Origin of the sequence: Prosthecobacter sp. (assembly GCF_044236155.1) — a bacterium.
GTDB lineage: Bacteria > Verrucomicrobiota > Verrucomicrobiia > Verrucomicrobiales > Verrucomicrobiaceae > Prosthecobacter.
This window is the reverse complement of sequence record NZ_JBIIHA010000020.1, coordinates 1-57,671: the sequence shown is the minus strand read 5'-3', so window position 1 is coordinate 57,671 and position 57,671 is coordinate 1. Positions and strand designations below refer to the sequence as shown.

Annotated in this window: 45 protein-coding genes (1 of these 45 running past the window's edge); 11 read left to right on the top strand and 34 right to left on the bottom strand. The window is 61.3% G+C overall.

What is annotated here, in order from left to right; genetic code table 11:
* Positions 1-56 carry the 5' end (the start) of a hypothetical protein gene (locus ACILSE_RS16415; protein ID WP_395718502.1) on the bottom strand. 877 nt of this gene lie to the left of the window's left edge, so 56 of the gene's 933 nt are visible here — the first part of the coding sequence; its start codon is at positions 54-56; the stop codon falls past the left edge of the window.
* Between the two features lie 129 nt (positions 57-185).
* Between ACILSE_RS16415 and ACILSE_RS16410 the strand changes: the two genes are divergently transcribed.
* Positions 186-968 carry a hypothetical protein gene (locus ACILSE_RS16410; protein WP_395718501.1) on the top strand — a complete coding sequence of 261 codons (783 nt, stop codon included), beginning with the start codon at positions 186-188 and terminating at the stop codon, positions 966-968.
* Entirely contained in the window at positions 928-1,569 is a 642-nt protein-coding gene (locus ACILSE_RS16405) for a hypothetical protein (RefSeq protein ID WP_395718500.1), read from the top strand. Before ACILSE_RS16410 ends, ACILSE_RS16405 begins: the two co-directional genes overlap by 41 nt.
* 55 nt (positions 1,570-1,624) lie before the next feature.
* On the opposite strand, the gene ACILSE_RS16400 is transcribed toward ACILSE_RS16405, so the two are convergent.
* The 4 genes from ACILSE_RS16400 to ACILSE_RS16385 form a co-directional block, all read right to left on the bottom strand.
* On the bottom strand, positions 1,625-2,869 hold the full coding sequence (locus tag ACILSE_RS16400; RefSeq protein WP_395718499.1) for a right-handed parallel beta-helix repeat-containing protein: 1,245 nt from the start codon (positions 2,867-2,869) through the stop codon (positions 1,625-1,627).
* A gap of 110 nt (positions 2,870-2,979) precedes the next feature.
* Positions 2,980-4,242 carry a DUF1552 domain-containing protein gene (locus tag ACILSE_RS16395; protein WP_395718498.1) on the bottom strand — a complete coding sequence of 421 codons (1,263 nt, stop codon included), beginning with the start codon at positions 4,240-4,242 and terminating at the stop codon, positions 2,980-2,982.
* Positions 4,243-4,245: 3 nt separating this feature from the next.
* Positions 4,246-6,633 (bottom strand): DUF1592 domain-containing protein, encoded by a 2,388-nt coding sequence (locus ACILSE_RS16390; protein ID WP_395718497.1) that lies wholly within the window; start codon positions 6,631-6,633, stop codon positions 4,246-4,248.
* Positions 6,634-6,640: 7 nt separating this feature from the next.
* Positions 6,641-7,627: a hypothetical protein gene (locus ACILSE_RS16385; protein WP_395718496.1), complete on the bottom strand. Its 987-nt coding sequence runs from the start codon at positions 7,625-7,627 to the stop codon at positions 6,641-6,643.
* Between the two features lie 169 nt (positions 7,628-7,796).
* Here ACILSE_RS16385 and ACILSE_RS16380 point away from each other — a divergent pair, with 169 nt between their 5' ends.
* Positions 7,797-8,030: a hypothetical protein gene (locus ACILSE_RS16380; RefSeq protein ID WP_395718495.1), complete on the top strand. Its 234-nt coding sequence runs from the start codon at positions 7,797-7,799 to the stop codon at positions 8,028-8,030.
* The gene (locus ACILSE_RS16375; protein WP_395718494.1) at positions 8,027-8,467 is read left to right on the top strand and encodes an HNH endonuclease; all 441 of its coding nucleotides are present in this window, start codon (positions 8,027-8,029) and stop codon (positions 8,465-8,467) included. Before ACILSE_RS16380 ends, ACILSE_RS16375 begins: the two co-directional genes overlap by 4 nt.
* A gap of 9 nt (positions 8,468-8,476) precedes the next feature.
* Here ACILSE_RS16375 and ACILSE_RS16370 read toward each other — a convergent pair whose 3' ends face one another.
* The 22 genes from ACILSE_RS16370 to ACILSE_RS16265 all read right to left on the bottom strand — a co-directional run bounded on the left by ACILSE_RS16370 (position 8,477) and on the right by ACILSE_RS16265 (position 36,396).
* Entirely contained in the window at positions 8,477-11,164 is a 2,688-nt protein-coding gene (locus ACILSE_RS16370; RefSeq protein ID WP_395718493.1) for a cation-translocating P-type ATPase, read from the bottom strand.
* A 125-nt stretch (positions 11,165-11,289) separates the two neighbouring features.
* Positions 11,290-12,624, bottom strand: coding sequence for a hemolysin family protein (locus ACILSE_RS16365; protein ID WP_395718492.1), 1,335 nt, complete (start codon positions 12,622-12,624; stop codon positions 11,290-11,292).
* Between the two features lie 50 nt (positions 12,625-12,674).
* A complete protein-coding gene (locus ACILSE_RS16360) occupies positions 12,675-13,673 on the bottom strand; it encodes a 2-hydroxyacid dehydrogenase (RefSeq protein WP_395718491.1) in 999 nt (332 codons plus the stop codon).
* An 11-nt stretch (positions 13,674-13,684) separates the two neighbouring features.
* Entirely contained in the window at positions 13,685-14,917 is a 1,233-nt protein-coding gene (locus ACILSE_RS16355; RefSeq protein ID WP_395718490.1) for a DUF1501 domain-containing protein, read from the bottom strand.
* A gap of 175 nt (positions 14,918-15,092) precedes the next feature.
* Positions 15,093-16,778: a DUF1800 domain-containing protein gene (locus tag ACILSE_RS16350; RefSeq protein ID WP_395718489.1), complete on the bottom strand. Its 1,686-nt coding sequence runs from the start codon at positions 16,776-16,778 to the stop codon at positions 15,093-15,095.
* Between the two features lie 13 nt (positions 16,779-16,791).
* Positions 16,792-17,829 carry a class I SAM-dependent methyltransferase gene (locus tag ACILSE_RS16345; RefSeq protein ID WP_395718488.1) on the bottom strand — a complete coding sequence of 346 codons (1,038 nt, stop codon included), beginning with the start codon at positions 17,827-17,829 and terminating at the stop codon, positions 16,792-16,794.
* Positions 17,830-17,929: 100 nt separating this feature from the next.
* Entirely contained in the window at positions 17,930-19,810 is a 1,881-nt protein-coding gene (locus ACILSE_RS16340; protein ID WP_395718487.1) for a hypothetical protein, read from the bottom strand.
* 132 nt (positions 19,811-19,942) lie between these two features.
* A complete protein-coding gene (locus ACILSE_RS16335; protein ID WP_395718486.1) occupies positions 19,943-20,500 on the bottom strand; it encodes a hypothetical protein in 558 nt (185 codons plus the stop codon).
* Between the two features lie 29 nt (positions 20,501-20,529).
* Complete coding sequence (locus ACILSE_RS16330; RefSeq protein WP_395718485.1) at positions 20,530-20,862, bottom strand: hypothetical protein; 333 nt, start codon at positions 20,860-20,862, stop codon at positions 20,530-20,532.
* 355 nt (positions 20,863-21,217) lie between these two features.
* Positions 21,218-21,970, bottom strand: a complete 753-nt coding sequence (locus ACILSE_RS16325) for a DUF2934 domain-containing protein (RefSeq protein WP_395718484.1) — start codon at positions 21,968-21,970, stop codon at positions 21,218-21,220.
* Positions 21,971-22,051: 81 nt separating this feature from the next.
* The gene (locus tag ACILSE_RS16320; RefSeq protein WP_395718483.1) at positions 22,052-23,188 is read right to left on the bottom strand and encodes a site-2 protease family protein; all 1,137 of its coding nucleotides are present in this window, start codon (positions 23,186-23,188) and stop codon (positions 22,052-22,054) included.
* 23 nt (positions 23,189-23,211) lie between these two features.
* Positions 23,212-25,917: an MGH1-like glycoside hydrolase domain-containing protein gene (locus tag ACILSE_RS16315; RefSeq protein ID WP_395718482.1), complete on the bottom strand. Its 2,706-nt coding sequence runs from the start codon at positions 25,915-25,917 to the stop codon at positions 23,212-23,214.
* Between the two features lie 252 nt (positions 25,918-26,169).
* Positions 26,170-26,391, bottom strand: a complete 222-nt coding sequence (locus tag ACILSE_RS16310) for a hypothetical protein (RefSeq protein WP_395718481.1) — start codon at positions 26,389-26,391, stop codon at positions 26,170-26,172.
* Between the two features lie 92 nt (positions 26,392-26,483).
* Positions 26,484-26,618 carry a hypothetical protein gene (locus ACILSE_RS16305; RefSeq protein ID WP_395718480.1) on the bottom strand — a complete coding sequence of 45 codons (135 nt, stop codon included), beginning with the start codon at positions 26,616-26,618 and terminating at the stop codon, positions 26,484-26,486.
* Between the two features lie 49 nt (positions 26,619-26,667).
* Positions 26,668-27,519: an SDR family oxidoreductase gene (locus tag ACILSE_RS16300; RefSeq protein WP_395718479.1), complete on the bottom strand. Its 852-nt coding sequence runs from the start codon at positions 27,517-27,519 to the stop codon at positions 26,668-26,670.
* An 87-nt stretch (positions 27,520-27,606) separates the two neighbouring features.
* Positions 27,607-27,810: a hypothetical protein gene (locus tag ACILSE_RS16295; protein ID WP_395718478.1), complete on the bottom strand. Its 204-nt coding sequence runs from the start codon at positions 27,808-27,810 to the stop codon at positions 27,607-27,609.
* 53 nt (positions 27,811-27,863) lie between these two features.
* Entirely contained in the window at positions 27,864-28,541 is a 678-nt protein-coding gene (locus ACILSE_RS16290) for a response regulator (RefSeq protein WP_395718477.1), read from the bottom strand.
* Entirely contained in the window at positions 28,480-30,372 is a 1,893-nt protein-coding gene (locus tag ACILSE_RS16285) for a PAS domain S-box protein (RefSeq protein WP_395718476.1), read from the bottom strand. Before ACILSE_RS16285 ends, ACILSE_RS16290 begins: the two co-directional genes overlap by 62 nt.
* Positions 30,373-30,390: 18 nt before the next feature.
* Positions 30,391-31,281 (bottom strand): DUF6268 family outer membrane beta-barrel protein, encoded by an 891-nt coding sequence (locus ACILSE_RS16280; protein ID WP_395718475.1) that lies wholly within the window; start codon positions 31,279-31,281, stop codon positions 30,391-30,393.
* A gap of 179 nt (positions 31,282-31,460) precedes the next feature.
* A complete protein-coding gene (locus tag ACILSE_RS16275; RefSeq protein WP_395718474.1) occupies positions 31,461-32,912 on the bottom strand; it encodes a TolC family protein in 1,452 nt (483 codons plus the stop codon).
* On the bottom strand, positions 32,909-34,189 hold the full coding sequence (locus tag ACILSE_RS16270; RefSeq protein WP_395718473.1) for an HlyD family secretion protein: 1,281 nt from the start codon (positions 34,187-34,189) through the stop codon (positions 32,909-32,911). The genes ACILSE_RS16275 and ACILSE_RS16270 overlap by 4 nt, the downstream gene beginning before the upstream one ends.
* Positions 34,186-36,396, bottom strand: coding sequence for a peptidase domain-containing ABC transporter (locus ACILSE_RS16265; RefSeq protein WP_395718472.1), 2,211 nt, complete (start codon positions 36,394-36,396; stop codon positions 34,186-34,188). Before ACILSE_RS16265 ends, ACILSE_RS16270 begins: the two co-directional genes overlap by 4 nt.
* Before the next feature lie 310 nt (positions 36,397-36,706).
* On the opposite strand from ACILSE_RS16265, the gene ACILSE_RS16260 reads away from it, so the two are divergent.
* From ACILSE_RS16260 to ACILSE_RS16245, 4 genes are all read left to right on the top strand, one after another.
* A complete protein-coding gene (locus ACILSE_RS16260) occupies positions 36,707-38,179 on the top strand; it encodes a SulP family inorganic anion transporter (RefSeq protein WP_395718471.1) in 1,473 nt (490 codons plus the stop codon).
* A gap of 108 nt (positions 38,180-38,287) precedes the next feature.
* Positions 38,288-40,123, top strand: coding sequence for a SulP family inorganic anion transporter (locus tag ACILSE_RS16255; RefSeq protein ID WP_395718470.1), 1,836 nt, complete (start codon positions 38,288-38,290; stop codon positions 40,121-40,123).
* Between the two features lie 52 nt (positions 40,124-40,175).
* The gene (locus ACILSE_RS16250) at positions 40,176-41,105 is read left to right on the top strand and encodes an SPFH domain-containing protein (RefSeq protein ID WP_395718469.1); all 930 of its coding nucleotides are present in this window, start codon (positions 40,176-40,178) and stop codon (positions 41,103-41,105) included.
* A gap of 38 nt (positions 41,106-41,143) precedes the next feature.
* Positions 41,144-41,572 (top strand): DUF2490 domain-containing protein, encoded by a 429-nt coding sequence (locus tag ACILSE_RS16245; RefSeq protein ID WP_395718468.1) that lies wholly within the window; start codon positions 41,144-41,146, stop codon positions 41,570-41,572.
* Positions 41,573-41,668: 96 nt separating this feature from the next.
* Here ACILSE_RS16245 and ACILSE_RS16240 read toward each other — a convergent pair whose 3' ends face one another.
* Positions 41,669-43,933 (bottom strand): bifunctional SulP family inorganic anion transporter/carbonic anhydrase, encoded by a 2,265-nt coding sequence (locus ACILSE_RS16240; RefSeq protein ID WP_395718467.1) that lies wholly within the window; start codon positions 43,931-43,933, stop codon positions 41,669-41,671.
* Positions 43,934-44,074: 141 nt separating this feature from the next.
* Here ACILSE_RS16240 and ACILSE_RS16235 point away from each other — a divergent pair, with 141 nt between their 5' ends.
* On the top strand, positions 44,075-44,827 hold the full coding sequence (locus ACILSE_RS16235; protein ID WP_395718466.1) for a DUF2490 domain-containing protein: 753 nt from the start codon (positions 44,075-44,077) through the stop codon (positions 44,825-44,827).
* 251 nt (positions 44,828-45,078) lie between these two features.
* Here the strand turns inward: ACILSE_RS16235 and ACILSE_RS16230 are convergent, their stop codons facing one another.
* Both ACILSE_RS16230 and ACILSE_RS16225 read right to left on the bottom strand, forming a co-directional pair.
* Positions 45,079-46,374 carry a sensor histidine kinase gene (locus ACILSE_RS16230; RefSeq protein ID WP_395718465.1) on the bottom strand — a complete coding sequence of 432 codons (1,296 nt, stop codon included), beginning with the start codon at positions 46,372-46,374 and terminating at the stop codon, positions 45,079-45,081.
* 9 nt (positions 46,375-46,383) lie between these two features.
* Positions 46,384-47,025, bottom strand: a complete 642-nt coding sequence (locus ACILSE_RS16225; protein WP_395718464.1) for a response regulator — start codon at positions 47,023-47,025, stop codon at positions 46,384-46,386.
* 106 nt (positions 47,026-47,131) lie between these two features.
* Between ACILSE_RS16225 and ACILSE_RS16220 the strand changes: the two genes are divergently transcribed.
* Positions 47,132-49,201: a TonB-dependent receptor gene (locus ACILSE_RS16220; protein WP_395718463.1), complete on the top strand. Its 2,070-nt coding sequence runs from the start codon at positions 47,132-47,134 to the stop codon at positions 49,199-49,201.
* Positions 49,202-49,243: 42 nt separating this feature from the next.
* On the opposite strand, the gene ACILSE_RS16215 is transcribed toward ACILSE_RS16220, so the two are convergent.
* From ACILSE_RS16215 to ACILSE_RS16205, 3 genes are all read right to left on the bottom strand, one after another.
* Positions 49,244-50,491, bottom strand: a complete 1,248-nt coding sequence (locus ACILSE_RS16215) for a Y-family DNA polymerase (RefSeq protein WP_395718462.1) — start codon at positions 50,489-50,491, stop codon at positions 49,244-49,246.
* Between the two features lie 117 nt (positions 50,492-50,608).
* On the bottom strand, positions 50,609-51,640 hold the full coding sequence (locus ACILSE_RS16210; RefSeq protein WP_395718461.1) for an Ig-like domain-containing protein: 1,032 nt from the start codon (positions 51,638-51,640) through the stop codon (positions 50,609-50,611).
* A gap of 42 nt (positions 51,641-51,682) precedes the next feature.
* Complete coding sequence (locus ACILSE_RS16205; RefSeq protein WP_395718460.1) at positions 51,683-52,816, bottom strand: hypothetical protein; 1,134 nt, start codon at positions 52,814-52,816, stop codon at positions 51,683-51,685.
* Positions 52,817-52,972: 156 nt separating this feature from the next.
* Here ACILSE_RS16205 and ACILSE_RS16200 point away from each other — a divergent pair, with 156 nt between their 5' ends.
* A complete protein-coding gene (locus ACILSE_RS16200) occupies positions 52,973-55,150 on the top strand; it encodes a transglycosylase domain-containing protein (RefSeq protein ID WP_395718459.1) in 2,178 nt (725 codons plus the stop codon).
* Between the two features lie 6 nt (positions 55,151-55,156).
* On the opposite strand, the gene metH is transcribed toward ACILSE_RS16200, so the two are convergent.
* Positions 55,157-57,671: methionine synthase (metH, locus tag ACILSE_RS16195; RefSeq protein WP_395718458.1), on the bottom strand; the 2,515-nt coding region annotated here is incomplete at its 5' end.

Here is a 57,671-nt window from a genome sequence, read left to right as displayed (position 1 = left end):
TGTGGATGCTGCGCGAGCGCCGCGCTGGCGATAAGAAGGCAAAGGATGGATTTCATGTCGGCCTTTTTAAAACGAAGCTCAGTGCGACTGCTCGCTCAGCAATCGGCTGAGATACTCGTCTGCCTCATTCGCATTTTCTTGCATCTGATGGTCATACAAAGAGGCATCAGCCTGCACTCAAAGTCATGTCATCACTTCGTCTGCTCTGTTTGCTTCTTTCTTCCGTCTCTTGTGCATTGGCGCTGACTCCAGAGGACGCGGGGGCACGGCTGCGCATGGCACGGCAGATTGCTCGGGAGCGGAATGATGAAAAGCTGGTGCGCGGAGTCGAAAAGCTGGCGCGTGACTTCAAGAGCAGCCTGCCTGCGAATGCGGAGGAGCAACTGAGCGAAGCGGAGAAGGCCGTGGGCATTGATCCGGGTGGCTGGAGCATGGCGGGGCAGCCGTTGTTTCATCCGACGCCGGAGATGGAGGCCGCGTTGAAGGCCAGCGGGCCGAAACTCATCGCCGCGATGGCTTCCGGTGATGCGGCGGCGGTGCGGGAGATCACGCTGGCGATGGAAGGAGTCCTCGATGATCAAGCCGGTGTGCCGGATGGGCGTCGCATGGGCCAAAAGGCGGGTGAGTTGAAGCTGAGCCGCGCTGAGGCCGTGAAGCTCTTTCTCGATGCGCTGGAGACGCAGGGCCGCGCGATGCGCACCTTGATGAAAGGCGAGCTTTTGCCGGATCAAATGGCCCGCGTGTATGCCTACGTGCTCGATGCCTGTGTGACGATGCATCCACATGTCGCGCAGCATGCGCCGCAGAGGCTCGCCGATGTCGAAAAGCTACTGCGAGGCACCGCAGGCGTGCTTTTGAAGCTGCAGCAGCCGCAGGGCCATTTTCCGTTTCCGGACCTGCGGGGCAAAAAACATTCGTTTTGGCGACATGACGGAAAAACAGCTCCAAAACGGCTCCATCCAAATTGAAGACGGCTGGATCGTCACGCCTGATCCCGATGGTGGATCGCAGTTTGACACCGGCGTCTGTGGCGTGGCGCTGCTGCGGGCGGGCGAGCTGTTGAAGGATGAAACCTATCTCGCCGCGGGTCGTCGTGCCGCTGAATGGGCGGCGAAGCAGGCCTGCTGCACGAACTTCAATTACAACGCCTTCTCCGTCTCGCTGCTGGCCCACGCGGGCATGAAGGAGGCCGCTTTGCAAAAACTGCGTGTCGGTGTCTCTCCGGGTCAGGCGAAGAACGGTCGCTGGATTGATCCGCACAATGCTCGCACGGTGTATCATGTCATCATCCTGCGTGCGCTGGCTGATCTCGAACGCTCGCCGGAAGTCGATGCCATCACGCAGCCTGCGATTCGTGCCTTGCTCGATGAGTTCGACGCCATGGGCATCACGGTTGAGGCCTTGCCGGAGCTTCACGCCCTCGCCAAACAACATCCTGACGATGCACGACTGCAAAAAACCGTGCGCGACATGGCCTCGGTGATCGTCAGCAAATGCACCGACGGCACCCGCGTGAAGCTGGGCGCTCAGCCGCATCAGCTCGCCGCCGTCGCCGAGGTGGTGGAGTGAGATGCTCAACCAAAGAGTCCCGAAGACTGCGACATCTCCATTGATTCACGCTGCATCAAGGAGCGATGGCACCACTGACATTCTTGGTGCGTGCTTTGCCGTGAAAATCCGTGGGTAGGAGGTATTTCGCATCAGCGTGGTCGAGCTTGGCGTCGGCGGCGGGTGTGGCGTCGTGCTTGCTGCCATCGAGGGTGACGCCGGGGAAGTCCTCGAAGCCGCGGCCTTTGACACAGCCGTCTTTAGGGCCATCGCCAAAGACCACGTTGCCACTGCTGAGGACGCCAGCGTTGCCGTTGGCGTAGTGGAGGGCGTTGGCATCGCGAGAGTAAAGAATGTTGTTGGCGAGGATCATGCCTTCGCGGCCATTCCAGGAGCCGCCGCGGAAGGCGTGGGCCGCATTGAGAATGGTGTTGTGGATGACTTGGAGGTTGAGGGTCTTGCCCTGATGATCGGTGCTGGCAAAGCCTGCGCCGGCGCCGTTGATGAGGACGTTGTTGCGCACGATGGCCTCGCCCTGCACCTGCATGACGTTGTCGCCGCTGTTGTAGCAGAGGTTGCGCTCGATGATGTTCACGGGCTTTCCAGCGGTGCCATACACGGTGATGCAGGGATACTGCGTGTCATGCACATGGTTCTCGGCGATGAGATTGCCCCAGGAGCCTTGCTTGACCTCGATGCCATCGCCTTGATCGCCGCGGCAATCGTGAATGTGGTTCAGCGCGATGACGCTCTCGCTCATGATGTGATCGCCGTTGTTGGCACCGAGATACATGCCTTCCGCGTGACCGTCACCGTGGTGGATGTGATTGCGGGTCAAAAAGAGGCGCTGGGTGTCGGCGCTGTTCGCACTGAGGCAAACCTGACCGGTGTGATGAATGTGGCATTGATCGATCCAGACGTCCGAGCAGCGGCCGAGCCTCAGCCCATGACTGCCACCGGTGAACTCGATGCCGCGCAGGCACAGGAACTTCACCGGGCCGCCTTGACCGATATTGAGCACGTTTTGTTTGTCATCAGGCCGCGTGATGACGACCTGCGCTCGCTCGGCTGCGACGATCCAGATCGGTGCCTCTGCCGTGCCACTCACGCCGATGTCCCACATGCGCTCGACGCTGTAGTTGCCAGCGGCGAGTTCGAGCTTGTCGCCCGGCTGCAAGGCTTCCACGGCCTTCATGAGTGCTGCTCCATTTGGATCGCTGTGCTGGATCACGCGCTTGGGAGGGATGGTGGACCAGGTGGGTTCGTAGCTGGCGGCGAGGGCGGACGAGGCGAGGACGATGAAGAGGAGGAATGAACGCACGGTTGGTTGGGAGCAGAGGTGGGTTTGGCAGGAAGATTTGGGGGCAGGAAAATGGGAGAAAGGGGATTGGAGAATCTTCCCGCCCATCCATTTTCCTGCCAAAAGTGAGGTCAGGCAGTCTTCAGATCGAGACCGCTGAGCGTGCCGGTGGCGGTGCTGAAGCGATCGGTTTCGATGCCGAGGCGCTGGAGCATGCTGACGTAGAGGTTGCAGAGCGGCGGCGGATTGTCGGGATCGAAGGCGAGATGCTGACCGTGGCGGAAGCCGCCGCCGGCGAGCAGCACGGGCAGGTTTTTGGTCGAGTGGCTGCTCGCATCGCCAAGATTGCTGCCGAGGAAGACGGTGGTGCGGTCGAGCAGCGTGCTGTCGTCCTCCTTTGATTGCTTCAGCTTGCTGAGAAGCGCCGCGACGGTTTTCATCACCTCCATTTCGACGATCTTGAGCTGCGCGAGCTTGCCCGGGTCCTTGCCGTGATGCGAGAGGTCGTGATGACCGAGTGACACTCCCTGGATCGGCGGCGCAAAGGAGGAGCCAGCGAGCATGATGGTGATCAGCCGGGTGGAATCCGTCTGCAAAGCGAGATGCGCGAGATCGAAGAGCAGATTGGTGCGTCCGATGAGGTCGGCTGGATTCGCGATGTCCTTTGGCGGCTCGACGCTCACCGCGGGTTTCGGTTTCTTCGCCCAGCTTTCGTCATTGACCATGCGCTGCTCGAGTTCGCGCACGCTGGTGAGGTATTCATCGAGCTTGTCACGATCCTCGCTGCCGAGGCCGGAGCGCAGTGACTTCGCCTGCGCCGACACGTCATCGAGGATGCTGCGACCGTCTTCAAGCTTACGAAGCTGCTCCTGCACGTCGCCCGCGCTGCCTTCGAGGAAAAGCCTCGCAAAAACCTTCGATGGCGAGTTGTCCGCTGGGATCAGCGCGCCTGTGCGCGTCCAAGAAAGGCCGCCCGCGCCCTCGCCGGAGAGCGCAAGGCTCGGGAAACGCGTCTGCGTGCCGAGATGCTCCGCCGCGAGCTGATCCAGAGAGATCGCATTGCGAAATCCCGGCCTGCCTGCGCCCGGCACGCCCGTGAGGAAGCTCGCCGAAGCCTGATGGGCAAAGCTCGACCCCATGCCCGCGTGTTGCAGGCCGGAGATCACGGTCATGTCATCACGGAAGTTTTTGACGATCTCCAGGTAATCCGAAAGCGCGTAGTCTTTGCCCGGCTGCTTTGGAATGAAGTTGTCCGGGTGCAACCCCAGCGGTGCACAAATGCAAACCATGCGCCGCTTCGGTTGTGCAGCGGTGCCCGCAGCGAAAAGGTCCAGCGCAGGCAAGGCGAGGGAAATGCCCGCGGTGCGGAGAAAGGTGCGGCGATTGGTTTTCATGGGCTACTTGGTTTGGAAGACAGGGCTCATCACGACTTCGTGAATCAACGAGCGGAAGCCGAAGTTCTTCGAGGGTGCGTTTGTGACGATGACCTCGATCTCTGGTCGGTCCACTTTCGTCGGCTCGGCACCGGTGGCGTAGGTAAGCAGCTTCGCGGCGAGTGAGCGGGCGAGTTGTTCTTGGTCTGCGACGAGGAGCTTTTTGAGTTCGTCGATGTTCGCGAAGTGGCGGCCATCCTCCATGGTCCCGGTGGGATCAACGGCGGGGCCTTGTTGGACGCGGCGGCCGGAGGCGTCTCTTTCGCCGCCGTTGGTGAGGGCGCGGTAGTTTTCGCGCCAGCCGCCGATGACGTCGAAGCTTTCGAGCGCGAAGCCGGGTGGATCGATGGTTTTGTGGCAGCGGTTGCAGCTTTCGACGTTGCGATGCTTGGCGAGTTGCTCGCGAATGGTGGTGGCACCGCGAATGTCTGGTTCGATCGCTTCGATGTCGGCAGGCGGTTTCGCGGGCGGTGTGCCGAGGATGCGGTCGAGCACCCAGGCACCGCGAATGATGGGCGAGGTGGTGGTGCCGTTGGCGGTGACTTTCAAAATGCTGCCCATCGTGAGCAGGCCGCCGCGATGCGTGCCGGGTGGCAGCGTGACCTTGCGCATGTCCACGCCATCGATGCCGGGGATCTTGTAGTGTTTCGCGAGACGGTCGTTAAGGAAGGTGAAATCGCTCGCGACGAAGTTGGTGATGGGCAGATCATGCTTCAGCACCTCCTCGAAGAAGAGCTTCGTCTCCTTCAGCATCGCCACCTTGAGCATGTTGTCGTATTCAGGGTAGAGAATGCGGTCGGGCAGGGTGTCGTCGATGGCGCGAAGGCTGAGCCACTGGCCGGTGAAGTTTTCGGTGAAGGCTTTTGCTTTTGGATCGGCCAGCAGGCGCTCGACTTGAGTGCGGAGGACTTCTTTGTCCCGGAGTTTGCCCTCGGCGGCGAGTTTGAAGAGCGTTTCGTCCGGCATGCTGCTCCACAGGAAATACGAGAGGCGGCTGGCGAGCGCGAAGTCATCCAGCGGAGCGTCAGCTTTCTCGCGCAGGAACAAGAAGCTCGGCGAAACGAGGATGCTCTTCAGCCCCACCCGCACCGCCTGCTCAAACATGGCTTTTTGATCGAGACGGGCCTTCACGCGTGCGAGGAAGGGCTTGATGTCATCGTCCGTCACGGGGCGGCGGAATGCCTTGCGCGCGAACTCGCGCAGGATGCGCTCTGCATCGATCATCGGCTGTGGAGAAACCACCTCGCGCCAGTCCTTGTCGCTCTCCTTCGGCATGCGCTCGATGCCGAGATCGCCAAACAACGCTTTGTGGCTCGGCGGCGGCCAGGACTCCATCAGCGGGCCTTCGACATCGACGTATTGAATGACAAGACCGGGACCTTGGTAGTTCTCGGCACCGATTTTCTCCACCTCGGGCGGGAGTGCGGGCAGACCATCTGCGATGATGCGCAGACGGTTCTCCGGCTCGAGTTGCTCGGTGAACTCGATCACGGTCGGCTTGTCCGCCGGCACCGCGAAGTAGTCGATAAGGCGCTCCTCGGTGACTTCCTTGAGCGTGCCCGTGTTGACGTGGAAGTTCACCGGCTTGCCGCCGCTTTGATAGCCGTAGCCGCAGATCTTGAAGCGATACTTGCCGCGAAACGGGCTGCGGAAGTTCCACATCGTGACGCGAATATTCGCCGACTCCCACACCGCGAAGATAGCCACGCCCTCGTCGAGATGCTTGTAAACACTGCCCTGGGCCTTCACCGTGCGCTCCTCCTTCAAATCGAAGCGCTTCTTCACCTGCCAGGGCTCGCCGTGATTCGCGATCGCCTCGTTCAAAACGCGATCCGCCGCGTCGAGGTAGCTGCGCATCAGATAGGACGAGGTGTGCAGCAGCTCCGCGTTGTTGTCGAAACCATTGGTGCCCGTGTCCGGCGGCAGCAGGTCCGCGAGATCCACCTCCACGCCGAGCAGATCGCGCACGGTGTTCGCATACTCCGCGCGATTCAACCGGCGCATGACCACGCGGCCATGCTCTTTCTGATAGGCGAGTTCGGCAGCCGTCACGCCACCGTTGATCCATTGGCTCAATGCTTTGACCTCAGCCGCTGGCGGACGCGGCTTGTCCTCCGGCGGCATGTCTCGGGACTCGACCTGATGCAGCACCACCTGCCAGCGTTCGCGCATCTTTTTGTCGGTGAAGTCAGGCGTGAGTTTCGTGATGTCGAACTTGCCCTTGGGCTTGTCGCCGGAATGGCACTTCTCGCAGTGCTCGGCGATGAAAGGAGACGCGGGATGCGCATCGGCATGCACAAGTCCCAACGGGAGCAGAGCAAAGGCAGGAAGGATGACACGCCGGGAGAACATGACAGCATCAACGCTTTGAAACCGGCCCGACATACTCCGTGGCGATCACAATGTCGTCGAACCACACGCGATTGGTCTTAGGTGGGTTGGCGACGTTGTTCTGGCGGTAGGCGTTTTCGGTGACGTAGTGGCTGAGCATGAAATAGCTCACGGCCAGCTCTGGCACGGTGCGCCAGCGGAAGCCTTCGAAGGTGCTTTCGCCGTCTTTGGCGACTTGGAAGCCTTCGCCCGTCCATTTGCCAGTTTTCGTGCCGGGGCCGATGTGCGTCGAGAGTTTGCCATCGAGCCACAAAGCCAGCTCGCCATCGCTTTTTCCGACCTCGTTGCACTTCACCATGATCTCGACGCACTGCCACTGGCCGCGTGGCGGGCCGGGGCGGCCTTCGGGCCAGAGGCCGTTGCCCCAGAAGCCGCCGTCGGCGCTTTGCTTCATGTCATTCCAATAGGTGTAAAACATCCAGCCGCCGGGTGCGGCGAGCGTGCCGTAGCTGCCATTTGGCTCGATGCGGGCGCTGAAGCGTGTGTCGCCTGCCGCGTGCTTGCCCGCGCTGCCTTGCGGCCAGTTCGTGGGCGGATTGTAGCCGCCGAGGCCGCTGAAGTGATGCAGGTAAGGCGCGTCCTCGGCGAACTTCACATAGAAGCGCGAGAAGACGCGAGTCTGGATGGGATCCAGCCGCTTGAACAAATGCCCGCCGGTGTTCTCGCCAAGCGTGGCGGTGACTTGGAGGCATTTGGAGCCCGAACTGGCATCAGGATGCTCGTTCACGATTTCGAGCACCTTGCCGTCCTTGTTCTCGATTTCATTCCAACGCGGCCTCAAGGCCTCCAACGCGCCTTCTTCGAAGTTTTCGACGAGAAGCACCGCAGGATGTTTTTCGATGCCAGAGTCGCCGGGATGCTTTTGCGAGATGCCGGGACCTTCGGGCAAGGGATCGAGGGCGAGGGCGCTGGTGGCGAGGAGCAGGCAGAGCGTTTGGACGGGAAGCGATGACATCGTTGTGAAAGGCGGGGGGATGCTGAAACCCTTGCGAGGCAGCTTACGGGACGCTTGATCAGGTGGCGGTCCATCTCAGCAATCGGCTGAAAGGGGTGCCAAGCCGATGGCTGATGGAGCGCTCAACTCCCATCTTGAATTTCACAGCCGGTCCTTCTACTCTTTCCTCATGAGAATCCTCGAAGACGCCGCGCAGACTTTGTCCAAAGCCATTGACCCGAGAAAGCTGGCTTCCCTGCGGGCCTCGAAAGCCACGTCTCAGCGTGTCGAGTCGCTCGTCCAAAAACTCAAGGATGGCGGGATCACCAAAGCTGAGAAGGCCGAGCTGGAGCAGTATCAGATGCTCAATCAGATCATGTCACTGGTGAAAGCACGTGCCCGGATGGCGGCTGTTTCGGCATGAGCCAGCACATTCCAGCCGCCCTTCGCCGTCAGGTTTGGGAACGCGCAGGCGGTCTCTGTGAATACTGCCTGCTGCATGAGCGCGATGACTGGGTGGGCTTCCAAATCGAGCACATTCACAGCCGGAAACATGGTGGGCGCACGGCGCTGCCAAATCTGGCGCTCGCCTGTCTCGACTGCAACATGGCGAAGGGAAGCGATCTCGGCTCGGTGAGCCGGACGACGGGTCTTTTGATTCCCTTTTACCATCCCCGCCGCGACAAGTGGACGGAGCACTTTCGCCTACAGGGGCAACGTATCGTGCCACTGACAGACACCGGAGAGGTGACCTGCCGGATCCTTGGCTTCAACAAGCGCCCGCGTTTGTTGAAGCGACAGGCGATCGCGATGGCCGGCCAGTATCCGAGCATCGAGGCACTGGCGCTGCTGCGTGACTGAGCGCACCCGTTAGCTTTTTGCGGTTTTGCGCAGCACCTTCTCCACTTCCACGATCACTAGCGCGGCGAGGGCGACGCCGAGGATGCGCAGCCACACCGTGGCATCAAGTGGTGCGGTGTGGAGGAAGCGATTCATCAACGGCGCATACGTGAAGAGGAGCTGGAGCATGGCGGTGAGGCCGATGCCGAGCCACAGACGCGGGTTGCTGAACCAGCCAATGCTGAAAATGCTGCGCCGAAGGCTGCGGCAGTTGATTAGGTAGGCGCTGGCCACAGCGACGACGGTGTTGACCACCGCGGTGCGGCACACGGCGATGCTGGCACCGCCGCTTTGCTCGTAAAAGAACACCCAGTAGCTCCCGGCGAGCATGATCATCGAAACGAGGCCAGTGCGCATGAACATGGCGAAATCGAAAATCGGTGTTTTTTGATCACGAGGCGGCCGGCGCATGATGTCGGCCTCGGGTGGCTCGAAAACGAGCATGAGGCCGAGCAGGATCGCGGTGGTCAAATTCACCCAAAGCAGATGCACGGGCAGCGTCGGCAGCGTGAGGCCGAAGACGACGCTGGTGAGCAAAATGAGCGCAAAGCCGACGCTCACCGGCAGCGTCCACACCAGGAACTTGATGAGGTTGTCATACACGCCGCGACCTTCTTCGACGGCGGCGGCGATGGTGGCGAAGTTGTCATCCGTGAGCACCATGCTGGCCGCGCCTTTCGCCACATCGGTGCCGGTGATGCCCATGGCGATGCCGATGTCGGCTTGTTTCAAAGCGGGGCCGTCATTCACGCCGTCCCCGGTCATGGCGAGGATGTGACCACGGCTTTGCAGAGCACGCACGAGCCGCAGTTTCTGCTCGGGTGCCACGCGGGCAAAGACGGCGGTGCGGTCCGCGATCTCCGGCAAGTCCGCGTCGCTGATCTCGGCCAGCTCACGACCGCTGATGGCGGGCACGGTGTCCGCGTCGGCGATGCCGATTTGCTTCGCGATGGCCTGCGCGGTCACGGCATGGTCTCCGGTGATCATTTTCACGCGGATGCCAGCTGCCTGACACTTCGCCACAGCAGCGATGGCCTCCTCGCGCGGCGGATCGATCATGCCCTGCAAGCCGAGGAAGGTCAGGCCCTCGCTGACGTGATGATGCTTGAAATCACCGCTGACATGCGAGCCATCGCGACGGCAAAAAGCGATCACCCGCATGCCCTTGGAGCCAAAAGACCTCGCCACTTCACGAATCGCCTCCGTGTCGATGGCGACGACCTCGCCGCGTGCATCGAGCATGTGCGTGCAGCGATCCAGCAGCCGCTCCAGCGCACCCGCTTTGTAGATGCGGCGGCCTGCCACATGATCGTGCAGCGTCGCGCGGAACATGTGGTCGCTTTCAAAAGGGATCATGTCCACGCGGGGCGATCCCGCATGAATCGTGGCATGACGCAAACCGGCTTTCTCCGCCGCCACGAGCAACGCACCCTCCGTGGGATCACCCGCGATGCTCCACGCGCCGTCCTTTTCGATGATGGCGGAGTCATTGCAGAGCATGCCTGCATGCAGGCACTCATGCAGCGCGGGCTTCGATGCAGCATCCATCGTGATTTGGCCCTGATGGATGTCACCACGCGGTTCGTAGCCCGTTCCGCTGACCTCGAAGGTCTCGCCACCAGCGTGGATGCGCTGCACGGTCATCTTGTTCTGCGTGAGAGTGCCCGTTTTGTCGGAGCAGATGACGGTAGTGCAGCCAAGCGTCTCCACGGCGGGCAGTTTGCGGATGATGGCGCGGCGTTTCGCCATGCGGCTCACGCCGATGGCGAGCACGATGGTGATGGCGGCGGGCAATCCCTCGGGAATCACGCCCACGGCCAGCGCCACGCTCGCCATGAGCATCTCGATCACGCTGCCGCCGCGCACCAGCACGCCATAGGCAAACAGAGCCGCCGCGAGCGCAAGGATGACCCAGAGAAGCACGCCGCTGAAGCGGGCGATCTTCCGCGTGAGCGGCGTGGTGAGATCCACCGCCTCCGCGATGAGAAAAGCCACGCGCCCTGTCTCCGTGCGGTCGCCCGTGGCCCAAACGACGCCCGTGCCGGTGCCTGCGGTCACCAGAGAGCCTGCGTAGGCCATGTTCACGCGATCCGCGAGCACCGTATCTGCATGCAAAGGGTCCGGCCGTTTGCTCGCAGGCACCGATTCACCGGTGAGCGAGGATTCATCGATTTGCAGGCTCTTCGTTTCGAGCAAACGAATGTCCGCCGGCACGCGATCACCGCCTGCGAGCATCACAATGTCGCCCGGAACGAGTTCGGTGCTGTTCACGCGGATCTTTTTACCATCCCGCCGCACCACGGCCTCGGCGACGACCATTTTCATGAGGGCTTCGAGAGCGCTTTCGGCCTTCGATTCCTGCAAAAAGCCCACGATCGCATTCACCACGACCACGATGAAGATCACCGAGGCATCCACCCACTCACCAAGAAACCCCGTGACTACCGCCGCTGCGATGAGCACCAGCACCAGCGGCGCGGTAAACTGCCGCACGAGTCGCATCCAAGCCGACGTGCCGCCGCGCACCTGCACGCGATTTTCGCCATAACGTCTCAGCCGTTCCGACGCCTCAGCGCTGGTGAGTCCAAGTTCAAGTGAAGTGCCCGTGAGACGCAAAGCATCACAAGAAGCGAGATGGTGGGCATGGGTCGCAGTCAACGATGAGAGGTCATTCCGAAACGAATGACAGGCAATCAGCAAATGGATGAGGAAGGAGGAGAGATTGCGCCTGCCTTGATGGAGATTGGAAGAGGCTTGCTGTCTGGGAGGCGCCTCTCGGATGCTCATGATGAACCAGGCGACCGCGTGGCGATGCTCGAATCCGATGGCAGCCGCCGCAAGGAGACCTTGTCGATGCGCTGGCGGTCCATGTCGATGATTTCGATCTCAAAGCCGCCCACGGTGAATTTTTCACCCTCGCGCGGCAGGCGCTCCAGGTGCTGCATGATGAAGCCGGCGAGCGTCTGGAAGGCATCGTCCTCTGCGTTTGCCACGGCTTCGAAGCCGGTGATCGCGGCGTTTATCGCGTCGATCTCCGTCATGCCATCAGCCATCCACATGCCGGGGGAGGTTTCACGCACCTGGAGCGGGCTGGAGGTGTCCGGGCGGTTGGTTTTGAGATCGCCCACGACCTCCTCGGCGAGGTCTTCGATTGTCACCATGCCGCGCACGATGCCAAACTCGTCCGTGACCATCGCGGCGTGATGCGAGGCCTTGCGAAGCTCCTCCAGCAGGGTGAGCGCGGGTTGATTGTCGGAGACGAAAACCGGCTCGCGCATCAGCTCGCTCACCTTTTGCGTGCTGCCGGCTGCCACGGAGAGAAACAGCGCCCGGAGGGAGACCATGCCCTCCACATGGTCCCGCGTTTCGCCATAAACCGGGAACACCACCTGCCGCACGCCCTCGCCCAGTTCCTCCGCCACGCTCGCGGCGCTGTCGTCCACATGGAGAAAGACCAGCTTCGGTTTCGGGCGCATGATTTCCTCCGCCTTCAACTCGCGCAGGTCAAAGACGCCCTCCACCAGCTCGCTCTCCTCATGGCGCACATTGCCAGTGATGAGGCCCTCGCGCAGCAGCACCTCCACCTCCGCGGTCGTCGGGCCGCTCTGGGCCGGTGATTTGCCAAACAAACGCATCAGCGTCCGCGTGCTGAGCTCCAGCAGCCACACCAGCGGACTCGCCGCGCGGGAGAGCCAGTCCATCGGCCCCACCATGAGGCAGGCGATGCCTTCCGCATTGCGCAGCGCGAGGCTTTTCGGCACCAGCTCGCCGATGATGAGCGAGAGATAGGTGATGAAAGCCACCACCAAGCCGAACGCCACCTCCTCCGCATGCTCCGCCAGGAAGGGAGCCTCCTTCAACCAAGGCGTCACATAACCCGCGAGACTCGCCCCACCAAAAGCGCCCGCCAGAACGCCCACCAGCGTGATGCCGATTTGCACGGTGCTCAAAAACCGCTCCGGATTCTCCGCCAGCTTCAGCGCCAGTCGCGCCCCGGCGCTGCCTTTTTCAGCCCGCTCCAGCATCCGCGCTTTTTTGGCCGACACGATGGCGATCTCCGCCATGGCAAACACGCCGTTGAAGACGAGAAGCAGGAGGATGAGGAGGAGTTCGGTCATGGAATCAAGATGTGATGTGCTCCTTCATTATGAGCATCTCATCATGCTCTTCAAACCGTCGTTCCTTCAAGCCAGGACTTTCCATTTCTCAACCGCTGGAGGTTGTCGAGCGTCGTCCCGGCGATCTGACCGAGGGCCTCGTGGGTCAAAAAGGCCTGGTGGGAGGTGATGAGCACGTTCGGGAAGGTCAGCAGGCGGGAAAGCTCGTCGTCTTGCAACGGACGGCCGGAGTGATCTTCAAAGAAGATGCCTTCCTCCTCCTCATAGACATCCAGTGCCACGCCGCCGAGGTGGCCGGTCTTTAAGGCGTCGATCACGGCCGTGGTGTCGATGAGCTTGCCGCGGCTGGTGTTGATGAGAAAGGCTCCGCGCTTCATGCGGGCCACGGTTTGCTCGTTGATGAGATACTTGGACTGCGGCGTGAGCGGCAGGTGCAGGCTCACGATGTCGCTTTGTGCCAGCAACTCATCCGGCGGCACATAGTTCAGTCCGCATGTGGCAGCCCACTCAGGCTTCGGATAAGGATCATAGCCGAGCAAACGCACGCCAAAGCCGCGAAACACCTCCGCCGTCACCTGGCCAATTTTTCCCGTGCCAATGATGCCGACGGTCTTTCCGAACACATCGAAGCCCACCAGACCGTGCAGCGAGAAATTGAGATCGCGCACGCGGTTGTAGGCGCGGTGGATCTGGCGGTTCAGCGTGAGCAGCAGCGCCACCGTGTGCTCCGCGACGGCATGCGGTGAATACGCAGGCACACGCACCACGGCGATGCCATGCGCCTTCGCGGCCGCGAGATCGACATTGTTAAAGCCTGCGCAACGCAGCGCGATGAGGCGCACGCCATGCTCCGCCAGCACTCCGATGCATGCCGCATCGACACGATCATTCACAAAGACGCACACCGCCTGCGCACCAGCTGCCGACGCGGCTGTTTCCGCGTTCAGGCGAAAGTCATGAAACCGCCATTCGATGCTTTCAGCGTCCTTCGCCGCCTCGCGGAAGGCATTCTGATCATAGGGTTTAGTGTCGTAGAAGCTGACGATCATGGCAGATGGGATCACACGATGCCGAGGGCTTTCGGCATTGCGAAGCCGGGAAAGATGCTTTTCACGTCGTCGAGGCCGACGCGTTTGGTGAGGACTTCGCTGAGTATGGTGCGGTAGTCGGTGGCGATGGCAAGGTCGGCGCCTTCGTCGAGATGCTCGTTGGCGAGGCCGCGCCATTCGCCGTGGAGCCGGCCGCCATTGATTCCCTGGCCGAGGACCATGTGGACGCCTCCGTAGCCGTGGTCGGTGCCTTCGCTCTGGTTTGATTTGAGCCGACGGCCAAACTCGGTGTGCACGACGATGGTCATTTTCGAATGGAAGCGGCTCATATCGTTGTAAAAGGCATGCAGGGCGCGGCTGAGCTCGCTGACCTGCTCGTTGAAGCGATACTCCTGGCTCTCGTGCGTGTCCCAGCCGTCGTAATCGACGGTGGCGACGCGGAGACCGGCATCCATTTTCGCGATCTGCGCGAGGCTGCGCAAACTGTCGCCAAGGCCGCCGATGTCGTTGTAGCTGACACCTTTTTCGGGCGTGTAGTCCTGCACATTGCCATCGCCATCCCGCGGGAGCTTGGTTTGCAGCGCCGTGATGGTGTCGAGCGTGAGTTTGCCGGTGCGGTGGATGCTTTCGCGGCCTTCGTAGAGGCGCTTGAGCAGCGCGACCTGGCGCTCATGGCCGTAGTTGAAGTCGCGTGCCTCGGTCATGGAGACGGCGACTTTGGAATGCAGGAGCGAGTCCGGCAATTCGCCGCCGACAGCCACCGCCGGCAACAAACCGCGCGGCGAGAGGGCTTCGATGGTGCGCGTGAGCCAGCCGCTGGCGACGCCGATGTCTTTTTGATCGGCTACGCCGCGCTCCATCATGTCCTGCGCCTCGAAATGGCTGCGGGAGCCGTTTTGCAGGCCGCAGGCATGGATCATGGCGAGATGGCCGCTGTCGTAGAGTTCCTTCAATGGCGCGGCTTCTTTGTGCAGGCGCATGTCGATGCCGTTGTAGCCGTTTTTGAGCGAGAGGCCTTCAAACTTGCCCGCATCAGTGACGCGCAGCCACTCGGGACGTGCGGCGATGTAGTCTTTGTCATTCGCAGGGCCGAGGAGGTTCAGTCCATCGCAACCGCCGCGGAGGAAAAGCACGACGAGGAGGTGGTCGCGGCTCTGCGCGGCATCCGCAGCGTAAGTGAGGCTGGAGATGCGGCTGGTGGCGAGGGAAGCGAGCGCGGTGGAGAGGAAGGTGCGGCGGCGCATGGGATTTATGATTTACGATTGATGACTTATGATTTGGAGATCGCCGTCAGTGCAGTTGTGGCGTGCTTTTTGGACGAGAGAATGGGGATAGAAGAATGACTGGTTTTGGATTCTCTTGTCCCCATTCTTCTATCGATGATCCGGGTGCTCATGAGAGGGTGAGATGTTGGTTGGATCAGCGGAGTTGATACTCCGGCGTGGCGGCGATGAGGGCGGTGAATTCGCCGAGGTGCTCGGCGAGGTCGGATTCGTCGAGGGTGATCTCGGCGTCGGGATCGTGGTGGGCGGGCTTGCCGTCGTCGTATTCGCGGAACCATTGGGTGAGTTCTTCGCGCGTGTGAGGCTCGAGAAGGCCGGGCGCGAGGCGGTCGAGCCAGTGCTCGGCGACTTCCTGCCAGGTCTTTTTATCTGGCGGCGTGCTGCGGAGGAGGTTCATACGCACGACGTCGCCATCGAAGCCGCCGGTGGCGAGGTCGCGGGCGAATTTCCAGCGTTTGAGCAGGCTATTCGGGCTCTGCCAGTAGTCGGCGGTGTCGGGATGGCCGGTGGGCGGTCCCCACATGAAAAGACGCTGGCCGCACTCGCCGAGCCGCCAGAGGAAATCGCCCTCGGGTCGCAAATCAGCCCCGGTGGCGCGGATGAAGCCGCAGATGAACTCCAGCGGGCGCTTGGTCTTTTGCCCAAAGCCGCCCTGCATCTCCGGCGAGAGCAAAATCTCGCGCATGACGTGCGCGATTTGATCGGGCGACTTTGCGTGCTCGGTCCACACCTTGGCGACGCGTTTGACGAGGTCTTCGTTCGGCTCATCAGCGATGAAGCGACGGCAGAGTTTGCGGCTCAAGTAAATGGCGGTGCCGGGATGGAAGGCGGCGAGGTCGAGCACGGCCATGCCATCGGCGAGCGGCGGTTGATTGGCCTCCAGCTCGACGCCGAGCACGCGTTTTTGATACGGATCATGCCAGGGCGCGTGGTAGTGAAAGCCACCGGTCTCGGGGAAGCGCTTGCCATCGTCGTAATACTCGCCGTCTGCAGCCGTCCAGCCAGTGAAGGCCCGCGCGGCCTCATACACATCCTGATCGATGAAACCATCCGCTTTGCCTTCGAGAGCGCCGGGCACCTCGCGCCATTTTTTGTGCAGGTGATTCAAATAGTGCTCCGCGCCGAGCGTGTGCAGTTCGAAGAGCTCGCGGGCGTAGTTTTCGTTCGCGGGACTGGCCTTGCTGCTGCGGTTGTTGAGGTAATACAGCATCGGCAGGCCCTGCGCGACGGCTTGCAGCATCTCGCGGAAATTGCCGAGCGCATGCCGCCGGATGACATCGCGATCATACGCTGGCCAGACGGCGCGGATGGTGTCATGCGCGTCGATGTTGACGTTGAAGTGGTTGTGCCAGAAATCGACGAGCAGCTCCTTCACCTGCCATTTGGAATAGCAGGCGCGGATGAGCGTGGCGACCTCGACCTCGAAGGAGCAGCGCTCGACTTCCTGATATGGATAGTCGTCTTGGCGCTGGACGCGGAAAAGCTGCTCCAGCGGCTTGTCGAGCGCGGTGAGGCCGCGTTTCTCCTTCACCTTGAACTTCTGTTTTTCGGGCTTTTTGCCGTCGGGAGCCTCCGCGGCCATCATGGCGGGCTTTTCGGCCTTCATCATCATCGCGGGTGCCATCATGCCCTCGTGCTCGTATTCGATTTCGAGCTTGTGGGAGGCGATGCGCTTCACCGCGTCGTCTTTGGCCGATGCATCCGGTTTGAGCTGCTCCTCGACCCACGCACTCCAGCCGATGCTTTCGACGCGGGCGATTTCTTCGGCGGTGGGACCAAAGGTGGCGCGGTTCAGCGCGATGTAGGCAGGTGATGGCTGCATGGCGAAAATGGCATCATGCGACTTCGAGAAGGTTCACGCTCGCTTGGGAGCCCAGGGCGTGGCGATGCGGATGTTCGATCTCGCGGGCGAGATGCTGGAGGAGCGTTTTGCCATCGGTAAAGCGGGCGATGGCCTGGCGCTCGTCCCATTGGCGGCGGAGTTTTTGGATGGGGCGTGTGTAAGGATGCGCGGTGAAGGCATGCGCGAGCGCGGTGTGATCGCGGAGGATGCGGGCGATGCGATCCGCATTGTCGGCAAGCGGCGAGGGCGCGGCCTCGACGGACGTCTCGGGCTTTTCAAAGACGGCAGTCACATTGCCGCCGTCCTCGGAGGTGAAGGTAGTGACGACATTGAGGCCCGCACGGCGTCCTGCCTGAGCGAGCGTGGCGGCGTTGAAGTTGTAGAGATGTGCCTGATGGAACCGGCTGGAGGGCCAGATGCAGCGGCTTTCGACGTTTGGCACCTCAATGTAGAGCTTGCCACCCACGCGCAGCCATTGGGCGGCCTGTTTGAAGGCCTCCACCGGATGCTCGAGATGCTCGGCGACGTGGAAGAGGGTGACGAGATGGAGACTGCATGGCTGCACGCGTGCCTCGGCGAAGCCGCCGATCTGCACGGGGATGCCGAGCACATCACGCGAGTATTCGGCGTAGCCGATGTTTGGCTCGATGCCGCGTGCGTCATGTCCGAGCTCACGCAGGATGAAGACGAGTTCACCGCCGCCGGAGCCGAAGTCGAGCACACTCGATCCAGGAACGAGCAGCGGCATGAGATGACGCATGCGGCCCTGCGCGACGCGGCCAGCACGATAAGTGTGCTTCAGCCGCGGCTGCCAGGCCTGTTTGTAGGCCACGCGATAGCCTTCGCGGTAAAAGTCGTCGATCTGGGTGGTGTTGGGCCGTGGATCGGAGAAGACAAGGCCGCAGTTTTCACAGATCACGCTACGCAGCGGCTGCCCATCGCGGTCTTTGCTCGCCACTTCGGTGAAGTGCGTGCTGTGGCAGAGTTCGCAATGCTCGACGAGCGTGGTGCTGATGGCGTGGAGGGGCATGAAGTGGCTGCGTGAGGAAAGAGTTGGTTTGGTTTTGGCAAGAAAACACGGTTCAGAGAAGCTCGGGAAATTTTCTTGTCCATCAATCTTCTTCTCAGAGCTATGGATGAGCGATCTCGACCCAGCGGGTCTTCACTGCGGCGCGGGTGGGGATTTGCCAGCTCTCTCGACGGTCGAGGAGTTTGGTTTGCTGCTGCTCGCCGGTGCTGTCGGTCCAGGCGAAGGTGACTTTCGAAGTGCTGCCGCTGACGGAATAGAGCAGATGGCCTTCGGCGCGGAGGTAGCGCTTGCCGCCGGTGTTGTGAAAGCGCACGCGGACTGTGCTGGCGGTGTTTTCAGGTGTGTCGAGCGCGGCGCTCCACATGGACTGCGACCAGAAGTCCTTCGGCTCGGCTCCGCGACGATGGATGCGGCCGTCTTTGAGGAGCGGGGACCATTTTTGGCCGCCATCGAGTGAGTAGTCGATGTGATAGGCGATGTCCGGGCTGGGTGGATTGCTGGAGGCGACCTGCGCGGCGGCGTGGATGCCGTGGATGCTTTCTCCACGCGGTGTTTTGAATTCGAGCGTGACTTTGGGCGAATCAAATGCGCCTTCGATGATGCGCGGGGCAGCTTGCTGCTTGTTCGGGCCGTAGCTGACGATGCCGCGTCCGCTGGCCTCATGCACGATGAGCGCGCCGTTGTCTTTGAGACGCGGGAAGGTGGCGGGATTGGCCTGGCAGACGGTGGTGAGAGTGATGGCGGCTTTTTGGAGGTCGTCGGCGGAGGCGTGGAGGCGCAGATGATACTGGCGGTGGCCTTTGACGTGGTCGGTGAGGTCGAGGCCGTCTTTGAAGGTGCCCGCTTCATGCCAAGACGTGCCGCCATCGGTGGAGACGGCGACGGCGCAGGTGGCGCTGCCGCGCAAAACGAGGCCGTTTTTGCCGCCGGGCTTGTAGATGCCCCACTCGCTTTCATCCGGCGGCGTGGCCCCGATGATGTAGGGCGTGAAGAACTCGAGCGTGACGTGTTTTTCATCGCTGCTGACGACGCCTTCGACGAAATCGGGCTGCCAGTGATACACGGCGTTGCCATAGCGAGCTTGGCCCTCGATGTGCGGCGTGCCGTTTTGCGAGCCGTGCATCTTTTCGGGCTGATTCACCCAGGTGCGGGAGCGTTCGGGGCCGGGGATGCCCTTGGTCATGGGATTGCGGCCCCAGAAGACGAAGGTCTTGCCATCCGCGAGTCCGGGCTCGAACCAGCGGCGGAGGCTTTCACCTTTGCGAAGCTGCACGATGGGCGGAGGCCCCGCGTAACCGGCGCGATACTCCGCGCTGTTGAAGGCGGCGTAGGAGGCACCGTCGTCCTTGTGCAAGCCGCAGATGAGCCAGCCTTTTTGCCGCTCGGGATGGTAATCGCGCCTCGCGAAGCGCTCATGGTGCTGCGAGATGGTGCTCAGCTCGAGCAATGAGGTGCCCATGGCATCATAGATAACGGTGGAGAGATCGTGATCGAGCATGCCCCAGCGGCCGTCGCCATACACACCGCCTTTGAGGAAGACCTCGAAGCTGTTGTGGCCGTGCGTGCCGGTGACACGGCTGCGGCAGGGGCCGAGCAGCGCATCCAGCTCGGCGGTCCATTGCGCATGTGTGGTGCCGCAGAGGCCGAAGCCATGCGCGAAGAGGCCGGTCCAATATTCGCGTGTGGCATGCTGCGAGCCATTGGCGAAACCTTTGCCCCACAGGTTTTCTTTTCCCTCCTCGCCGTGGGCGTAGTGGGTGTTGCGGAAGAACCACGCAGCGAGCGCCTTGTGATGATCGCTGTCTTTGTCCTCGCCCGTGGTCCTCACATACTGCGACCACTGCGTGGCCGCGAGGCGGTCAAACGAGGACATCGCGAGCTCGCCCGGATACCACGGATGATCGGTGGCGAGCTGCGGATCACCGACGGCAGCGTGGAGGCTGGGAAGGAGGAAAAAGAGCGAAAGCAGGAGCGGGCGCATAGGGTGGAAGATGAAAGATGAAATTCAGAAACGACGGCACGCATGACCTGCGAAAGCCGCGTGCATTCCCATCACCGCCAGGCGATTGCTCCACCGAGGCAGGAAGTTTTGTCGTGGGCTGGCGGCGGTTTTTCATCGCACTGCGAGTTGATGATTGACCGTCACCTTCTGCCAGGCTGAGCTTATCATCCTGAAAGCGACGGCGGGCTGAATGAAGCCATGCGTGAGCATACGATGAACTTCCCGTGCGGTCGCCATGTCCAGATCGTAATACCACTGCTCGGCAAACATCCCCCTCAAGTCCGTGAACCCGATGTGGCCGACCTGGCTTCCCTCACAATACTTGACCGCAGCCACAAGTCCAAAAACGACCCATGCCTCACGATACTGTGCGACTTGAGCATCTTGATCATCGAACAACGGCTGGCTGCTACCGATGAAAATGCCCAGGCGCCCCTTTGCGTCACGCACGGCGTGAGGCCACACACGCGTGGCAACAGATCTTGAGCCCGACATCATCGACTCAACGCGATCGGCAATCTCCTCGAGCCTGTGCAGTTCAACACGGTTGAGGGGAGCAGCCGCTCGTTCATGAACATCCATTCCAGCCTGAGATGCGTTCGACATTGTTGATAGAAAGGCCGAGGCACCGATTGCAGCGAGAGCCGTTCGGCCAAAATTGAGTTTCATGGTTTGGTTGGTGGAGAGTCCGAATTTAATCAGCCGCGGTGCCCGGCCTTCACACCACGCGGCGCGGCATCAAGCTCGCGCATTTTCATGGCACGCATGGTGAGTGTTTTGCGCACGGAGGCGGTGAGCTTCAGCAGGGCCTCGTCAAAGGTGTGGCCTGCGGAACGTGCGAGCACATCCGGGCCAGGGACGCTGAGCATCACGGAGAGATGATACGGCGGCGTCTGCTGCGAGAGCTGCTCGATGCGCACCTGGGCACGTGAGATGGTCTTGAGGGTGGAGAATTGCTCCAGCGTCTGATGGATTTGAGATTCCCATTTTGAGCGAGGGTCGCAGCCGAACCAGTCGAGTTGGATGATCATGAGGGTGTGTGGGTGGGAAGGAGTTTCCAACGGGAGCCGCGGTGTGTCCGGGGAGGCATGGCCAGGGGTTTATTTGGACACACGCACGGCTCCCGTCAGAGGGGTGACAGCGCTAGCAAGTGAGGGGTATCCCATGCCAGTCGCTGTGACGTGGGTTCAGCTCTTCGCCTTCGCGTGGTACGAAAAGCTGCGTGTTGTCCATCGAGCATGAGCGCAACGCCAAAAGAGAATATGCAAGCGGATGAAGTCGTGAGTTCATGGTGATTCTTTAGAACATTGAGATGCTGCCATGCGAACATCGGGGCTCCAATGGGCAGCCTCACCTCGCGCATATCAGCAAACGGCTGAGATGGCCTCACCAGTGCTCCGGCGCAGCCGCCACGGCGCTGGACTGGTGTTTGAGAAACTCCCGCTCCGCCCCCAGCCAGAAATCGAGCTCCTGACCATGCGGACGGCCCGCATGCAGCCAGAGGTGATAGGCACGCATGCGGATCTCCTCGCGCAGATGCGGCGCGGTGATGATCACCGGCGGGTCCGCATAGGCAGCGGGCATGCTTTTGGGGGTGGGAGATGTTTCTGGCTCGTCGTTTGGCTCCGCACCTGCGAGGGGAGCTTCCGCTTCCAGGCATTTCTCGATGGCATTGAGAACCAGATCCCGCTGCGGGTCCGCATCGAGCTGCGTGGCGCACACATGCCGCGTGGACCAGCGGGCGGCGAGACGGCTGGTAAAGGCACACAGCGGCCCATCACCATCCTCGAGCGCCACAAGCAATGCCCGCTCATCCTGCTGCTCCACGAGGCTATGATCCAGCCAGCGCTCCACATGCTCCGGCGGGCGTCCATGAAGACTGGCGAGCAAAATGAGCGGCGAGACCTCCGCGACGTGTCCAGCCATGGCCCGCACATCCAGCGCCTCCAGGTGGTGAAACGCCCACGAGTAAAACTGCACGCGCTGATTGCCGCCGAGCAGGCGCTGCATCTGCTCCCTGGCGAGCTGCACACGTGCTGCGGAGCCCGCGCCGTCATGCACGGCCACCACGGGAATGCGGGACTTTGAGCGAATGGAAAAGCCGGCAGGCTGACGGATGGGAGCGAGGTCCGAATTCATGAATCGCATGCTGAGCCCACGCATCGGGCGCCGCCATGCGCAGCTTCTCGCAGCCCTCTTCAGCAAGCGGATGAGGTCCCGTCATGTGGCGTCCTGCACGCGAATGACGCGCACACCGCGCCTCCACACGTCGTGGTGGCCGCTGGAGCCGGTGGCCTCGCGAATGATGATGTATTCATGGAGGTTCTCATTCGTCAGCAGGCCGGTGAGCATGCCATGATTCATGACTGGAAGCGCCAGCGACGGGTCCTCGCGCTCGCGTTGCAGGATGTCATCGAGCAGCTCAGCCTCTTCCACGGTGGCAAAATCCTCGCGCATGATCTCGCCTGCGGTGGTGTCCATCGGGCGGTGGCGCATGGCATCCAGGATATCTGCATGCGCCAGCATGCCGATGATGCGCTCACGCTTCATCACCGGATAGTCATGCTGGGCTCCAGAGAGCATCAGAGCGGCCAGATCCTGCAGCGTGGCGCTGGCGGGCACGGTGTGAAAGCGCGTCACCATCGCCTCGCGCACGCAGGCACCGGACACCACCGCACGCACCTGCGCCATCGAGGCCTCCTGCGCTGCGCCAGACCACACAAACACCGCGATGAGGATCAGCATCGGATTGTAGATCAGCCCGGCCATCGCAAACACGATCGCCATGCCTTTGCCCACCGTCGCGGCGATGCTCGTGGCACGGGCGTAATCCATCTTCATGGCCAAAACCGCCCGCAGCACGCGTCCGCCGTCCATCGGGAAGGCCGGCAGCAAATTGAAGAGCACGAGGCCGATGTTCACCGCCAGCAGACGCTCGATCAGGCCTCCTTCCGCGATGCCGAGAGCACTCACGGGCTCCCAGGCCTGCGCCAGCGTGAGCCACGCGGCGAGGCCGAGAGCGATCACCACATTCACCGCCGGACCTGCCAGCGCCACGAGCAACTCCTGCGAAGGCTTCTCCGGGATGCGCTCCAGCCGCGCCACGCCGCCAATCGGCAGCAGCGTGATGTCACGCGTGCCCACGCCAAAGCGCCGCGCCATCAACGCATGACCATACTCATGCAGCAGCACGCACAGAAAGAGCAGCGCAAAGAACACCATGCCCCAAAACGCCTGCACGAGACTGCCCTGCGGCAGCCAGTGCGCGATACCGACAATCGCCAGCACGATGAGGAAGGTGAAGTGAACGAAGACGTCGATGCCGAGGAAGCGACCGAGTTTGAAGGACCATTTCATGAGAAGGGATTGGGTGAGAAGGTTCAGCGTTTGCGGATCAAGCGAGCCACCAGCGCCGTCCAGCCGGTCTGGTGCGAGGCACCGCAGCCGCGGCCGGTATCGGCGTGGAAAAACTCGTGGAAGAGAATCAGATCACGCCAGGCGGGATCGCTCGCGTAGCGAGAATCACCGCCGTGGCAGGGGCGGTGGCCGTTTTCATCCGGCTCAAACAACCGCGTCATGCGGCGGGCGATCTCGCGCGAGGCTTCGAGCAAGGTCACATGTTTTCCGCTGCCCGTCGGCAGCTCCACGGTGAGCTCATCGCCATAGAAATGATGGTAACGCTCCAGCGCCTCGATGAGCAGATAGGTGATGGGAAACCACACCGGGCCGCGCCAGTTCGAGTTCCCGCCAAACATGTGGCTGTCGCTCTCGCCCGGCACGTAGCGCACAGTTTTGTGCTCGCCCTGCACATGCAGCTCAAACGGATTCGCCTCATGGTAACGCGAGAGCGAGCGGATGCCGAAGGGCGAGAGAAACTCCCGCTCATCGAGCAAGTAAGCCAGCAGGCGCTTCAAACGCTCGCGTGAAGGCAGCGCCAGCAACCGGTGACCATGCGCTCCGCCGCGCCGGCAGTAGCTCACGTGCACCGCGAGATCGCTGCGATGTGCCAGGAACCAGTCCATGCGCTTTTTGAACCCCGGCAGCGCCGCGATGCGCTGCTCGTCGAGCAACTCCACCGCGATGAGCGGCAGCAGACCGACCAATGAACGCGTGCGCAGCGGCAGCGGCGGGTTTCCATCATCGAGGATCTGATCGTAGTAGAAGCCGTCCTGCTGGTCCCACAGACCCTGGCCGCCGAGCGTGTTCATCGCATCCGCGATCTGCACAAAGTGCTCGAAGAACTTCGACGCCATGTCCTCGTAGGCCGTGTTCACACTGCCATCCGGCCGCTGCGCCAGTTCCAGGGCCATGTTCAGCATCGTCAGCGCATAAAAGGACATCCACGCCGTGCCATCGGCCTGCTCCAGCCGCTGCCCGTGCGGCAAAGCGGTGCTGCGGTCAAAGATGCCGATGTTATCCAGGCCGAGGAAGCCGCCCGCGAAAAGATTCCGCCCCTCGCTGTCCTTGCGGTTCACCCACCAGGTGAAATTGAGCAGCAGCTTCTGAAAGCAGCGCTCCAGGAACTCGCGATCCCGTTCACCATGCGGCGCGGTGATCTTGTAAATGCGCCAGCAGGCCCAGGCATGCACCGGCGGGTTCACATCGCTGAATTTCCACTCGTAGGCCGGGATCTGGCCGTTTGGATGCATGTACCACTCGCGTAGAAACAGCAGCATCTGCTCCTTCGCGAAATCCGGGTCCGTCTCCGCAAACGGCAGCATGTGAAACGCCGTGTCCCAGGCCGCGAACCACGGATACTCCCACTTGTCCGGCATCGAGAGGATGTCGCGGGCAAACAAGTGCCTCCAATTCCGATTCCGCCCATCCCAACGCGCCTCCGGCGGCGGCGGATAAGCCGCATCACCCTCCAGCCAGTCCTGCACGACATACTGATAAAACTGCTTCGTCCACAGCAGCCCCGCATGCGCCTGCCGCTGGATCTGTGCATGAGAAGGATTCGCTTCGACGATGTTCGCATAAAACGCATCCGCCTCATGGACCCGGTTAGCAAACAACTCAGAAATGGCAGCAGAATGGGGGCAGCAGAATTCAGATTCATTCTGTTGCCCCCATTCTGTTGCCAATTTTTCCCCGCAAAGCCTCAAATCCATCGTCACCGAGCCTCCAGCCGGAATTACCATCGAATAATGTGCTGCGGCCTTCGTGCCCGTTTGGGCCGGATTGACCGCTCCGGCCTCTTTTTCGATCACATGGCGATGAAAGGCATCTTTGGTGAATTTCGACGCGTTGGGAGATCCGAAGAGCTTTTCGTGATTCGTCTCGTTTTCGGTGAAAAGCCACTGCGGAGCCGTTCCATCGCTCGCGGCAGCCGCGTGGAGCTTGTACAGGCCCAAATCCTCCACCAGATCCGATTCCAGCCCGCGATGGTCGATCTCCAACACCTCGCCATCCAGGCTCAGGCAGGGCTTCACCGATCCTTTTTGCCACGACCACACATTGCGAAACCAAACCGTCGGCAGCACATCGAGTGACGCGGCCTCCGAACCGCGATTGTGAATCGTCACGCGGATGGCGATGTCCTCCGGCCCTGCCTTCGCATACTCCACGAACACATCGAAGTAGCGTCCGTCATCAAACACGCCCGTGTCCGTCAGATCGAACTCCGCATCCCGCAGCCCACGCCGCCGGTTCTCCTCCACCAGCTGCGCATACGGAAACTCGGCCTGCGGGTATTTGTAGAGCGCCTTCAGGTAAGAATGCGTCGGCGTGGAGTCGAGGTAGTAGTACAGCTCCTTCACATCCTCCCCGTGATTCCCCTCCGGCCCGCTGAGTCCGAACAGCCGCTCCTTCAAAATCGGATCGCGATGATTCCAAAGCGCCAGCGCGAAGCACACGCGGCATTGCCGGTCCGTGATGCCCAGCAGCCCGTCCTCGCCCCAGCGATACGCCCGCGACCTCGCATGCTCATGCGGAAAGCTCCGCCACGCCTCGCCCTTCTCCGAATAATCCTCCCGCACCGTGCCCCACTGCCGTTCCGACAGATAAGGCCCCCACCGCTTCCAGTTAGCGGCACGGTTTTTATCTTCCAGAAGGCGCTGATGTTCGGCGGTGAGGTGGGTTGGCATTTTCAGGTCGTGAAAGTCAGTCGCGACGCCGGTTCGACAATGAGGAGACGGCTTTCGAGGCCCTCAGTGAACGGCTTAGCGAGACATGGACTGCGGCAGCCTGCTGCCGCTTTTAAGATGCCAGCCTGCTGGCCGTCGATGGGTGTAAGGTCGTCTTCTTTTCAAATCACAGCCATCCCCCGGCAGCAGGGCTGCCACACACGAAAGCGGCAGCAGGCTGCCGCAGTCCATGCAGTTTCTCCGTGAATTGAGCTACAGGCTCCAATCGTTGTGCCAGCGATATTCGTCGCAACGACGGTCTGTGGAGCCAAAAATGCCGCGATGGACCATCTCGCCACCTGACGTGCTTTGATCCAAAGACGTTTCTGGTTGGATGACCGCTTCGTGGTCGATCACCTCAGTCGGGCTGTGGCTGCATGACGTGAGGGCAAGTGCCAGAATGCAACCGAAGGCTAGCAAGGGCGGCGTTTTCATGTGGTTTGAACGGCTTTTGCAAGGTAGTCTTTAATCGAACGGCATCACCCCGAAGGATGATGCCGCTGATGTCACTCACTGAACTGACCGGTTCACCACATGGCCGGGCCGGTGTCCCAGGTGAGCGGGGCAGCCGGTGCACAGGCAGTCGGAGAGAGGTTCTGGTGACTGCACGAGGCGAGCGCGAGGCCGCAGCCGACGATGAGGAGCGTTTTGCATGTTTTCATGGTTGGGGTTGGGTTGGTTGAGGTTGGGTGAGACGTGTGGTTGTCATCGCTATCCGCCCGTCTCGAAGCCGGGATAGAGAGTCATGCCGCCATCGACGAAGAGCGTGATGCCGTGTACGTAGTCGCTTTGATCGGAGGCCAGCCACACGGCGGCCCGGCCGATCTCTTCGGCCTCGCCGATGCGCTTTTGCGGGATGAGCGTGAGCAGCGCGTCGTAGGCCTCGCGGGTGCTCCACGCGGCGGTGTTGATGGGCGTGCGGATGGCACCGGGGGCGATGCTGTTCACGCGGACGCGGCGCGGGGCCACCTCCTGCGCGAGGCTTTTCATCAGCAGCATGAGGCCACCCTTTGACGCGGCGTAGTTCACATGACCGGCCCAGGGGATGACCTCATGCACGGAGCTGATGCAGATGATTTTTCCCGCGGCGCAGGACAGCGCGGGGTCGATGCCCTGCTTTTTGAAGAGCCGCACGGCCTCCTGGCAGCACAAAAAAGGCCCCGTGAGGTTCACATCCATCACCCGCTGCCACTGCTCGAGCGTGAGATCCTCAAACGCGGCATCGAGCTGGATGCCCGCGTTGTTTACGAGGATGTCGAGACGGCCAAACTCCGCCACCGCGCGCTCAAACATGACGCGCACCTGCTGCGAATCAGACACATCCGCCGGCACGGCGATGGCCCGCGAGCCGCAACGCCTCACCTCCTCGGCCACTTCGAGCGCCTTGTCCGGCTGGCCAAAGAAATTCACGACCACATTCGCTCCCGCATGACCCAACGCGATAGCGATGGCACGGCCAATGCCGGACGAGGCACCGGTGACGAGCGCGGTTTGCCCTTGGAGCAGTTTGAGGACGGGACACGATGGCGGCGGCGGCTCAGGCCATGGAAAAGGAGTCGGCATACGCTGATGCATCCTCTTCATCGACCACCTCGCCAATGCGCAGGCTGCCGAAGGAGAGCTCAGCAATTGGACGAAGCCGCGTCAGGCTCACGGCCAGCCGATATCCGCGCCGAGACGCCAGTCGCACATCGAGCACATCTCGCCGCGCAGGTCCTTGGGACTGGTGATGGCACGACCACAGCCATTGCAGCGAACGACCTCGGCTACGTCGGCGGGCTTGTCTTTGACGGCCGGAGCAGCGCACGAAGATAGCAGCAGGGGCATGCAGAGGATGGTGAACAACGTTTTCATGCGATGATGGTGCGGCGCGGATCGGAACGTGCAAGCAACGAAAGCGTTTGAAGTCATCCCTGCTCCGCCGTCCAGCGCGTGGCGTGGTGGATGAGCTCGGTGGCGTTTCGCAGGCCGAGCTTTTGGCGGATGTGGGCGCGGTGGGTGTCCACCGTCTTGATGCTGAGATGCAGCGTGCGGGCGATCTCGTGCGGCTCCTTGCCCTGGCCGAGAAGGCGATACACCTCGAACTCGCGATCCGTGAGCGTGCTGACAGAGCTGCTCGTGCCGCCTTTGCTGCCGGACATGGCATCGAGGATCTGCGCGGCAATGCGCTCGCTGACGGAAATGCTGCCGCCGAGCACCTTGCGGATGGCTTGCACGATCTTCTCCGGTCCTTCCTGCTTCATGATGTAGCCGCGACCACCCGCTTTGATCACACGCTCTGCATAAAGCGTTTCGTCGTGCATGGAGATGATGAGCACAGGCATTTGCGGTGCGATGGCGCGGATGTCTTTGAGCAATTCGAGACCGCCTTTGCCGGGGAGGCTCATATCGAGCAAAACGAGGTCGGGATGCAGCTTTTCGACAGCCTGCATGGCCTGCGCGGCATCGTTGGCCTCGCCGCACACGGTGAGTTCGGCCTCCAGGTTCACGAGGCCGGTCAAACCGGCGCGGAAGATCGGATGATCATCGACGATGAGGACGCGTTTTTTGGCGGGAGCGTCGTTGGGCGGGTTTTTCTTCGGCATGGTGAGTGGTGGGGTGAAACTGGCAGGTGACAATGACTCCTTTACGGCGGCCGTTGCACACGCTGAGCGTGCCGCCGGCCATCTCGGCACGGTAGCGCATGATGCGCATGCCCATGCCTTCGCTTTGCAAAGGCTCGCGCAGGCCGCCGCCATCGTCGGTGATGGTCAAAGCAGCCCGCGTGAGGCGAATGAGCACTTTTTTGGCCGCGCCGTGCTTCACGGCATTGCTCACAGCCTCCTGCGCGATGCGATAAAGATGCGTGCTGATGGCCTCGTCGTCGATGGGCGGCTCCTCCACGCATTCAAAGAGGCACTTCACGCGAAACAGCTCGCCTGATTGTGCCGCGAGTGTTTCGAGCGCCTTCGCAAAACCACCCTGCTCAGGCGCGACGGGATGCAGACCGCGTGCAAGGCCGCGCGTGTGGGCGAGCGCTTTTTGCAGCAGGCCGCCGATCTTTTTCGCCTCGGCATGGCGCGGTGATTTTTCAGCCTCGAGCATGCGCTGGAGCACATCAGCCATCATCCACGCACCCGCGAGTTGCTGGCCTAGATCATCGTGCAAATCCTGACCGATGCGGCGCTGCTCGCGTTCGCTGATGTTCAGTAATTCTTCCTCCAGCCGCAGCCGAGCGGCGATCTGCTCGGTGAGCGCGGCAGTGCGCTCCTGCACACGCTGCTCGAGCTCCGCATTCAGCTCGCGGATGGTCTGCTCCGCCTCTTTGCGCTCGGTGATGTCCGTGATGTCGATGATGATGAGCGGTCCTTCCGGCGTCTCGACCTGGCTGAGGCTGATCTCCATCGGAAACGGCCCGCCGCGATGCCGCAGGCCCTCCAAATGCATGCCACGAAATTTCTCCGATCGGCCTGGCTGGCGCAAAAACTCGCGTCGGCACGCGGTGAAGCGATTCCGGTCCTCCGCAGGCAGCAGCGATTCAAAAGCCGCCCCGATGATTTTTTTCCGCGGCATGCCAAAGAGCACCTCGGTGCGTGCATTGGCCATGCGCACGACGCCCTCGGCATTCAAAATAACGAAACCATCCGGCGCGGACTCGAGCAGTTGATCAAACATGCGCCGGTCCACATTTCGCTCGGTGATGTCACGCGAGATCTTCGAGAAGCCGGTGATGCGTCCGGCGGAGTCATTCAAAGGTGAGATGGACACCGAGATGTCGATCACGCGGCCATCCTTGCGCACGCGATGCGTCTCGTAGTGGTCGATGCGTTTGCCTTGGCGGATGTGACGGCGAAACACAGCTTCATCATCCGCCGCTTCCAGCGGTCGAAGGAAGCTCACATTGCGCCCGACGGCTTCCTTCGCGCTGTATTGGAAGATGCGCTCCGCGCCGGCATTCCACGTCTGGATCACGCCATCGAGGTCGAGCGTGATGATGGCGTCGTCGGAGTTCTCCACCACGGCGGCGAGACGTTTGCGCGTGGCATCCGCCGCTTGATGCTCGGTGACATCGCGAGCGATGCCGCCGATCTGATACGGCTTGCCGTTCTTGCGGCCGAGAATGATGCCGCGATCCGCCAGCCAGCGCACCTCGCCTTTCTTTCCGATGACGCGATAAAGCACCTCGTAGTCTGGCTTTTCACCGCTGAACCACGCCCGCAGCGCCTGGCGCACCGCGGGCCTGTCCTCTGGATGAATGCCCTCCTCCCACAGGCCCGGTTTGCGCTGCAACTCCGCCAAGCCGCGGCCCCAGATGCGCTCAAAGGCCGGGCTCACATAGGTGAAGCGAGCCGGATTCAGCTCCTTGAACCACAGCACATCGCCGATGTTCTCGACGAGCAGTCGGAAGCGGGCTTCGTCAGGGAGCGCGGGGGCCATGCGGTGAGGAAAGTGGGATCAAAACTGCCAGCGCAGGTTCAGCGCCCCGAAAGGCGCGGACTGCAGCGTTTCATTCGCCAGCACGTTGTTGTTCCCATCGCGAAGTTCAAGCTCGCCGCCGACATTCATACCGGCACGCAGCGAGACGGAAAAGCGGTCCGTGGCCTGATAAATCACCGAGGCCGCCGTCTGCCAGCCATTGAGCTCCACGCGGTTCACATTCGGGTCCTCCACATCCCACGAACCACCGCTCGGGTAGGCGCTGAGGCTCAGCGTCACGCGATCCGTCGCCCGCCAGCCGAGCACGACAAAGGGAGGCGTGACCTGCACGATGAAGGGACCAGGCTTCCAGATGAAACCCAGCGCCGGCACGATCATGCCCTCTTGTGCGCCGTATTGCGCGAAGAAGCCACCCGCGAGGCTGAAGGTGTCCGTGAAGCGATAACCGAGCAGCCCGAGGCCCGAGACCTCAAAGTCATCCCAAGACAGCCCTTGGAAATCCGTGCCGATGCCCGGCGTGACAAAGCCGAGGCCCCACCACTTCGACTGCTCCGGCCGCCAAAACAGGCTCACCTGCGCCTCCAGCGTGTGCAGGGTCTCGCGTTGCAAACCGAGGAATCCATTGAAGTCGAGTTCGCTCAGATTGTAGCTCAACGAGGCGCTGATCCGCAGCGCGTTCACCTTCTTCGTCCACAGCGGCAAAATCGTGCGCACCTCCATGAAGTCGAGCCCGCCCGGGCGGTTCGCGAAGTCCTGCGTGTCGATGAACGTCGTGTCCACCATGTAACCCGGCCGACCGAACCCGAACGCCGCGGGGTCGATGAGATCGACGGAGCGCGATGTGGTGGTGGTTTGAGCGGATAAAGTGAGCGAGGTGGCGAAGAAGAGGGTGAAGAGGGCTTTTTTCATGAGTGGGGGGAATGGCACAAGGCGGGCAAACTACGCCGCAGCGGCTGCGCTGGACTTGCATTTCGATCTCCACGACGCTGCAAGGCAGTCGCGAAGAGTTCGAACCATGCTGTGTTCATCCAGCGCACGCCATCAGCGAACGGCTGAGAATCGGCACCTTCGGTCTCTTCAGTCCCTTCTCAACGCGTCAATTTACTCGGCGCATCCGCGGCAATCGCGGCGCGGTAGTTCGCCTGAGCGCGGAAATAGTCCGCCTGGGCCTCCACTTCGAGGACCTGGGCATCAAAGGTGGCTTGTTCGCGAATTTGAAGCGCGAGCAAATCCGTCGCGCCTTGCTGGAGGCGCTCGTTCTCGGCTTTTTCGAGTTCACGGGCGAGTTCGACGTTTCTGCGGGTCATCTTAAGAGCGTCATACGCGGCGATGAGGGCGCTGTAGGCATCACGCACATCGGCGGTGATGCGGTCGCGGGCGAAACGCTTGTCGTTGTTCAGGCGCTCGATAGTGGCGTCAGCGATGTCGATGCGTCCCTGGGCGTCGCGGCGTTGAAGGGGCAGTTTGAACTCCATCTTGGCCTCGATCTCATTTCGCTCGATGTCCTTGGGGCGATTGCCGCCGAGGAATTGACCGGCTTCGACGCCGAGATCGAGATTGGGCAGCAGGTTGTTCTTGGCGAGCCTGCGGTCGATCTCGACCCTTTCGACAAGGAGCTCGATGCGACGGATTTCGGGACGAAACACAGCGGCCTTGGCGATGTCGGCCGTGAGCTGGCTTTCATCGAGGCGCGGATGCGGCGGGAAGGCTGCTGGCACACGATTGCGCTCGGCAATGATGGGCTCGGCCTTGTCCTTCGTGCGGAAGAAGAGCGAGAGCTCGATGGCAGCGGCCTGAAAGCGCCTCAAAGCCTGCACGGTGGCGATTTCGCGGCTGACGACGAGGCGCTGATTGTCCACCTGCACGATTGGGGCGCTGGCGCCTTTCTTCACTTGCTCCGCAATGGCGCTGTCGCGGTCTTTGGCGATGCGAAAGAGCTCCTCAGCGAGCGCGAGGCGCTGTCCGCTGGCCACCCAGGTGTAGTAGCTGATGGTCCCTGCGCGGATGAAGTCGAGATACTGACGAAGGATGATCGGATCGGCGAGTTCCTGGTCGATCTGCGCCTGCCACAGCGAGGCGCGGCGGCGGTCGATGGTGCCATCACGCAGAAGCGGGACGCGAAAGCCGAGCACGCCCTCGCCATCGACGCCGGTGCGGTCTTTGTTGTAATTCGGCAGGAAGCCGCTGCTCAAACGGTAGCCGCCATACACGCTACCACCCCAAAACGGCAGCGGCTGCTCCAGCATGGCATAACCAGTGCGTCCATCGTAATAGCCCGCGAGGTTCATCGAGCCACCGGCATTCAAATTGAGGTCAAACGCGCCCTGCGCCTGCCGCACGCGACCGTTCGCGATGTCTTGTTCGATCAAGGCGGCGAGAAAAGGCGGGTATTGGCTTTGGACGGAAGCGAGGACTTCGGGGAGAAGAAGCGGCTTCGCGGCAAATGATGAATGACGAATGAGGAATGACGAAAACAGAAGAACCCAGGCCGCGAAGCGACGGAGCACTGAGGACTGAGCACTGAGCACTTGGTTTGTCATTTCTTCGTGGGATCGAGTTTGCCGTCCTTGTTACTGACGATGGGCGGGAAGCCGTTGATTTGACGCCAGAGTTCAAACCAGAGGGGCACCTGGTTCAGCATGACCCATCCATTTGCACGGGCACCTTGGCGGAGCCAGCGGTCTTTGTCCGGCCAGCCGACGGTGACGGGGCCTTTGCCATCGCCGCGATCGACGATGTCATCTGCGGGACCGACCACGACGCGGAATTTGCCACTGCCATCATCCGTGGCATCTACGAAGACGACCTCGCCACCAAACGTGCCGATGGCGAGCTGCGGCCAGCCGATCATCTGCACGGCGGGCCAGCCTTCAAAGGCGAGACGCACCGGACTGCCGGGCTGGCCGTCTTTGCGCGGCTGGATGAGCGGCATGTCGTTGCCATCGACCATGATCTCGACAAAGCGGCTGTCGGTCTCTGGAATGATGACGCAGATGAGCGAGCCGGGCCTCAAGTAGGTGCCATCGGTGGCGGCGACGTTCAGCACGATGCCATCGCGGGGCGATTCGACGACCTGGCGGAGGTTTTGATTGATCTGGATGTCGATGGCGGAGAGATCGCGCTCAGCGGTGGCCACTTCACTCAAGGCGGTGCCTTTTGATGCATGCGTGGAGGCGATGGTGGCATCGAAATCGTTGCTGGTGCGCTTCAGCGCGGCTTCGGCAGATCTCAGCTCGGCGATGGTGGAGTCTCGCGAGAGCGTGGCGAGTTCGAAATTGCGCTGCGACTCGAGTTTCTTCTCAAACAGGTCCTTGGTGCGGTTGTAGTTCAACTGCGAGGTCTCCGCGGCGATCTTCGCGGCGGCCACACGCTGCTCCGCGCCATCGATGGCCTGCGCCTTGGCGAGCTCTTGCTGCGTGATCTGCGCGGTGAGCGATTCGACGCGGCCATTGGCAAAGTCGCGACGGCTTTCGATGGCCTCGCGCTGCGCCTTGAGGTTGTTGAGGAGGTTCGGGTCGTTGTCCTGGATCTCGATGATGAGCTCGCCCTTCTTCACTTTTTGGCCTTCGACGACATGGAGGTGCTTCACGCGGCCGGCGACCTGCGCCTCGATGTTGATGCGGCGGTCGAGAGGGTTGAAGGCGATCACGCGGCCGGCACCGGACACAAACTGCCGCCACGGCAGAAACAAAATGCCGATGACGAAGGCGATGAAGCCGACCAGCAGCAGGCGGCTGAAGATGCGTGTGAACTTCGCGCTGCCGGCAAGGCTCAGCGCGGGCAGCGGAGGCGCTGTGTAAGTGGTGGCGTGGCTCATGAGCGGTTTTGCAGGCGTTGAGTTTCCGATTCCGAAGAGGTGCCGTCGTTCAAGTGACAAGGGGCAAGCTCAATGATCGTGTCGCAGCGCTTCGTGACATCATGGTCACGCGTGGCGAGGATGACCGTCCAGGGCAGCGAGCGGTCGAGGATGGCGGTTTCGAGGAGCTTGAAGGACTCGTCGTCGAGGCTGTCGAAGAGCTCGTCGATCAACAGAAGCCGCGGACGCTGCACGAGAGCGCGGGCAAGCAGCAAACGCGTGCGCTGATTGCCGCTGAGCGGCGCACCGGCGACCTTCAGACGCAAATTGAGGCCTTCGGGGCGATGCAGCAGCACGTCGAGCAGGCCGACACGTTCGAGCGCTGCGCGGATTTCATCGAGACCAACATCCGAACGGCCTAACCGCAGATTTTCGATGATGGTGCCGTCCACGATCTCATCACGGCGCAGCAGCATCACACTCTCGCGAAGCGCCTCGAGATACCAACTGCGCAAATCGAGGCCGTCGATGCTCACATGGCCCTCGACCGGCTGGCGGAGGCCGAAAAGGATGTCGAGCAGCGAACTGGCTCCCGAGCCATGCGGGCCGACGATGGCCGCGCGGCTGCCCGCGGGAATGGTGAAGGTCTTTTTGTCGAAAAGCGTGGCGTGGTAACCAAAAGCCAGCTCGCAGCCGCGCACCTCGGCACCGCCTTCATGCTTCGCGGGTTGCTCACCGTCCTCGCGCTCGATTTCGAGGTCAAAGATGTGCCCCAGCTTGTCCATGGCGGCCATGGCGTCATACCAGGCTTCGAGCTTTTTGCCCATCTTGGCCAGGGAGGCCACGATGCTGCCCATGATGAGCTCCGAAGCCACGAGCTGACCGAGAGTGATCTGCTGGCTCACGACCAGCCAACCGCCGAGCACCAGCAGCGTGGCGCTGGCCAGCACGCTCAGCACCAGCAGGCCGATCATCTGCCGCATGACGATGCGGAAGTGCCCGGCGCGACGGCGCAGATACTCGGTGGAGAGTTGGTTGGCCCTTTCATAGGCCATGTCATAGCCGCCGGGGCCTTTGAAGAGGAACGGGAAGGCGGCGATCTCCTCGAACCAGTTCACCACATCGTATTTCATGCGCGACTCGGCGATGGAGGTGTCCACCGCGCCGCGACCGAGCAGCCAGGTGATCACAATGATGAGCACGAGCAGCACCCCAACGAACAACAGCAGCACCGGATGATACAAAGCGAGCAGCAACATGCCGATGAGGCTGCCAAAGACGAGGTTGATGCCATCGAGCAACAGCAGGGAGGTGCTCTTCTGCGCGGTGACGACATCCAGGAAGCGATTCACCAGCTCCGGCGCGTGCACATCATCGAGCGCCTCCGCCTTCACACGCGGCAGGCGATACGCTAGGTCCGCCGCCGTGCGAACAAAGATGCGCCGCTGGATGATATCGGAGATATAGTATTGAAAACCGCTCACCACCGCCTGCAGCGCCAGCGCCCCAAACAAGGCGAAGGCGAGAATCACGATGGCCTGCACATACGGCTGCGATTGCCCGCCGAAGGCCAGATTGCTCACCACGGCGTCCACCGCGAGCGGCGCCGCAAGGTAGAGCAGTCCCGCAAAAACGGAAAAGATCAGCAGCGTGACGATGTCGCCGCGTTCGGCCTTCAGAAGACGGAAGAAGCGCCGCTCCGGACTCACATGCATCGCGTGGCCATGACCATGGCCGCTCCCAGCCTCTTCGCCATGCGTGTGCGCCTCCTGCGCCACCGCCGCATGCACGCTCATCTCATGCGCAGGACGCTCAGGATGCACGATGCCGGCCTCCACGACCTCGTTCACACTTTTGAGCCCGAGGAGCTCGACGAGCTCGCCGCGGCTGATCGTCACGCGATGCGTGGGATGCTCCCCGTCCGCGATGCGCAGACGAAACCAGCCCGCGAAAGTGATGACGATCCAGCGGGATTCTTTGGCACTCCAAACCACGACCGGCATGTCGTGGTGAGCCCGCCATACGACCTCGGCCAGCGGCAGCCGCACCGGCGTGACATGCATGTAAACCTCCGCCGCCGCCGCGACGAGCTTCGAGAGCGTGTCGGCCTCCCTCTTCACCGCGTTCTGCACGGCAATCAGGGCACGCTCATGATGGTATTCGCTGCCGGTGATGGCGGCGAGCTGGGCAAGGAGGGCCGGGGTGATGGAAAAAGGCGTGGACGGCATGCGTGTCGGAGTACGTCTGGTCGGGGAAGCAGGATGACGTGAGTCTGCACTCTTCCTTCTGCGGCGGACAGATGCAAATCAGCGATTGGCTGAGTTGAAACGGGTAAAACTGGCCGAAACTGCCCTGCGGGCAAGGAAGCAACGGCGAACAAGGGATTCACCAGCCTCAGACAGCGGAAACAGGAGGGGAGCCGGTGATGATGGGCAGGACGCAGCCAAGCCGGGGTGGAGTGAAATAGCCCGCGCAAGGGATGGCGAAAAGGGTTAAAAAACGTTAAACTCGATCCTTTTCCTCCTGCGCCACCTTCTCATGAACCTCCGCCGCGATCTTCCAGCCTCTCTTGTCGTCTTTCTTGTCGCGGTGCCGCTTTCGCTGGGCATCGCCTTTGCTTCGGGGGCACCAATCATTGCGGGGCTCATCGGTGCGGTTGCGGGTGGGATCGTCACAGGGCTGCTTGCGGGATCACCGCTTCAGGTTTCGGGGCCAGCGGCGGGCTTGACGGTCGTGGTGGCCGGTTTGGTGCATCAGTTTGGCTGGGAAACGATGTGTCTGATCACGGCTTGTGCGGGCGTGGTGCAGCTTTTGATGGGCTGGTTCAAAGTCGCACGCGGAGCGCTGATCATCGCGCCATCAGTGGTGCACGGCATGTTGGCGGGCATCGGCATCTCCATCGCGCTGGCGCAGATCCATGTGGTGCTGGGTGGGTCGCCGCAAAGCTCGCCCGTGGTGAATCTGATCGGCATTCCGAAGCAGCTCAGCCTCGTGAACATGCAGGCGGCGATTCTCGGCTTTCTGACCATCGCCATCCTCATTGTCTGGAAGAAGCTGAAAGCGCCTGTACTCAAAGCCATCCCAGGACCGCTGGTGGCGGTGCTCACAGGCACCATCGTGTCCATCGTGATGAAAATGGACGTGAAGCGTGTGGACATGCCGGAGACGTTTGAGCTGACCAAACTCGCCCCGCCAGAGCATTGGGGGCCGTTTATCACGGCGGTGCTTACGGTGGCGATCATCGCCAGCATCGAGTCTCTGCTTTGCGCCGTGGCGACCGACAAATTGCACAGCGGTGTGCGCTCGAATCTGGACAAGGAACTGCGTGCGCAAGGCGCGGGCAATCTCGTCTCCGGCCTGCTCGGCGGCCTGCCGATCACGGGCGTGATCGTGCGTTCGTCCGCCAACATCATCGCGGGTGGTGCCAGCCGCTGGTCAGCCATTTTTCATGGCGTGTGGATTTTGCTCTTCGCGCTGTTTCTCGGTGGCTTGATCGAAAGCATCCCGCTGGCCGTGCTGGCGGGCCTGCTGGTGCATGTGGGCATCAATCTGGTGAACCTCCACCACATCAAAGAGCTCACGAAGCACAACGAAATCCTCATCTACTGGGCCACCGTGATCGGCGTGACCTGTGTGAACCTGCTGGCCGGTGTCGGCATCGGCCTGGGACTGAGCGTTTTCTTCCTATTGCGCCGACTTTCGAACACCAATGTGAAAATGGAGCAGCGTGAGGGCAAATGGCATGTGCAGATCGGCGGCACGCTCACCTTTGCCTCCGTGCCTAGGCTGAATGCCGCGCTTTCCACCATCCCCGCCGGGCATCCGGTGGACATCGACCTCGCCGTCGATTTCATCGACCACGCTGCTTTTGAAGCGCTGCACGGCTGGCGTGAAAACCACGAGAAAACCGGCGGTCATGTCGATATCGACGAGACGCACGAAGAATGGTTCAAGCCTGCTCAAGCTGGCACACCGCGTCAGGGCAAATCGCTGCCCGGTGTGAAAGCGTGAGCGGGGCATAGCCCCTGACGGGGGTGCATTATCCCCTCTCAAGGGGATGGGTTTTGGAGGGGTGAAGGTGGTTATTGAGGGCAAGTCCTTCACGCCAATCCCCAAGTAATGTCTCACCCTGCCGAACCCGCCCTCGTTCATCCGACAACAGCCTCGGTGGTGGACTACCATCCTCATCCACCGAAGCGCAAAAAACCGCTGGCGAGCGATCTGCTCATTGCCGAGAAGGCGAAAAAGCCCGCGATCTTCACGCTCGAAAATCTCCGGCGCGATGCGCTCGCCGGCACTGTCACCGGTCTGGTCGCGGTGCCGCTCACGGTCGGCATCTGTTTGATGTCGGAGTATCCGATTCAGACTGGCTTGCTCACCGTGGTTTTCGCCTGCGTGATCGGTTTCGTCACCTTTCTGTTCAAACCTGGCAACTACGTCGGCACGCCAGGCGTCGCAGCGGGCCTGGCACCCGTGCTGGCGTTTTGCGTCCACAAATTCGGCATGGAAAACATGCCCTTCCTTATTTTCTGCACCTCTGTGATGCAGGCTGTGGCGTGGAAGTACAATCTTCAGCGCTTCGTGATGAAGGTGATTCCGGTCTATTTGGTCGAAGGCCTACTCGCGGGTATCGGACTCAAGACGGCGCTCAAGTTCTTGCCTTACACCTACGGCATTCTAGGCGAGGGCCACGAGTGGATGAGCATGGAGCGGATCAAAATGATGGGGCTCTCGCTCGCCACGCTCATTCTCTTCCTGCATCTGTTCGGGAAGTATAAGGCCAAATTCCCTGCTGTTCCGTATGTCGCCGTGATCACCCTGGGCGTCATCTGCGGCATCTACATGGAGGTGCCGATGCTCCACATTGAGCTTTCAGCCATCAAGCTGGCGATGCCGATTCCAGACTTCAATGTTCTGCCTCCCAAGATGCTGGTCGAGATCATCGCCTATGCGTTCATGCTTTGTTTGATCGATGTGATCGAGCAGGTGATGAGCAATGCCGCCATCGAAAAACTTGATCCACTCGGTCGCCCGGCAAACTCCAACAACAGCCTTTTCACGATCTGGCTGGCCAATCTCGGTTCCAGCTTCTTCGGCGGCATGACAAACCTCGACGGCCTTCAGGCCTCCGCCACGAATGCCTTGGCTGGTGCCGTCACCAAGGTCTCGAATCTGTTCACCGCATTGGTGCTTTCGATCTTCCTGATCTCTCCTGGCCTGCTGACTCACCTGCCCTATTTCGCACTCGCGGTGCTGATGGTTTTCACCGGTTGGCGGATGATCGCTGGGTTGGTGCATGTCGCGTCCCACGGGATGTATGCCCTGCTGCTGGCCCTGTTTTGCGGCATCCTGACCTACACCGAGGGCATCATGGAAGCATTGATCATCGTGCTCGTAGTGCACCTGTTCATCAACTTCGTCATCTTCCGCCACGACCACATCCCGCTGATCGACATCCTGAAAAAGTTTACGCATAAATTTGGCGAAGACGTCGATCCGCGCAGCACCGACACCATGCTCGTGCATCGCGACCACGAGGTCGGCGGCCTGCGCTACAGCACCATCAGCCACAATGCCGCCGAGAAGAAAAACCTGACCGACTTCATCAACGATTGGGCCTTTGGCATCAACAACCACAGCATGGCCGCCGTCGTCGGCTGTTACGACATGAACGGCCTGCTCTGGGGCACATTTGCCAAGGAGCTGCGTGAAGGTCATCACAAGATCAAAGGCTACTTCGAGCACCTCTTCGAGCTGGAGGACGTACATGTGAAGTTCGAGAGCGGCGAGGTGCGGCAATACAAGGACATCTACATCCAGTCCGGCAAATACGTCTTCACCTTCAAGCGCAAGAAGGAGCTCATCAGCGTGCCCGCCCGCTATTCCTTCGTCTGCAAAAAGGAAAAAACCGGCTGGTTCATCCTCGAACACCACTCCTCCGAATTCCCCGCCTGATTTCATCTCCAGACATCGCCTTTCCAAAAAACATCCAACAAAACCAAGTCCCATGATCCCCGCCGCCGTCATCCTCATCGTTCTCATCATCCTCAGCGCCTCTGTCATCAAACAGGGGCATGTGGGAGTCGTCACCCGCTTCGGCAAATACCAGCGCCTCATGCTGCCCGGCCTCAACTTCAAGCTGCCACTGCTTGAAGGAGTTTATAAAAGCATATCCACGCAGAACCAGTCCATTGAGCTCGAATTCGAAGCCATCTCGCTTGACCAAGCCTATGTGAACTTCAAATCGCTCATCGTGTACTCCGCGCAGGACGCCGGTGAAGAGACCATCAAGAAGATCGCCTTCCGCTTCATCGACGAAAAGAGCTTCATGCAGACCCTCGTCCGCAGTGTCGAAGGCAGCATCCGCTCCTATGTGGCGAACAAAAAGCAGGCCGAAATCCTCGTCCTCCGCTCCGAAATCATCGGTGCCGTGAAGGATCACCTCGAAGAAGCGCTCAACAGCTGGGGCTATCACCTTCTCGACCTTCAGATCAACGACATCTCCTTCGACGAAGCCATCATGCGCTCCATGTCGCAGGTCGTTTCCAGCAACAACATGAAGATGGCCGCCGAAAACGAAGCCCAGGCCCAATACCTCATCAAAACCCGCGCCGCCGAAGCCGAAGCCCGTGCCATCCGCGTCAAAGCCGAGGCCGAAAAAGAAGCCTCCGAGCTCAAAGGTGCCGGCAACGCCCGCTTCCGCGAGCAAGTCGCCGAAGGTCTCGCCAACGCCGGCAAAACCATGCAGGCCGGCGAAGTGCCTCCCGGCTTCATGCTCTTCACCATGTGGCTCGACGGCATGAAATACATCTCCGAGCACGGCAAAGGCAACGTCATGTTCTTCGACGGCTCCAACGAAGGCATGGAACGCACCATCAAGCAGATGCAGGCGCTCAAAACGCTCGATAAGCGTTCACTCGAAGGCGCTGGACATTGATCTGCCAACCACGCGGCGTATTGCAGGGCCGCTTTTCCATGAAACGAGCCCTTTTCATCCTCCTCGCTTCCGTCGGCGGCCTCAGCGCTGCCGATCACACCGAGTCGAACGACAACCTCTGGCTCAACTACGTCGGCGATCATCCGCTCTTCGGCAGCAAATGGGGCCTGCACCTCGAATCGCAGATCCGTCGTGCGGACATGGGCGAGCACTGGCAGCAGCTCCTGCTGCACCTTGGCATCAATTACACCATCAGTCCGGCTTTGACGCTCAGCGCCGGTTTCGCTGGCCATCCGGTGTTCGAAGTGCAAACAGCGCTCGTCTTCAGCAACTGGCTGCCCATGCGCAAAGAGCTCCTGAAGCTCAGCCACCACCCGAAGGTGCAGGTGGATTTTTGGAACACGCATTTCGTCGATCACTCGGTCATCAAAAAGCTTGAGGAAATGGCTCTGAATTGGAAACTCTAAAACCGCGAGTTCATCTTCGCCGGGCTCGATGGGCACCGTCCGGTCTCCTCGCATCCCCAGGCTGCGCGACGGCTGTCCCGTGTGTGATGATTCACATCATGTTTGCGCCTGCTGGATTTTTCCGGCTGGCACCGCGTCAAGGAAATCGACCTCGCCTGTTTTCAAATCGTATAATGCACCTACGAGTCGAATTTTTCCGGCTTTTTCGAGTTCGTGCAACGTGCGACTTTCTGCGCGGATGTAGTCCACCGTGCGCTTCACATTGCGGCGTGCGACACTATCAACAAAGGCGGCTTTGATCTCCGGAGTAACCCAGTCACCAAAAGGTTTGGAGCCGGGCACGATGGATTTCTGGATCTCGCTGACCAGTGCGTCCAGATGCTGGCATCCAGTGGCCTCCGCAGGATTCTGGCCGCTCTCAAACAGATCCACCGCGGCCTTCACCGCACCGCAGCTGGTGTGCCCCATGACCAGGATGAGCTTCGCCCCGGCTACGGCACACCCAAACTCCATGCTGGCCAGCACCTTTTCCTTGGCAACGTTTCCGGCTATGCGGATGACAAACGCATCTCCAAGGCCAAGGTCGAAAATCAACTCGACCGGACTGCGGGAATCAATGCAGCTAAGCACCACCGCGAGCGGGAACTGCCCGGTCGAGGTGGCTATGACGAGGCGCGAGAGATCACGGGTGAGTCGGTGACCGCTGACGAAGCGTTCGTTGCCTTTTTTCAGCAGGTCGAGCACGGCCTCAGGGGTGATCTGGCGCTGGATATCGCGGGTGGTGAGATCGACATACTCGACGTGGTCATCCACGGTGTAGCGGTCTTTGAACCCGATGAGGTTCACGCGGATGCTGTGCGCGGGCGCGGAGTCGCGGCGGAATTCATCGATGAGGTCGAGCACATCCGGGTCGATGTAGTCCGTCTTGCGCGCGTCGATGAGCACCTGGGAGCCGTCCGGGATGGTGGCGAGCGTGGCGGTGAGCACGCCGCGATTGAGAAAGCTCACTTGGTCCGCCAGCTCGATGCGCAGCAGATCACCACCAACGTGGTGCTCCAGCACGCGGTGCAAGGGGCGGCGGTAATTGCTGCGCAGGATGAAGACAATGGCCGTGCCGAGGCCAATGAGAGTGCCGATGAGCAGGTCCGTGAAGAAGATGGCCGTGATGGTGGTGATGAAGGGGATGAACTGCGAGCGGCCTTCCGCGTACATTTGTCTGAAGAGAGCCGGGCTAGCGAGCTTCAGCCCGGTCGCGATGAGGATGGCGGCGAGGCAGGAGAGAGGGATGCGGTTCAGCAGCGACGGGATGAGCAGCACGCAGAGCAGCAGCAGGCCGCCATGGATGACGGCGCTAAGGCGGGTACGGCCTCCCGCATTGATATTCACGGAGCTGCGCACGATAACGGAGGTGAGCGGCAAGCCGCCGAGCAGACCGCTGATGATGTTTCCCGTGCCCTGGGCTAGCAGCTCGCGGTCCGGCGGCGTGTGGCGCTTTGCACGGTCCAGCTTGTCCACGGCCTCGATGTTTAGCAGCGTCTCCAGAGAGGCCACAGCGGCGATGAGAAGCGCGGCGCTGTAGGTGCTGGATTTGAATAACACTCTCCAGTCCGGCGTGCGGAGATTCCCCCAAAGGCTCTCGAGGCCATCAAAGACGGGCACCTGCACCAGATGCGTGCTGTCGATGACCCAAGGCTTGCCCAAGCTATTGAAGAGCGCGGAGGCCAGTGTGCCGCCGAGCACCACGATGAGCGGCGCGGGAATGATGCTCTTTTTCAGCGGACTGCGTTCCCAAATCATGAGCAGCAGAAAGGAGGCGATGCCGATCACCGCCGCGCCCGGCTGGATATCAAAAAGCGTCTCGATGAGCTCGGTGAAGGTGTTTTTCTGATCCGCCTGGAGAAAGCTCATCTCCCCCTCCGCATCGGGATCATGGCCAAAGACATGCGGAATCTGTTTCAGCACCAAGATGAGGCCGATGGAGGCCAGCAGCCCTTTGATGACGCTGGTGGGAAAGAAGGCCGAAATGAAGCCCCCGCGGCTCAGCCCAAGTCCGATCTGCATCACTCCCGCGATGACCACCGCCACCAGAAAGGCATCATAGCTGCCCAGCGCGGCGATTTGCGAGGCCACCACCGCAGTGAGGCCCGCCGCTGGCCCGCTGACACTCGTGTGCGAGCCACTGAGCGGCCCCACCACGATGCCGCCCACGATCCCCGCGATGATCCCCGCAAACGGCGGCGCATCCGAAGCCACCGCGATGCCCAAACAGAGCGGCAGTGCAACGAGGAACACGACCACGCTGGCGGAAAGGTCCGCTCCGAGGTTTTTGAAAGAGCTGGAGGCAGGTGAAGATGCGCTCATAAATGTGTATTATGCACCCAGCGCAGAGTTTTTCTCAAGCTCCGAAGTAAAAATGACAGCCCACGCCAGTGATGAAATCCCCTGCCCAGGCGATGGCTTCCCCCGCCATCACTTGGCAAAATAGCTGCTTTTTCCCAGCGCATGCTTTTCCGACTTATCACCATCACCCTGATCATCGTCGCAGCACTCCTTGGTGGTCACATCGCCGCAGCAGCGGACCACACCGAGTCGAACGACAACCTCTGGCTCAACTACGTCGGCGATCATCCCTTTTACCCGGGCAGCAAGTGGGGCCTGCACCTCGAATCGCAAATCCGCCGCGCCGACATGGGCGAGCACTGGCAGCAGCTCCTGCTGCGTCCGGGCATCAACTACACCATCAGCCCCGCTTTGACCGTCAGCGCCGGTTATGCCTGGGTCGAGACGCATCCGTATGGCGACATCCCCGTCGCCGCGGAGTTCCCTGAGCATCGTTTCTGGGAGCAGGTGGCCTACAATCACAAGGCGTTCGGCCTCGAATGGACGCACCGCCTGCGTTCGGAGCAGCGCCGCATCGGCGAAGTGTCCCCCGCGACTGGCGATGTCACCAACTGGCGCTACGAAAATCGCATCCGCTACATGCTGCGCACGACCATTCCGCTCAGCGATGACAAGAAATGGTATCTGGCTCTCTGGGACGAAGTTTTCTTCAACTTCGGCAGCAACGTCAGCATGAACTACCTTGACCAGAACCGCGCCTTCATCGGCCTGGGACGCCAGCTCAGCCCGACGACCAAGCTCGAAATCGGCTTCATGGAGCAGACAGTGCAGCGTCGTGGTGGGGTCGTATGGGAGAACAATCACACGGTCGCGGTGTGGCTGATGTCGAAGTGGCCCTTCGGCAGCAAACAGTAACCACGCGCCGAATTGGCGATGCATCATAGCCCTCTCGCTCTGCGAGAGGAGCTTGGCGTTCTGCCAGATCATGAAGTATCGAATTAGAAAGCCGTGCTCAGTTTGCGGAAAACCTCGGCTCATCTTGCGGAGCAAGATGGCCACTCTGCTGGCGCATGATTCGAGCGTGAACAGGCCCTGCGCTGCAGACCAGGCAAGGAGCGTGGATCGCCTCCACCGGTGGATAAGATGTTCACCTTCCTCTGAGTTCCTCACTGCCTCAACGGCACCACGGCCCCGATGCGCACCCCACTCGGCTGGGTGGCTGTCACTCTGAGTTCGCCGCCGCATTGGCGAGCGCGGGCACGCATGCCGACCATGCCGAGGCTCGGGGGGGATTCCGTTTCGTCCTCAGGCAGGCCTTTGCCGTCATCGACGATGCTGAGACGGATGTGCTTGTCCTCGAGAGCGAGCTGAATGGTCACGCGCTTGGCCTCGGCATGACGGGCGATGTTGGTGAGCGCCTCCTGGGCGATGCGGAAGAGGTGGGTCTCGGTTTCATCGGCAAAACGGCCGGGGCAGGTGGAGTCATAGTCCACCTTGATCCGCGTGCGCTGCGCAAATTTCTCCGCCAGCCAGCGCAGACCGGCTTCGAGGCCGAAGTCGTCGAGAATGACCGGGCGGAGAAGTTGCGAGAGCTCGCGCACGTTGGCGATGGATTCATCGACCAGGTGGAGGCAGTCGTTTCGAAGCGAATCGAGATCGTGGGTGCTGCCACGTGTCAGATTCGCCCGCACGGCGGCGAGTGATTGGCCGAGTTCGTCATGCAACTCGTGGGAGAAGCGCCGTGCGGCCTCCTCCTGCGTTTGCAGCATGTGCCAGGAGACGCGGTTGAGTTCATCCGACTGCCAGCGGATGCGGCGGAGGCTTTTGCGAGTGAAGCCGACGGTCAGCAGCGCACAAATGGCCGCGAGGATGAAACTGGAGCCGAGGAGCAACGCGGCGTCATCGCCGAGTTCCTGCGATTGCTGCTCGATCTGGCGTTCCGCTGCCGCGAGGCGATCTGAGCTGCTCTTGATGAGATCATTCACCAAGGCGACGACGTGGTCGTGCAGATGAAAGAGCCGTTCTAGCTCATCGCGTGGCACCTGGGCCTGCGTGGCCAAAACCTGGCGAGCCTCGGCTGTGAAGGCTTTCACGCTCGATTCGAGGTCCTCCCAGACTTTTTCACCGGCAATGGCACGGGCTTCATCGGCCAGACGGGAGAGCTGAAGATCACTCTGCTCCAGATTGCGCAGCAGCTTGTCGTTGTCGGGACTCACTGGATGAAATTCTGCCACCTGATGCAGCACCTCCGTCATCGCATTCTCCTCCATCTGCACATCATGCACGAGGCGGGCGATGAGGAGCTGATCACGCGCCAGCGCCGCCACGCTGCTGCGGATGCGCTGGCTCTGCCGCACGGCGATGAGACCCGCCGCACCGAGTAGCGTCATGACGAGCAGGAAACCAAGTGCCAGCACACGCAGCACATTGCTCTCGGTGATGCGGAGAAAGGAGAAGCGCATGGCGAAAGGTCAGTCGATGAGGCCGTTGCGGATGGCAAAGCGCACCAGCTCGCCGATCGAGTGCAGGTTGAGCTTCTCCATGATGCGACCGCGATGCGCCTCGACGGTGTACACGCTTAAATTCAGTGCCGTGGCGATCTCCTTGTTCGTTTTGCTCTCGGCGATCATTTGCAGCACCTCACGCTCACGCGGCGAGAGCAGGTCGATGGGATTGGTGACATGCTTCCGGTAATCATCGAGCACCGCATCACTGACTTCTGGACTCAGCCAGCCCTTGCCAACGGCCACCGCCCGCACTGCGGCGAGGAAGTCTGCCTCGTTGCAATCTTTGAGCAGATAACCCTTCGCACCGGCCCGCAGCATCTCGCGCACATAGACGGAGTCTTTTTGCATGCTGAGCGCCAGGATGCGTGTCTTGGGCAGCACCTTCGTGATCTGCCGCGCGGCCTCGATGCCATTGAGTTCCGGCATCGTCACATCCATCACCACGACATCCGGCATGAGCTTTTCCGCCATCTCGACCGCCTCGCGGCCGTCCGATGCCTCCCCGACCACCTCCATGTCCCACTGCGCGGCGAGCAGGGCTCGGAAGCCATTGCGCACGACCCCATGGTCGTCAGCGAGGAGGATGCGGGTTGGTTTGGAGGCCATGACAGCTCTATCATGACGAGCAAAACGCGGAGGGCAAAAACCTCCCATGATTTTGTGGGAAGGCACTGACCATCTCGTCGCAATAGGTGCCAACCTCTCCTCCCGAATGTTCTCTTCCCGACTCGCACCAGCCGCCGGCATGCTTTTGCTTCCTGTTATTCTGCATGCCCAATCACCGAAACCTGCGGACAAACCCACCGAGCTCACTGAGATTGTCATTGAGGGAAAGGCTGAGAGCCTTGTCGGAACCGCCACGTCTGCCTCAAAAGGACAAACGAGCACGAAGGAGCTGCTGGAGCGGCCGTTCTCACGACGCGGCGAGCTTCTGGAGAGCGTGCCGGGTGTCATCATCACGCAGCACAGCGGCGACGGAAAGGCGAACCAGTACTTCGTGCGCGGCGCGAACCTCGACCACGGCACGGATTTCCTGATGTACGTTGATGGCATGCCCGTGAACCTCCGCAACCACGCGCACGGGCAGGGCTATGCGGATCTGAACTTCATCATCCCGGAACTCGTCGGCGAACTCGAATACTGGAAGGGCAACTACTACGCGCAGCACGGCGACCTCAGCTCCTCCGGCGCGGCCCGCTTCAAGCTCGTGGATGAGCTGCCGCAGGGCATCGCGACCTCCACTTGGGGAGAATACGAGTTTTCACGCACTTTGATCGCGGACACGATCCAGGCTGGCGAAGGAAAGCTCACAATGGCGCTGGAACACCAGTTCTACAACGGGCCGTGGGCACTGAACTCGGACGCGACGCGCTGGAATGGCCTGCTGCGCTGGCACTGGCAGGACAGCACGGACAAGATCAACATCACCGCGATGGGCTACCAGGGCGACTGGATGTCCACGGACCAGATCCCCCTGCGCGCCATCGAAGCGGGGCTGGTTGACCGCTTCGGCTTCATTGATCCGACCAACGGCGGCAGCTCACGCCGCTACAGCCTTTCCTTGGACTGGACACGCGAAGAAGGCCGCCGCACCACACGCGCCAGCGCCTACGCGGGCTACTACGACCTCGATCTGTTTTCCAACTTCACCTACTTCGACAGCAATCCCGCGCCGGTGGGAGATCAGTTCGAACAGCAGGACCAGCGCTGGTTTTTCGGCGGCGAACTGGCCCGTGACTGGCGTTTTGACGCGCTGGGCCACGAGCAACGTTTCACCCTGGGCTTTCAGGTGCGTGCGGAGTGGATGGACGGCATCGGCCTCTATGGCACCACGGCCCGTGAGCGCTGGAACACCGTGCGCAAGGACGACATGTTCCAGGCCACTTACGGGCTCTTCTCCGAGCTGGAGTTCAAGCCGTTGAAGTGGCTGCGCGTCATCCCTGGCATGCGGGCGGATTTGATCCATTTCGACGTGCAGCGCAGCACGCTGCCGGAAAATGCGGGCGTGCTCTCCAAAGGCATCGTCAGTCCGAAGCTCAGCGTCGTCTTCGGCCCCTGGGCGGACACCGAGTTCTACCTCAACGGCGGCTTCGGCTTCCACAGCAACGACGCACGCGGCGTGAACATCGTCACCGATCCCTCCACTGGAGTCCCTGCGGACAGGGTGGACCCGCTGGTGCGCACCTACGGCGCCGAGTTCGGCATCCGCAACGAATCCATCCCCAAACTGGTCAACACGCTCTCGTTCTGGCTGCTGCGCAGTGATTCGGAGCTGATCTACGTCGGCGATGCCGGGAACACCGAGCCAGGACCGGGCTCGCAGCGCTACGGTGTCGAGCTCGCCAGCTACTGGCGGCCGACCGACTGGGCGATGGTCGATCTGGAGGCCACCTGGACGGACGCGCATCTGCGCACGGAAGATCCGCCCAGCCAGGAGATTCCCGGCTCCATACCCGTGACCTTGAACGCCGGCTTCACCCTCGGGGGGGCGGAGGGTTTCTTTTGCTCACTGCGCGGACGCTACTTTGACGGACGTCCTCTGAACGAGACGCTGGATGTGGAGGCGCGGGAGTCCTTCCAGGTGAACGCGCGCCTTGGCTACCGTCGCAAAAACTGGGAGGTCGCCGTGGACTGCCTGAACCTGCTCAACCGCCCCGACAACGACATCGAGTACTTTTACGGCAGCCAGCTCCCCTCTGATCTCGGCGCCACTGTGGACGACCGCCACATCCACCCCATCGAGCCGCGCATGTTCCGCGTATCGGTGACGTGGAAGTTTTGAAGTCACCCAGGACGGTGAGCACGCCGGATTTCCTCTCCTCCCTCACTCCCGGAACTCCTCGCGATCCGGGATGCGCGTGAAGGCGATCTTCGTGCCGGAAAACGTGCGCACCGTGTCCGGCGTGAAGCCAATGACGACGGAGTCGCGGCCGCGCTTTTGGTTGATCTTGTCCAGGATGCGGCTGAGCTGCTCGCGGCGAGCACGGGTTTCCTCGTCGATGAGCGAAGGGAAAAGCTCCATCTGTTTGGGCAGCGACCCGGCTTCCAGCCCGAAGAGGGTCACGGAAACTTTCTTCACGCGCTGCCAGCGCGCCTGCTTCATCACACGCTGCCAGAGTTCTGCCAGCACGCGTGCCAGCGCGATGCTATCGCAAACAGGCTCGAACTTCGCCTGGGACTCAAAACGCGGCCCCTCCTCCGCACGCACGCTCAGGTGCAGGTGCGTGGCGCGGTATTTCATGCGCCGCAGACGGCTGGCGGCCTTCAGCAGCAGGCGGCGCGCCACGATCCCTGCCTGCGGCGGTGTGCGCAGCTCGGGCGCCAGCACATGGCTGTGGCCCACCGTGCGTTTTTCCACCGGCTGGTCGTCTTCGGTCGGTCCTCCGTGCAGCGCATGCCAGAAGCGGTCTCCGCACACGCCGCCCCAGGCGCGATGCAGCACCTCGCGCTCCGCATCCCACAGTTCTTTCATCGTGTGAATGCCGCACGCATGAAGGCGCGGCTCGATTCGTCGGCCGATGCCGGGCAGGTCACGCAATTCGAGCTCCAGCAGCCGTCCAGGCAGCTCATCGGCTCGCAGAACCACCAATCCATCCGGTTTCTGCATGTCGGAGGCCACTTTGCCAAGAAAGCGGTTCGGAGCCAGGCCGATAGAGCAGGTGATGCACTCGCCCACCCGCTCCCGCAGGCCGCGTTTGATGTGTTTTGCCAGATCCACCGCGGCATCCAGCCGGCGGCGAGGCGCGTCGAGCTTGCACGCCATCTCGTCGATGGAACAGATCGAGTGGACTGGAAAGTGGCGGTCGATCTCATCGAGAACTTTGTGGTGGAACTCCACGTACTGATCGTGGTTCGCCAGCACCGTGATGAGTTCGGGACAGCGCCGCCGTGCCTCGCCGATGTTTGTTCCCGTTTTGATGCCAAACTTTTTCGCCTCATGGCTCGCCGCGATGGCGCAGGTCGCATCCGTGTCCACCGGCACCACCGCCACCGGTCTGCCGCGCAGTTCCGGCTGCAACTGCTGCTCCACACTGGCGAAAAAGCTGTTCAGGTCGAGGAACAGCCAGTCCACGAAAACAGTGGAAGACGAATTGAAATTAAGAACAGCCATGCAGGTGGCTATTCATGCCTCAAACTCAAAAACTGTTCAATAGAACAGTTTTTCAAGGGGGGTAGATTTTTGCACGCCTTACCGCACCTCGAACGACAATTGGGCCGTCTTCGCAGACGGAGCGGGCTGTTCACGATCCACCTCAAAGGGGTGCAGCAGGTTGTTTCCGGCCAGGTCTTCAAGCAGCGGATCGATCTCCAGCGTGTAGGAGCCGGAGCTCCAGTTTTCAGGTGGAATGAAAGTCCACGAACGCGCGTCGGGAGTGACCTGAACAGTGCCGCTGAGCCGCTTCTTGCCGCGTTTGACCGTCAGCGCGGAAACGAGCATGGCGGGATCGAGCGACTCATCGAATTCGACGCGCAGCACATCACGCGTTCCTGCCTTCGGCGCGAAGAGTTTCCAGCGTGACGGATCGGGACAGGCGTGATCGACAGCACCTGCGGAAAGCGTGAACGATGTGTCTTTTCCCAGCGGCACCCCCGCGGCGGAGCGCCAGCTCCCGCTGATCTTCAACGTGTGCTTTTCTCCTTCGTGCAGCACCGGCCCTTCATCGAGGTTGAGATTCACGCCTGTCTTCTGCCGCCCTGGATGCAGCCAGAGCGTGAGACGCCTTCCATCGGGCGACCACAGCTCCGTCTCGCGGAATGCACCCGCCACGACACTGCCATCCTGGCGATGCAGCGTAATGCGCTCCAGAAACACGCCCTGCTCCATTGGCTGGGTGAAGTGCAGGTAAACTTTCAGCGCGTTCGCCGGCAAAACGGCGGGCGATGGCGCGATGCCAACCTGCAGCACCGCGGTTTCGGAAGGTTCAAGCCGCAAAAGCTGTGTGCTCCAATCCCCCTTCCCGGTTTGAAGCTCGACGCGATATGTTTCTCCCGCCACCAGCGGCAAAGCGGGAGCAAAACACACGCCTTCCCCATGACGCGAAACAGCGCCAAACATGGGCGACGTCACATCACCGCGAAAAACGCGGATGTCGGAGCCATGCGCCTCGATCTGCCCTTTTTCATTCACCCGCACCCCGGCTGCACGACAGAGGCATGTGAGGCATAAAGCCGCTGACAAGACTGTGACGAGGCGCTGCTCGATGCTTCCTATTTGCCTCATGCCAACATCCCATCAGCGGTTAAAAGCAGATAGCTCATCTGTTCAAGGCAGCACGGCCACTTCGAGGCTCAGAGTGCCCTCGTTGTCCTTCAGAATGATCGCCTTGGTATTGTCGAACTTGTCGGCCTGCACGGCACCGAAGAGCGAATCGACGATCTCGATGCCGTCAGGACCTTTCGGGGCTTTTTCATCGCGACGGGCGGCGTTTTCGTTCGTCTTGTCCGGCGCTTTCGCGTCGAGGTAATCCATGCTGATGCGCGCGCCCCACATCTTGCTGGGACCGAAGGCGTTCTGCTTGAAGCGCTGCGTGTGGACGACGAGCCAGTCCTTGCCGCTCTTGTCCGTGTAGCTGAAGAGATCGAGCGGACGGTTGCCGCTGCCGAGTTCCACCATGCTCACGCCCTTCACCTGCGCGCCGCTTTGAATGTCATCGACTTTAAACTTCGCCACCGGCGTGCAGGCGAACGCACCGACGACATAGGTCTCGCCGTTGTTGGAATAGGGGACGAAGCTCTGGATCGGCGCCTTCGTCTCCCACTTGCGGTGTGCCACATGGTAGGTCTCCGCGCTGAAGACGTTCGCCGTGCTGCCGTGCTTGATCGGCACCGGGATGGTGAAAATGCGGGAAGCGAACTCCTCATTGCAGGTGCCGGTGGCAAAGACGCGAGTGCCGTCAAAGGCCACGTCCGTGATGTTCGTCACCTTGCTGGCCGTGCCACCGGGCAGCGTGATGCGCGCCCAGGGCAGCTTCGCGGTGTCAAACGGCGCCACCTTGCCCGCGGCATCGACAGTGACGATGAGCACCGCGTTGTCCGGACGGCGCTGCACCGCGAGATAGATGCGGCCGCTGGCCGGATTCACGGCGAGGTCCTTGATCGTGATGTCCTCTTTTTTCACACCCAGGCCGCCGGCGATCACGCTGCTGATGTCCGTCACCGGTTTGTCCAAAACCTTCTTCTCAGGCCCGACATCCCCGGTTTGAATGGCGACGACACTCGCCGATCCCGGCTCCGCCACGAGCAGCAACCCGCCCGGCCCGAAACTGAGCGAGGAGAGCGATTTCAACTCCAAGCCGCCGGTTTGCGGCGATTCGATAAGCGATGGAGAAACGGCGACAGGGGCCGCTGATGTCGCAAGCGCGGCAGTGAGCACAAAGGAGAGGCAGATGGCTTTCATAAGAGTCGGGGGGTGGAGTTCACCGCATGGTACGGGACTTGCCGGCGAAATGTCACGATCAAAGATCTGGGGCGTCATATGAAACCCGAGTTCACACGGAGTTCACTGTCCGGGGCTTGATCTTTGGCCGAAAAACGGCGACCCGATGAACGCCGCATGAAAAAACAGCCCTCCGAAGCCCGCAAACCGGCGAAACGCACGCTCTCGCGCTGGCAGTCGTTCAAGCGGCTCTTACTCATCACCGTCATGGGCGGCTCGCTGCTATGCACGCTCACCGCAGCGGTCGTGATCGGCATCTACAGCAATCTGGCGAAGGACTACGACCTCACGAAGCTCGGCCAGATGCCGGAGCGCACCATCGTGATGGATTACAAAGGCGAGGTACTCGGACGCATGCATGGCGAGAACCGCATCATCGTGCCGCTGAGCGAGGTTTCTCCCTGGTTTGTGAAGGCGCTGCTCGCGCGCGAGGACGCGCGCTTTTACAGCCACGGCGGCATCGACTTCAAAGGCGTCCTGCGCGCCACGGTGCGCAACCTCAAGGACATGCGCGTGGTGCAGGGCGCGAGCACGCTGACGATGCAGCTCGCGCGCAACAGCTATCCCGACCTCGATGACCGCAGCCTGCATCGCAAGCTCGTGGAGATGATGCTCGCACGCCGCATCGAGAAGGCCTGCACAAAGGACCAGATCATCGAGCACTATGTGAACCGCATCTTTTACGGCCCCGGCATCTACGGCGTGCAGCGAGCCAGCCAGGTGTACTTCGGCAAACATGCCAGCCAGCTCAATCTGAGCGAGGCGGCGATGATCGCGGGCATCATCCGCAGCCCGGTGCGCTTTTCCCCGTTCCGCAACTACGAGGGCGCCCTCAAGGAACGTGACGATGTGCTCAAACGCATGCTCGAGACAAAGATGATCACGCCAGAGGAGGAGATCGCCGCGCGCTACGCCGACATCGCCCTGCATGCGCAGCCCGCCTTCCAAAGCCAGGGTGGCTACGCGCTCGACGCCGTGCGCCGTGATCTCGACCTGATCTTGGAACAGCAGGAGATTGAGGACGGCGGCCTGCAGGTCTTCACCACTCTAAGCAAGGAGCTCCAGGACGCGGCGGACGAGGCCGTGGAAAAACGCCTGAGCGCCATCGAAAATCAGCGTGGTTACAAGCACCCAAAGAAGGCCGATTTCGACAAGACCTGGGATGGCACGCAGGAAATCTCGTCAACGCCTTACCTTCAGAGCGCGGTCATGGTGCTGGACAATCAAACTGGCGGCATCCTGGCCGTGGTCGGTGGTCGTGATTACCGCCAGAGCAAATACAACCGCGCCACTCAGGGAGAACGGCAGATCGGATCGACGGTGAAACCGTTCGTGTATGCCGCCGGTGTCGCCTCCGGTTTCGTGCCGGGCACCTACATCAACGACGCGCCCATCCAGCCCGGTGAGATCGACGGTTCCGATCCCGGCTGGAGCCCGCAGAACTCGGACGGCAAGTTCCTCGGACTCGCAACGCTGACCGAAGGCCTCGTGCGCAGCCGCAACACGATGACCGTGCGCCTCGGCAATTTCGCCGGGCTGAACCGTGTCATCGAACTGCTAACCAACGCCGGCTTCAACAAGCCCGCCGAACGCACCCCGCAGATCTTCATCGGCAATCTGGGCGGCAACCCGCGCCAGCTTACCAGTGCGATCAGCATTTTCCCAAATCAGGGCGTGCGCCGCCGCCCGTTCCTCATCGACCGCATCATCGACAAGGCCGGCAACGTCATCTACCAGACACCGGTGCTCGAATCCGAGGTGATCACACCCAGCGTGGCACTCTTGATGCGCAATATCCTCTCCCAGGTGCTCGACCGCGGCACCGCGGCAGCCTTGCGCAGCACCTACGGCTTCAAAGAACCCGGCGGCGGCAAAACAGGCACCACGAACGATTACAAGGACGCTTGGTTCGCCGGCTACACGGATCGCGTGAGCTGCGGCGTGTGGGTGGGCCTCGATAAGCCGCAGACGATTGTCGATGAAGGTTACGGCGGCACGCTGGCGCTGCCCATCTGGGCCGATGTGATGAAAAAAGCCGTCGCGCTCGGCTACAAGACGGAAGTGCCGAAAGTCCTGCTGCCGCTCACCAAGGTGACGCTCTGCCGCGTCAGCAGCCAGCTCGCCACCGACGGCTGCGGCCATGCGAACACCGCGTATGAAGAAGCATTGCCGTATGATCTCGTGCCACAGGGCTTCTGCATGGAGCACCAAGGCTACGCTGCCCCTCCGCCACAACGCATGCAGCAACAGCCACAGCGCGGCTTGTTCGACCGCATCCGGGGCTGGTTCCGTTAAAGCGATTCAATAACCCAGCCAAGGCCCCAGCCACTTCTCCGCTTCAGCAAGGCTCATGCCTTTGCGTTGCGCGTAGTCTTCGACCTGGTCTTTGCCGAGGACGCTGATGCCGAAGTAGTGGGACTCGGGATGGCTGAAGTAAAGGCCGCTGACGGCGCTGCCGGGATGCATGGCCATGCTTTCGGTGAGTTCGACGCCGGTTTTGGCGGTGGCGTCGAGCAACGCGAAGAGGATGGGCTTCTCGGTGTGGTCGGGCTGCGCGGGATAACCGGGCGCGGGACGGATGCCGCGGTATTTTTCCTTCACGGTTTCCTCCAACGAGAGGTCGCCGGGCTTTTCGTAGCCCCAGGCGAAGCGGGCCTGCTGATGCAAGTATTCGGCAAAGGCCTCGGCGAGTCGGTCAGCGACGGCTTTGGTCAAAATGCCGTGGTAGGGATCGTGCGCGGCATCGAACTCCTTCGCGAACTCATCCGCGCCATGAATGCCGACGCAGAAGCCGCCGATGTGATCGGTGCGGCCGCTGTCCTTCGGCGCGATGTAGTCGCTGAGGGCGTAGTTGGCGGTGTCTTTCTTGATGACCTGCTGACGCAGCGTGTGGAAGGTCGTTTTGAGCTTCCCGTTTTCGTAAACTTCGATGTCATCGCCGACGCTATTCGCCGGGAAGAAGCCGAAGACGCCGCGAGCCTGGAATCGCTTCTCGGCGATGATGCGGTCGAGCAGGGCCTGCGCGTCGTTGTAGAGCTTGAGGGCCTCAGCCTCGGCTTTGACCTTCATTTCGGCATCTTCATGCGCGGAGGAGAAACGCTTGTCGGCGGCGATCCAGCGTCCGCGGAGCTCCCACGAGTGGAAGAAGGGTGACCAGTCGATGAACTCACGCAGCGTGGCGATCATCTCGGGGCCTTCGTAAGTCTTCGTGCCGGTGAAGCTTGGCGTGGCGATGTCCTGCGTGCTCCAGTCGAACTTTTGGCCCTTCTCACGCGATTCGGCGAGGCTGAGGAGCTGGCGGTCCTTTTTCTTGCCGTATTCCTCGCGGAGCTTCGCGTGGCGCTCTTCGTTGGCCTTCACAAAGCCTTCGCGCTGGTCTTCGCTGATGAGCGAGGTGGTCACGGGCACGCTGCGGGAGGCATCGAGCACATGCACGATGGGTCCGCTGTATTTCGGCGCGATCTTGATGGCCGTGTGCGCCGGGCTGGTGGTGGCACCGCCGATCAAAAGAGGCTGCTTGAAGCCGAGGCGCTCCATTTCCGAAGCGACGTGCACCATTTCATCGAGCGACGGCGTGATGAGGCCGCTGAGGCCGATGACGTCTGCGCCGACTTCGATCGCTTTATCGAGAATCTTCTGGCACGGCACCATCACACCCATGTCGGTGACTTCGAAGCCGTTGCAGGCCAACACGATGCCGACGATGTTTTTGCCGATGTCATGCACATCGCCCTTCACGGTGGCGAGCACGATTTTGCCCGCACTGCGCTGCGCCGGGTTGGCGAGCTTTTCCTGCTCCATGTAGGGCTGCAGGTAAGCGACGCTCTGCTTCATCACGCGGGCGCTTTTCACGACCTGCGGCAGGAACATTTTGCCTGCGCCGAAGAGATCGCCGACGACGCTCATGCCGTCCATGAGCGGGCCTTCGATGACGCTGAGCGGCTTGCCGAGCTTCGCGAGCGCCTCGGCGGTGTCGTCGTTGATGAAATCGGTGATGCCTTTGAGCAAAGCGTGCTCGAGACGCTTCTCGACGCTCTCATTGCGCCAGCTCATGTCGACTTCCGTCTTCTTCGCGGCTCCGGCCTGGCCTTTGAACTGCTCGGCGTAATCAACGAGGATCTCGGTGGCATCGGGACGACGATTCAAAATCACGTCCTCGACCTTCACGAGCATCTCCGGCGGGATCTCTTCATACACTTCGAGCATGCCGGCGTTCACGATGCCCATGTCCATGCCCGCTTTGATGGCGTGATACAAAAACACGCTGTGCATGGCCTCGCGCACCTTGTTGTTGCCGCGGAAGCTGAAGCTGATGTTGCTGACGCCGCCGCTGACCTTTGCATGCGGGAGGTTTTCTTTGATCCAACGCGTCGCGTTGATGAAATCGACTGCGTAGTTGTTGTGCTCCTCGATGCCGGTGGCGACGGTGAGGATGTTCGGATCGAAAATGATGTCCTCGGGCGGGAAGCCGACCTCATCGACGAGGATGCGATACGCTCGCTCGCAGATGCGGATCTTGTCTTCGTAAGTCGCGGCCTGGCCCTGCTCGTCGAAGGCCATCACCACCGTGGCGGCGCCGTATTGTTTGATCTTCGTGGCGTATTCTTTGAACTTCGCCTCGCCTTCCTTCAGCGAGATGGAGTTCACGATGCCCTTGCCTTGCAGGCACTTCAGACCGGCCTCGATGATCTCCCACTTCGAGGAATCGACCATGATGGGCACCTTGTTCACCTCCGGCTCGGTTTGCAGGAGGATCAAAAACTTCGTCATCATTGGCACGCCGTCGATGAGGCCTTCGTCCATGCAGACGTCGATG

Excerpts from the sequence above, each read along its gene's own strand:
- ACILSE_RS16410 (WP_395718501.1), top strand. The coding sequence starts at position 186 with ATGTCATCACTTCGTCTGCTCTGTTTGCTTCTTTCTTCCGTCTCTTGT.
- ACILSE_RS16405 (WP_395718500.1), top strand. The coding sequence starts at position 928 with ATGACGGAAAAACAGCTCCAAAACGGCTCCATCCAAATTGAAGACGGC.
- ACILSE_RS16395 (WP_395718498.1), bottom strand. The coding sequence starts at position 4,242 with ATGAAAACCAATCGCCGCACCTTTCTCCGCACCGCGGGCATTTCCCTC.
- ACILSE_RS16390 (WP_395718497.1), bottom strand. The coding sequence starts at position 6,633 with ATGTTCTCCCGGCGTGTCATCCTTCCTGCCTTTGCTCTGCTCCCGTTG.
- ACILSE_RS16385 (WP_395718496.1), bottom strand. The coding sequence starts at position 7,627 with ATGTCATCGCTTCCCGTCCAAACGCTCTGCCTGCTCCTCGCCACCAGC.
- ACILSE_RS16380 (WP_395718495.1), top strand. The coding sequence starts at position 7,797 with ATGAGAATCCTCGAAGACGCCGCGCAGACTTTGTCCAAAGCCATTGAC.
- ACILSE_RS16375 (WP_395718494.1), top strand. The coding sequence starts at position 8,027 with ATGAGCCAGCACATTCCAGCCGCCCTTCGCCGTCAGGTTTGGGAACGC.
- ACILSE_RS16365 (WP_395718492.1), bottom strand. The coding sequence starts at position 12,624 with ATGACCGAACTCCTCCTCATCCTCCTGCTTCTCGTCTTCAACGGCGTG.
- ACILSE_RS16360 (WP_395718491.1), bottom strand. The coding sequence starts at position 13,673 with ATGATCGTCAGCTTCTACGACACTAAACCCTATGATCAGAATGCCTTC.
- ACILSE_RS16355 (WP_395718490.1), bottom strand. The coding sequence starts at position 14,917 with ATGCGCCGCCGCACCTTCCTCTCCACCGCGCTCGCTTCCCTCGCCACC.
- ACILSE_RS16350 (WP_395718489.1), bottom strand. The coding sequence starts at position 16,778 with ATGCAGCCATCACCTGCCTACATCGCGCTGAACCGCGCCACCTTTGGT.
- ACILSE_RS16345 (WP_395718488.1), bottom strand. The coding sequence starts at position 17,829 with ATGCCCCTCCACGCCATCAGCACCACGCTCGTCGAGCATTGCGAACTC.
- ACILSE_RS16340 (WP_395718487.1), bottom strand. The coding sequence starts at position 19,810 with ATGCGCCCGCTCCTGCTTTCGCTCTTTTTCCTCCTTCCCAGCCTCCAC.
- ACILSE_RS16335 (WP_395718486.1), bottom strand. The coding sequence starts at position 20,500 with ATGAAACTCAATTTTGGCCGAACGGCTCTCGCTGCAATCGGTGCCTCG.
- ACILSE_RS16330 (WP_395718485.1), bottom strand. The coding sequence starts at position 20,862 with ATGATCATCCAACTCGACTGGTTCGGCTGCGACCCTCGCTCAAAATGG.
- ACILSE_RS16325 (WP_395718484.1), bottom strand. The coding sequence starts at position 21,970 with ATGAATTCGGACCTCGCTCCCATCCGTCAGCCTGCCGGCTTTTCCATT.
- ACILSE_RS16320 (WP_395718483.1), bottom strand. The coding sequence starts at position 23,188 with ATGAAATGGTCCTTCAAACTCGGTCGCTTCCTCGGCATCGACGTCTTC.
- ACILSE_RS16315 (WP_395718482.1), bottom strand. The coding sequence starts at position 25,917 with ATGCCAACCCACCTCACCGCCGAACATCAGCGCCTTCTGGAAGATAAA.
- ACILSE_RS16310 (WP_395718481.1), bottom strand. The coding sequence starts at position 26,391 with ATGAAAACGCCGCCCTTGCTAGCCTTCGGTTGCATTCTGGCACTTGCC.
- ACILSE_RS16305 (WP_395718480.1), bottom strand. The coding sequence starts at position 26,618 with ATGAAAACATGCAAAACGCTCCTCATCGTCGGCTGCGGCCTCGCGCTC.
- ACILSE_RS16300 (WP_395718479.1), bottom strand. The coding sequence starts at position 27,519 with ATGCCGACTCCTTTTCCATGGCCTGAGCCGCCGCCGCCATCGTGTCCC.
- ACILSE_RS16295 (WP_395718478.1), bottom strand. The coding sequence starts at position 27,810 with ATGAAAACGTTGTTCACCATCCTCTGCATGCCCCTGCTGCTATCTTCG.
- ACILSE_RS16290 (WP_395718477.1), bottom strand. The coding sequence starts at position 28,541 with ATGCCGAAGAAAAACCCGCCCAACGACGCTCCCGCCAAAAAACGCGTC.
- ACILSE_RS16285 (WP_395718476.1), bottom strand. The coding sequence starts at position 30,372 with ATGGCCCCCGCGCTCCCTGACGAAGCCCGCTTCCGACTGCTCGTCGAG.
- ACILSE_RS16280 (WP_395718475.1), bottom strand. The coding sequence starts at position 31,281 with ATGAAAAAAGCCCTCTTCACCCTCTTCTTCGCCACCTCGCTCACTTTA.
- ACILSE_RS16275 (WP_395718474.1), bottom strand. The coding sequence starts at position 32,912 with ATGACAAACCAAGTGCTCAGTGCTCAGTCCTCAGTGCTCCGTCGCTTC.
- ACILSE_RS16270 (WP_395718473.1), bottom strand. The coding sequence starts at position 34,189 with ATGAGCCACGCCACCACTTACACAGCGCCTCCGCTGCCCGCGCTGAGC.
- ACILSE_RS16265 (WP_395718472.1), bottom strand. The coding sequence starts at position 36,396 with ATGCCGTCCACGCCTTTTTCCATCACCCCGGCCCTCCTTGCCCAGCTC.
- ACILSE_RS16260 (WP_395718471.1), top strand. The coding sequence starts at position 36,707 with ATGAACCTCCGCCGCGATCTTCCAGCCTCTCTTGTCGTCTTTCTTGTC.
- ACILSE_RS16255 (WP_395718470.1), top strand. The coding sequence starts at position 38,288 with ATGTCTCACCCTGCCGAACCCGCCCTCGTTCATCCGACAACAGCCTCG.
- ACILSE_RS16250 (WP_395718469.1), top strand. The coding sequence starts at position 40,176 with ATGATCCCCGCCGCCGTCATCCTCATCGTTCTCATCATCCTCAGCGCC.
- ACILSE_RS16245 (WP_395718468.1), top strand. The coding sequence starts at position 41,144 with ATGAAACGAGCCCTTTTCATCCTCCTCGCTTCCGTCGGCGGCCTCAGC.
- ACILSE_RS16240 (WP_395718467.1), bottom strand. The coding sequence starts at position 43,933 with ATGAGCGCATCTTCACCTGCCTCCAGCTCTTTCAAAAACCTCGGAGCG.
- ACILSE_RS16235 (WP_395718466.1), top strand. The coding sequence starts at position 44,075 with ATGCTTTTCCGACTTATCACCATCACCCTGATCATCGTCGCAGCACTC.
- ACILSE_RS16230 (WP_395718465.1), bottom strand. The coding sequence starts at position 46,374 with ATGCGCTTCTCCTTTCTCCGCATCACCGAGAGCAATGTGCTGCGTGTG.
- ACILSE_RS16225 (WP_395718464.1), bottom strand. The coding sequence starts at position 47,025 with ATGGCCTCCAAACCAACCCGCATCCTCCTCGCTGACGACCATGGGGTC.
- ACILSE_RS16220 (WP_395718463.1), top strand. The coding sequence starts at position 47,132 with ATGTTCTCTTCCCGACTCGCACCAGCCGCCGGCATGCTTTTGCTTCCT.
- ACILSE_RS16210 (WP_395718461.1), bottom strand. The coding sequence starts at position 51,640 with ATGAGGCAAATAGGAAGCATCGAGCAGCGCCTCGTCACAGTCTTGTCA.
- ACILSE_RS16205 (WP_395718460.1), bottom strand. The coding sequence starts at position 52,816 with ATGAAAGCCATCTGCCTCTCCTTTGTGCTCACTGCCGCGCTTGCGACA.
- ACILSE_RS16200 (WP_395718459.1), top strand. The coding sequence starts at position 52,973 with ATGAAAAAACAGCCCTCCGAAGCCCGCAAACCGGCGAAACGCACGCTC.